Annotated in this window: 43 protein-coding genes and 1 pseudogene (1 of these 44 only partly in view); 38 read left to right on the top strand and 6 right to left on the bottom strand. The window is 62.5% G+C overall.

What is annotated here, in order from left to right; genetic code table 11:
* The 12 genes from NUW13_11460 to NUW13_11515 all read left to right on the top strand — a co-directional run.
* Positions 1–789, top strand: the 3' end of a protein-coding gene (locus NUW13_11460; GenBank protein MCR4439639.1) for a hypothetical protein. The gene continues 843 nt to the left of window position 1, outside the view; 789 of the gene's 1,632 nt are visible here — the last part of the coding sequence; its start codon lies off the left edge, out of view; the stop codon is at positions 787–789.
* Between the two features lie 7 nt (positions 790–796).
* On the top strand, positions 797–1,627 hold the full coding sequence (locus tag NUW13_11465) for a hypothetical protein (protein ID MCR4439640.1): 831 nt from the start codon (positions 797–799) through the stop codon (positions 1,625–1,627).
* Positions 1,628–1,639: 12 nt separating this feature from the next.
* Positions 1,640–3,886: a TonB-dependent receptor gene (locus NUW13_11470; protein ID MCR4439641.1), complete on the top strand. Its 2,247-nt coding sequence runs from the start codon at positions 1,640–1,642 to the stop codon at positions 3,884–3,886.
* Positions 3,887–3,931: 45 nt separating this feature from the next.
* Complete coding sequence (locus NUW13_11475; GenBank protein ID MCR4439642.1) at positions 3,932–5,071, top strand: amidohydrolase family protein; 1,140 nt, start codon at positions 3,932–3,934, stop codon at positions 5,069–5,071.
* A 162-nt stretch (positions 5,072–5,233) separates the two neighbouring features.
* Entirely contained in the window at positions 5,234–6,226 is a 993-nt protein-coding gene (mgrA, locus tag NUW13_11480; GenBank protein ID MCR4439643.1) for an L-glyceraldehyde 3-phosphate reductase, read from the top strand.
* A gap of 181 nt (positions 6,227–6,407) precedes the next feature.
* Positions 6,408–6,710: a methyltransferase domain-containing protein gene (locus tag NUW13_11485; protein MCR4439644.1), complete on the top strand. Its 303-nt coding sequence runs from the start codon at positions 6,408–6,410 to the stop codon at positions 6,708–6,710.
* A 159-nt stretch (positions 6,711–6,869) separates the two neighbouring features.
* Positions 6,870–7,199: a hypothetical protein gene (locus NUW13_11490; GenBank protein ID MCR4439645.1), complete on the top strand. Its 330-nt coding sequence runs from the start codon at positions 6,870–6,872 to the stop codon at positions 7,197–7,199.
* A 635-nt stretch (positions 7,200–7,834) separates the two neighbouring features.
* Positions 7,835–8,809, top strand: a complete 975-nt coding sequence (locus NUW13_11495; protein MCR4439646.1) for an N-acetylmuramoyl-L-alanine amidase — start codon at positions 7,835–7,837, stop codon at positions 8,807–8,809.
* Between the two features lie 79 nt (positions 8,810–8,888).
* Positions 8,889–10,817, top strand: a complete 1,929-nt coding sequence (locus NUW13_11500) for a M14 family metallopeptidase (protein MCR4439647.1) — start codon at positions 8,889–8,891, stop codon at positions 10,815–10,817.
* Positions 10,818–10,845: 28 nt separating this feature from the next.
* On the top strand, positions 10,846–12,996 hold the full coding sequence (locus tag NUW13_11505; protein MCR4439648.1) for a M14 family metallopeptidase: 2,151 nt from the start codon (positions 10,846–10,848) through the stop codon (positions 12,994–12,996).
* Positions 12,997–13,223: 227 nt separating this feature from the next.
* Positions 13,224–16,529, top strand: coding sequence for a PDZ domain-containing protein (locus NUW13_11510; protein ID MCR4439649.1), 3,306 nt, complete (start codon positions 13,224–13,226; stop codon positions 16,527–16,529).
* A 205-nt stretch (positions 16,530–16,734) separates the two neighbouring features.
* Entirely contained in the window at positions 16,735–19,263 is a 2,529-nt protein-coding gene (locus NUW13_11515) for a S9 family peptidase (protein ID MCR4439650.1), read from the top strand.
* An 80-nt stretch (positions 19,264–19,343) separates the two neighbouring features.
* Here the strand turns inward: NUW13_11515 and NUW13_11520 are convergent, their stop codons facing one another.
* The 3 genes from NUW13_11520 to NUW13_11530 all read right to left on the bottom strand — a co-directional run bounded on the left by NUW13_11520 (position 19,344) and on the right by NUW13_11530 (position 21,863).
* Entirely contained in the window at positions 19,344–20,189 is an 846-nt protein-coding gene (locus NUW13_11520) for a sugar phosphate isomerase/epimerase (protein ID MCR4439651.1), read from the bottom strand.
* A gap of 345 nt (positions 20,190–20,534) precedes the next feature.
* A complete protein-coding gene (locus tag NUW13_11525; GenBank protein ID MCR4439652.1) occupies positions 20,535–21,329 on the bottom strand; it encodes a YIP1 family protein in 795 nt (264 codons plus the stop codon).
* A gap of 105 nt (positions 21,330–21,434) precedes the next feature.
* Positions 21,435–21,863: a DUF2752 domain-containing protein gene (locus NUW13_11530; protein ID MCR4439653.1), complete on the bottom strand. Its 429-nt coding sequence runs from the start codon at positions 21,861–21,863 to the stop codon at positions 21,435–21,437.
* Between the two features lie 334 nt (positions 21,864–22,197).
* Between NUW13_11530 and NUW13_11535 the strand changes: the two genes are divergently transcribed.
* The 25 genes from NUW13_11535 (at position 22,198) to NUW13_11655 (ending at position 51,319) form a co-directional block, all read left to right on the top strand.
* A complete protein-coding gene (locus NUW13_11535) occupies positions 22,198–23,181 on the top strand; it encodes a PDZ domain-containing protein (protein ID MCR4439654.1) in 984 nt (327 codons plus the stop codon).
* Between the two features lie 723 nt (positions 23,182–23,904).
* Positions 23,905–25,188 (top strand): hypothetical protein, encoded by a 1,284-nt coding sequence (locus tag NUW13_11540; GenBank protein ID MCR4439655.1) that lies wholly within the window; start codon positions 23,905–23,907, stop codon positions 25,186–25,188.
* 21 nt (positions 25,189–25,209) lie between these two features.
* Positions 25,210–27,663, top strand: coding sequence for a PP2C family protein-serine/threonine phosphatase (locus NUW13_11545; GenBank protein MCR4439656.1), 2,454 nt, complete (start codon positions 25,210–25,212; stop codon positions 27,661–27,663).
* 315 nt (positions 27,664–27,978) lie between these two features.
* Positions 27,979–28,332 carry an STAS domain-containing protein gene (locus tag NUW13_11550; protein ID MCR4439657.1) on the top strand — a complete coding sequence of 118 codons (354 nt, stop codon included), beginning with the start codon at positions 27,979–27,981 and terminating at the stop codon, positions 28,330–28,332.
* A 36-nt stretch (positions 28,333–28,368) separates the two neighbouring features.
* Positions 28,369–28,872 carry an ATP-binding protein gene (locus tag NUW13_11555; GenBank protein MCR4439658.1) on the top strand — a complete coding sequence of 168 codons (504 nt, stop codon included), beginning with the start codon at positions 28,369–28,371 and terminating at the stop codon, positions 28,870–28,872.
* Positions 28,859–30,649, top strand: a complete 1,791-nt coding sequence (locus NUW13_11560) for a SpoIIE family protein phosphatase (GenBank protein ID MCR4439659.1) — start codon at positions 28,859–28,861, stop codon at positions 30,647–30,649. Before NUW13_11555 ends, NUW13_11560 begins: the two co-directional genes overlap by 14 nt.
* A 9-nt stretch (positions 30,650–30,658) precedes the next feature.
* A complete protein-coding gene (locus NUW13_11565) occupies positions 30,659–32,353 on the top strand; it encodes a D-aminoacylase (GenBank protein ID MCR4439660.1) in 1,695 nt (564 codons plus the stop codon).
* Positions 32,354–32,385: 32 nt separating this feature from the next.
* Positions 32,386–33,039, top strand: coding sequence for a SatD family protein (locus NUW13_11570; GenBank protein MCR4439661.1), 654 nt, complete (start codon positions 32,386–32,388; stop codon positions 33,037–33,039).
* 22 nt (positions 33,040–33,061) lie between these two features.
* Positions 33,062–33,445: a hypothetical protein gene (locus tag NUW13_11575; GenBank protein ID MCR4439662.1), complete on the top strand. Its 384-nt coding sequence runs from the start codon at positions 33,062–33,064 to the stop codon at positions 33,443–33,445.
* 47 nt (positions 33,446–33,492) lie between these two features.
* Positions 33,493–33,669 (top strand): hypothetical protein, encoded by a 177-nt coding sequence (locus NUW13_11580; protein ID MCR4439663.1) that lies wholly within the window; start codon positions 33,493–33,495, stop codon positions 33,667–33,669.
* A 23-nt stretch (positions 33,670–33,692) separates the two neighbouring features.
* Entirely contained in the window at positions 33,693–34,682 is a 990-nt protein-coding gene (hgcA, locus tag NUW13_11585; protein MCR4439664.1) for a mercury methylation corrinoid protein HgcA, read from the top strand.
* A 26-nt stretch (positions 34,683–34,708) separates the two neighbouring features.
* Positions 34,709–35,011, top strand: coding sequence for a 4Fe-4S binding protein (locus tag NUW13_11590; GenBank protein MCR4439665.1), 303 nt, complete (start codon positions 34,709–34,711; stop codon positions 35,009–35,011).
* 29 nt (positions 35,012–35,040) lie between these two features.
* On the top strand, positions 35,041–36,366 hold the full coding sequence (locus tag NUW13_11595) for an MFS transporter (protein ID MCR4439666.1): 1,326 nt from the start codon (positions 35,041–35,043) through the stop codon (positions 36,364–36,366).
* A 218-nt stretch (positions 36,367–36,584) separates the two neighbouring features.
* Entirely contained in the window at positions 36,585–37,439 is an 855-nt protein-coding gene (locus tag NUW13_11600; GenBank protein MCR4439667.1) for a radical SAM protein, read from the top strand.
* A 126-nt stretch (positions 37,440–37,565) separates the two neighbouring features.
* Positions 37,566–38,591, top strand: a complete 1,026-nt coding sequence (locus tag NUW13_11605) for a thiamine pyrophosphate-dependent dehydrogenase E1 component subunit alpha (protein MCR4439668.1) — start codon at positions 37,566–37,568, stop codon at positions 38,589–38,591.
* Positions 38,588–39,598, top strand: coding sequence for a pyruvate dehydrogenase (locus NUW13_11610; protein ID MCR4439669.1), 1,011 nt, complete (start codon positions 38,588–38,590; stop codon positions 39,596–39,598). Before NUW13_11605 ends, NUW13_11610 begins: the two co-directional genes overlap by 4 nt.
* Before the next feature lie 120 nt (positions 39,599–39,718).
* Positions 39,719–40,225 carry an MGMT family protein gene (locus tag NUW13_11615; protein ID MCR4439670.1) on the top strand — a complete coding sequence of 169 codons (507 nt, stop codon included), beginning with the start codon at positions 39,719–39,721 and terminating at the stop codon, positions 40,223–40,225.
* A 38-nt stretch (positions 40,226–40,263) separates the two neighbouring features.
* On the top strand, positions 40,264–41,139 hold the full coding sequence (locus NUW13_11620) for an MBL fold metallo-hydrolase (protein MCR4439671.1): 876 nt from the start codon (positions 40,264–40,266) through the stop codon (positions 41,137–41,139).
* Positions 41,126–42,085: a DMT family transporter gene (locus NUW13_11625; protein ID MCR4439672.1), complete on the top strand. Its 960-nt coding sequence runs from the start codon at positions 41,126–41,128 to the stop codon at positions 42,083–42,085. Before NUW13_11620 ends, NUW13_11625 begins: the two co-directional genes overlap by 14 nt.
* A gap of 31 nt (positions 42,086–42,116) precedes the next feature.
* On the top strand, positions 42,117–42,947 hold the full coding sequence (locus tag NUW13_11630) for a GAF domain-containing protein (GenBank protein ID MCR4439673.1): 831 nt from the start codon (positions 42,117–42,119) through the stop codon (positions 42,945–42,947).
* A gap of 35 nt (positions 42,948–42,982) precedes the next feature.
* Positions 42,983–44,677: a Type 1 glutamine amidotransferase-like domain-containing protein gene (locus tag NUW13_11635; protein ID MCR4439674.1), complete on the top strand. Its 1,695-nt coding sequence runs from the start codon at positions 42,983–42,985 to the stop codon at positions 44,675–44,677.
* A gap of 28 nt (positions 44,678–44,705) precedes the next feature.
* Entirely contained in the window at positions 44,706–46,265 is a 1,560-nt protein-coding gene (locus NUW13_11640) for a B12-binding domain-containing radical SAM protein (GenBank protein ID MCR4439675.1), read from the top strand.
* 14 nt (positions 46,266–46,279) lie between these two features.
* Positions 46,280–46,699: a RidA family protein gene (locus NUW13_11645; protein MCR4439676.1), complete on the top strand. Its 420-nt coding sequence runs from the start codon at positions 46,280–46,282 to the stop codon at positions 46,697–46,699.
* A 3-nt stretch (positions 46,700–46,702) separates the two neighbouring features.
* Entirely contained in the window at positions 46,703–48,691 is a 1,989-nt protein-coding gene (locus NUW13_11650; GenBank protein ID MCR4439677.1) for a SpoIIE family protein phosphatase, read from the top strand.
* 111 nt (positions 48,692–48,802) lie between these two features.
* Complete coding sequence (locus tag NUW13_11655; GenBank protein MCR4439678.1) at positions 48,803–51,319, top strand: tetratricopeptide repeat protein; 2,517 nt, start codon at positions 48,803–48,805, stop codon at positions 51,317–51,319.
* Positions 51,320–51,361: 42 nt separating this feature from the next.
* Here NUW13_11655 and NUW13_11660 read toward each other — a convergent pair whose 3' ends face one another.
* The 3 genes and pseudogenes from NUW13_11660 to NUW13_11670 all read right to left on the bottom strand — a co-directional run bounded on the left by NUW13_11660 (position 51,362) and on the right by NUW13_11670 (position 55,072).
* Entirely contained in the window at positions 51,362–53,155 is a 1,794-nt protein-coding gene (locus NUW13_11660) for a HEAT repeat domain-containing protein (protein ID MCR4439679.1), read from the bottom strand.
* Entirely contained in the window at positions 53,133–53,630 is a 498-nt protein-coding gene (locus tag NUW13_11665) for a hypothetical protein (GenBank protein ID MCR4439680.1), read from the bottom strand. Before NUW13_11665 ends, NUW13_11660 begins: the two co-directional genes overlap by 23 nt.
* Positions 53,631–53,902: 272 nt before the next feature.
* Positions 53,903–55,072: pseudogene (locus NUW13_11670) on the bottom strand (acetate kinase).
* 287 nt (positions 55,073–55,359) lie between these two features.
* Between NUW13_11670 and NUW13_11675 the strand changes: the two are divergent.
* Positions 55,360–57,663 carry a PAS domain-containing protein gene (locus NUW13_11675; GenBank protein ID MCR4439681.1) on the top strand — a complete coding sequence of 768 codons (2,304 nt, stop codon included), beginning with the start codon at positions 55,360–55,362 and terminating at the stop codon, positions 57,661–57,663.
* The last annotated feature ends 8 nt before the right edge of the window (positions 57,664–57,671 follow it).

Raw genomic sequence — 57,671 nt, forward strand, 5'->3', positions numbered from 1 at the left:
GTGCTGCGCGCCTCTTGGGACATGAGTCCAAGTGCCGCGGGCATGCGCTTCTACAGCGCGCGCAACACGGCCGGCGTACCCGTGGACGGTATCAAGGACCAGGTCGACCCTGCCTGCAGCCCTGGTCAGTTGAACTGGACGTTGGTTACGGGTGCCGCCGGCACGATGGTCAATCTTTTCCATGTGCCACAGTTGGGAGACCGAATTGGGTTGTACTACTACGATGCCACCGACGGCAAGACCGCGGACGGGAGCGCCCTGTCCAAAGACACGGGGGACATGCTCTCCTATGGGGACAACGGCTTTCTCCTTTCGGGCAACATCCAGAACTACTTTGCCCCAGGCGCGACCTTCAGCGTGGTCTACCGCAACTATTTCTTGCCGCCGGGTTTTTCGCCCGAGCAGGCGGCTCGTTTGTGTGAGCAGGCGGCGCATCCTTTGCGGGTGACGGTCTCCTTGCAGCGACGTTGGGCTTCCCCCAGTGCCGTGGCCGCCAGTTCCAACGAGGGCCCGGCGGAGCTTGCCCTTGCTGCCTATCCCAACCCAGTGCACGCGACTACCGTATTGTCCTTCAGACTCGCGCGGCGCAGCCGGGTGGTGCTTGAGGTTTATGACGTCGCGGGCAGGTGCATGGCGCGCATCGTTGATGAAGAGTTGCCGCCTGGCCTGCACCATCGTCCCTGGTACGGACGCGATGGCGCAGGCAGGCAGGTGCCATCAGGACTGTACTTTGCGCGCTTAGCTGCGGATGGGGCGGGAGGTGTGACGAAGTTGCTTCTGGTGCGGTGAGGCCGCGATGCGGCGAGGAATCGGCAAAGGGATCCTCCTTGGGGCGGTGGCAGCCTTTGTCGGCTGTCAGGTGGACCACGGCCTATACCCGGTGGACTATGAGATCCGTGGCAACGTCATCTTCTTTGCCGGGCAGCCACCGGCAAACACCGATCGCGTCGAAGTGTTCGCCCTCAAGGAGTTTCCCCCCAAGGACCCGCAGAACTTGCTCTACGCGGGTCAGTCAGGGGCGCTGAACTATAGCATAGGCGACAGCGTTCCCTACGCAATTCAGGTGTCGCCCACGTCATACGAGCTCGCAGGCGTGGTCTGGAAGGAGAAGGGATCTGGCTGGAACCTGACCGGGCTGATGGGAATCTACACGGGTAGCTTGCACTCGTTCCTCCCTGCTACGGTGCAAGTCTCCAAGGAGAACCCAGTGGCGGAGGGGATCGACATTTACGCCAACTGGGAAGTGGTGACCAAGGACGCCGCTATTTCCGGGCGGATACGGTACGCCGGTGAGTGGCCCGCGCAGACCTCCATGGTGCTGCTCGCCGTCTACCGCGTGAAGCCCACCTCAGAGTTCCAGCACTTCTTGTTTGAGAACGTCGACTACTCTCAGCCGGTGTTCGTGGACTCTTCCTCCTATCGTCTTCGCGTGAGCGCGGGCGGGTACAACTATGTGGTCCTGTTCTGGGTGCCGAAGAAGATGAGCAGCCTTGCCGACCTGGTGACCTTGGGTTTCTACGCCGATCCGGCTGAACCTGCGCGGCCGGGGACGGTAATCGTCTCCAGCGGAGGGCAGGCGAGGGACGTGGACATCCAGGTGGATTTTTCCGGCGTGACTTTTCCCTGAGAGGTCCCCACCATGACGATCCGCCTGAGGCATGACCTGCGCTGCCTTCGTCACTTGGCCAGAGGAGGCCGGGTTGCCGTTGGCCGGTGGCGGATGGTTGGAGCTCTGGCGCTGCTCGTGGGCCTTTCTGCCCCCGCGAGGGCAGGGGAAGTCGGGCGGATCGCCGGGAGCGTGACCGACGCCCTTGCCAAGAAGCCTCTTCCCGGGGTGAACGTGCAGGTGGAAGGAACCTTCCTCGGTGCCAGTACCGATGCGCAGGGTAGCTTTGTCATCGCCAAGGTGCCCCCAGGTATTTACACCGTGCGCGTCTCCATGATCGGGTACCGCCTTGTTCGCCTGACCGGCGTGGTAGTCCTGCCAGGGGTGACGACCTCCGTGACGGCCGCGTTGGAGCAGACTGTGGTCGACTTGAATCCTGTGGTCGTCACCGCCGACAAAGGAGAGCGTCCCCTGGATCAGACGGCGAACAGCATCGCCGTGGTCGGAGCGCGGGAAATTCGCGCCCGGCAGGCCCTGCGCGTGGACCAGGTGTTGGAAATGGTCCCCGGGGTGAGTTTTGTGCGAGAGCAGGTCAACATCCGGGGCTCCACTGGCTTCACCTTGGGGGCAGCCAATCGCACGCTGCTCCTTGTGGACGGCGTGCCGGTGATGGCGAGCGATACCGGCGAGTTCAATTGGGACCTGCTGCCGGTGCTGGACATCGAGCGGATCGAAGTGGTCAAAGGCGCCGGCTCCGCGCTGTGGGGATCCGCTGCCTTGGGCGGAGTGATCAACATCATCACCAAGGCTCCCAGCGAAGAGGGGCGAGTAGGGGTGCGAGTGGTGGCAGGCGAATACGGCCAGCCCCGCTACGAGGAGTGGCGGTGGACGGACACGCCCTTGGTTTTTGGCCGCGCGGACCTCAGCTACAGCCGCAAGTTCGGGCGGCTGGGTGTGCGCCTTTCCGCCGGCCGCCACGTCTCCACCGGCTACACGGAGGTGGGCGACTTTCGCCGCTGGAATGTCACCGGTAAGCTTACCTACGCCTTGTCCGGCGGCTCGAACTTGACCCTGTACGGTGGCTACAACAACAACCTGACCGGCATCTTCGTAGGGTGGGACGATCCGCGCCATCCGTTCCAGGTGCGGCCTTCTAATCGCAACAGCCGCGCAAAGATCCAGATGGCCAACTTCTACGCCCGTTACAACCTGGTGCTTTCCCCCAAGGCCGCCCTCAAGTTCCGCCTCTCCTACCTGATGACCCTGATGGGCAGCCAATTCGTCACCACCACCGACTTTAACCCGGCGCACGGCTGGGGAGCCGAGGTGCAGGGCGACCTGCTGCCAGCGCGCCAGGTAGCGATCACCTACGGCTGTGAGTGGCGCCGGGACACGGGCAGCACCAAGTACTTTGGCGAGCACCAGGGCTACACGGTGGGGCTGTACGGGCAGAGCGAATTTCGTCTCTTTCAGGGGAGGCTGAGCATTACGCCGGGCCTTCGCTACGATCGCTACCAGCTCATCGGTGGGGTGGCGCAGGCGCTGCTCAGCCCGCGACTGGGCTTCAATTGGCGACCACACGCCAACACGGTGCTGCGCGCCTCTGCTGGGAGTGGCTTTCGGGCCGCCACCATCGCCGAGCGCTACCTTGATTTTGAGAACCGCAGCGTCATCGTGCAGGCAAATCCCGAGCTGCGCGCCGAGACCTCTTGGTCCTACGAGCTGGGCTGGCGGCAGTACCTTATTCCCGACTGCTACTTGGAGGTGGCGGCGTTTCGCACCGATTTTCACGACCTCATCGAGGTTGATTTGCGGCAGAGCCAGATCGAGTTGGGCCAGGAGAGCAAGGTGAGCGTGCGTTTTCGCAACTTGGTGCAGGCGCGCGTGCAAGGCGTGGAGCTGGCCACCTCAGGCCGCTGGTGGCAGCGGCGAGTGGGCCTCAACGCATGGCTGACCCTGATGGGGCCAAAGGACTTGACCAGCGGGGAACTGCTCGCCTACCGACCCAAGCTGATTGCGCACCTCATGCCTTCGCTTCGCATGGGCGCGTGGGAGTTGCAGGCCGAATACCGCTACGCCAGCCGCATGGAAGCCGTCAAGCTCTTCCGCTATGATGAACGAGTGCCCCAGAAGATATGGAACTTTCGTCTCATCTGGCATCTGGGGAATCTGCAAGTGCACGCTGCCGTGAACAATGCCCTGGACTACTACTACACGCAGATCGAGCGCACCATGGGGGAGATTCGCAACTTTGCACTGGGCCTGAGCGGTGAATTCTGACGTCTGCAGGCGCTTGAATCGCGGAGGATGACCATAGGCAGGGGAATGCCACGATCCTTTTCGCCCACAGACGTAATCGATATTCATGTGCACATAGCCGGCCCCGCGGGCGAGAACGAGAAGATGTACTACGTCTCCGAGGAGTTCAAAAGGTCCACCTCCTTCGAGGGGGTCAAGCTGGTGACCAAGCTGCGCGAAGAGCAGATTACCGGTCCGCGCTATGTGAGCGTGCTCTTCAGCCAGGTGCGCGAGTCGCGTCACGTGGACAAAGCGGTGCTGCTGGCGTTGGACGCGGTCTATGGCGAAGACGGCCACCTGCGGCGCGAGGCAACGCATCTCTACGTGGCCAACGACTACTGTGCAGGACTGGCGCGCATCTATCCGGTGTTCCTTTTCGGCTGCTCGGTGCATCCCTACGCCCCAGATGCGCTGGAACGTCTCTGGTACTGCGCCCGAGACGGAGCAGTGCTGTGCAAGTGGCTGCCCTCCGCTCAGTGCATTGACCCCACGCACCCGCTGGCGGAGCGCTTCTATCGCGCCTTGGCCCTGCTTGGCCTGCCGCTTCTCATGCACGTGGGTCCTGAGGAGACCATCCCTACGGTGCTGGACACGACGGATGAGCTCCTTTTCAACGCTGCCGCCGGGCGCTACGGCTCGCGCCCTGGCGACGGCATTTCGCTCGCTTTGCAGAACGGGGCCACGCTCATCGTGGCGCATGCAGCCACGCCGCTCGGCCCGCTCTTTGACCGGCACAACGAGTACTGGGAGCAGGTGTTTGCGCTTCTTCTTGAGCGCGTGGCGCAGGTCGCCGCCCATGTGCCGCTATACGCGGACATGTCGGCTTTCTGCCTCCCGGGCAGATTCGAGTACGTCGCCCAGGTGCTCCCTTTGGCCAGGAGGATGCCGCATCGCTTTCTCTACGGGAGCGACTATCCCATACCCGTGATCTCCTTCCGCAAGAAGGGGCTCGGCGCGCTGCTGGATGCCTTCGGCTGGCTGGCAGGCCGCGCCCTGCCGGTCAACGACTTTGACAAGAGCTTTGAACTCTTGCGCGTGCGGTTCCCCATGGAGACCTTCACCTCGGCCGCAAGAGTGCTCCGTGCACCTGACCGGCCGATGCCCGAGCTTGATGCTTACCTGCGCCGACTGGGGGTCAAGAGGAGGAAGTTCTTCCTCTTCGGTTGATGTGCCCGGCGCATGAGAGTCCTTTTCCGACCATCCACGCGCAGGCACAAACGGCATTTCGCGAGGCTCCGGCCCCACTATTGTGCGGATTCTCGGAGCAAGTCAGGTAGAACGAAGTGAGCGACTATCCGGGCAACGCCTGGGCCCATGCGGAGGGAAGAGATGGTAACAGACGCAAGCCGCTACGACAGGATGACCTACCGCCGGTGTGGCAAGAGCGGGCCGAAGCTCCCGACCGTTTCGTTGGGTCTGTGGCATAATTTCGGCGAAGTGGATGACCTTTCCACCGCCCGTGCCATCATCTTGCGCGCGTTGGACCTTGGCATCACCCACTTTGACTTGGCCAACAACTACGGTCCCCCGCCGGGGAGCGCCGAGGAGAATTTCGGCAAGATCCTCCGTCAAGACCTTGCTGGCCATCGCGACGAGCTGGTCATCTCCACCAAGGCCGGTTACTTCATGTGGCCTGGTCCGTACGGCGAGTGGGGCTCGCGTAAGCACCTGCTGGCCAGCCTGGACCAAAGCCTCAGGCGGCTGCAGTTGGAATATGTGGACATTTTCTACAGCCATCGCTTCGACCCCGAGACGCCGCTGGAAGAGACCATGGGCGCGCTGGCGCACGCCGTGCACCAGGGGAAGGCGTTGTACGTGGGCATCTCCAACTATGGTGTCGATCAGACACGTCAGGCTGCAGCACTCCTCGAGCAGATGGGTGTCCGCTGCCTGATTCACCAGCCGAAGTACAACATGCTCGACCGACGGGCCGAAGAGGGCCTTCTCGCTACCCTTGAGGAGCTCGGCATTGGGTGCATCGCCTTTTCGCCTTTGGGGCAAGGGTTGCTGAGCGATCGCTACCTGCACGGGATTCCGCCTGATGCGCGGGCTGCCAAGCCGCATGGCTCCCTTCGGCCGGAGCAGCTTACGGAGGAAACGCTGGCCAAGGTGCGCCGCCTGGATGAGATTGCCAAGCGCCGCGGGCAGAGTTTAGCGCAGATGGTCCTCGCCTGGGTGTTGCGGCATCCGCACATGAGCTCTGCCCTGGTTGGCGCGAGCAAGGTTGCGCAACTTGAGGCCAATGTTGGCGCGCTGCGCAACCTACAGTTTTCTCTTGAGGAGCTCAAGAGCATAGACCGTGTCTTGGGGTGCGGAGCCTGAGCATTGGGTGCAGATTGGCCACGGCATCCGGCAGTTCCCAATCCGGCGCGGGACACGGGAGCGCGATTCGCCCGAGGACGAGCCCAATCTCCTTTGTCCTCCGACCGGCCAAGCCGAGTCCGGGGGACTGCTGAAAAGGCATAGTGCCTTGTGCCCAAGATGAAATCGGAGGTGGAGCGCAATGGCCTGCGGAGCGGAACGGAGCAGTGGGCAGGAGTGGGAACGGTATGCCAAAGGCAAACCTATTCTGCCCGGACCGCGCTGGTCGAACATCGCAGAGTATACTTCTGCGGCCTATGATCGCCAGGTCCAGCAGATGCTGGACGAGAATCTGCTGCCCGGGTACACCGTGCTGGACATCGGCTGCGGCGACGGCCGGTGGGTGGAATATCTCCTGCGGCGAGGCGTCCATTGCGTTGGAACTGACCTGCTCCTTTCAAATGCGAGGGCGACCTGCGCCAGGACAAAATCGGCCTCCGGGTGAGCGCTGGCGGTGGTGGCCGATGCGACCCACCTTCCTTTCAAGCCTCATAGCTTCCATGCCCTCATCTCTTTCGGCCTGCTCGCACATTTTCGGAACCACGTGCCTGTGCTGGAGAGCTGGACCAGGCTTCTGCACGAAACCGGGAGGGTGGTCCTCTCCGTGCCCAACGGCCGCCGCAAGGATTGGGCCGTCTACGAGGCGCTCCACCAATTGCTTCTCCACCGAAAGCTGATGCGTTTCTATCCCACGCTGCGAGGTCTTGTTTCGCGCTCCTACGGATACGAGGAGCGCTGGACGCCGGCCTATTTTCGCCAGTTGTGCCGGTGGGTCGGCTTCCGGGAGGTGGAAATCGATGGGCTGTTCCTCCTCCCGCCCTTGTTTTTCCATCCTTTTGGAGACCGGATTCCCCCCGCCCTTTTCCGGCGCATGGCCCGCACGCGGCGCTCATCACAGTGGGGGCTCTACCTCTTTGCGATGGCAAGGCGGTAAGCGTTGCCTCCTTGCGACGACAAGTCCTCGGCCGGCGCTCTTTCAGCTTCAGGATGAGAGAGGCGACGACACACTGGCGCTTCAGCGGTCTTTTCAAGCTTCTTGGTCTGGACCGCGTCGAGGAAAGGGGCCTTGCGTGCGAGTGGTGCACAGCCGTGCGGTGCGGCAGGTGCCCAAGTGCGATGCTGGTGGCGTCAAGGTCAAATGGAGCGGGTGTGCCCAGGCCGCTGGTGCGGCAAGGCATCAGAGGCGTCCGCGCCTTCGCGGGCATCTTGCGCAGAAGAGGCAGGTCCTTGACCAATGGCAGAGCTCTTTTCGGCTTGGCCCTTCCAAGACCGCCCCGCTAACCCGCGTGATGAGGGGCTCTTCTTCGCCGCGATATTCTTGTTGACTTTTTCTCGCGAAATTCGTACAATGGCAGCACGATGGCAGCATCCTATCCCCACGAGCCAGGGAGCCAAACTCGGGCCCGTCGCTCCGGTTTCCCAAGAGGCGTCTGCCCCAAAGCCGACCCCGCATGTGTCCCGCAAAGCCACAGGCAGGGCGCCGGGTGCAGTTGGTCTCAGATGAGGCGTGGACGGCGTGATCTTCGTCCTCGCCGTGCTGCGCCTGTGCCCCTCTCCTGCGTGGTGACAATGATCTTCTGGTTCTTGTTGGTTGTCGTTGATTGCAACAGACCTTCTGCGCTCAGAGGTAGGACCATTTGCCTTGACCCTGGACACGGCGGGACAGGTGCCGTCGACTCTTACCGCATCGGCCCCACAGGAGAAAGGGAAGAATGGATTAATCTCCGCGTTGCCCTGGTTCTCCGGCAGTTGCTGGAGGCACGCGGCGCCAAGGTGCTCATGACCCGCACCGCGGACGTGGAAGTGCCGCTGGCTGAGCGGGCGCGTGTGGCAGTGGCAGGAGAGGCAGACCTCTTTCTCTCCATCCACCACAATGCCGCTGCAGACACGGGGGTGAATTTTCCGGTGGCCTACTTCCATGGCAGCGCTTCCGAAAACCAGGCCGGCGTGGCGCTGGGCCGCCATCTCCTCTGTGCCATGGCGCGCGCCCTCCACCGCCCGGAGACGCCGCTCAGTCTGGCGTCAGATCACACCATCTTCCCCACGGCCGGAACGGCAGTTCTCCGTCAGACCTACGGCATTCCGGGGGTCATCGTCGAGGCGTCGTTCTTCACTAATCCGGCAGAAGAGTGGCGTCTGCGGCAGCCAGCCTACAATCGTCGGGAAGCGGCGGCCTATGTGGAGGGGCTGGAGGCGTTCTTCCACGAGCCTATTCCCCCCATTCTGACAAAAGGGGCAAGGGTCCAGCTTGATACCTTCCGCGTCCTTCAGGAGGCCGAGCGCATGAGTCCTGTGGCTCGTCTTTGGCGGAAGGATTTCCTGGAGGCACAGCGTCTAGCGGCACAGAGCGACCCGGATTCATTATGTCGCGCTCACGAGCTCTTCACGCGCTCGGCCCGCTCGTTCCCGGATTCATATTTGGCGAGGGAGTGTCATCTGCAACGTGCGCGCTTACTGCGTCTCTGGAAAAAGAAGGAGGAGGCAGACATGGCGGAGTTACGTGCGCGAGAGTATTACGTCGCAGTAGATTGCGGGGGGCCATAGTGCCGCCGGCTCGAGCGGAGACAGGTAGCGCGCCAGAAGGCGTGCCACAGGGATAACCAGGAGCAAGGAGGAGAGCGCGATGAGATGGCTGTGCACGGCGCTGGTGGTTTGGCAACTCCTCAGCCTGACGACCCAGGCGACCGGACAGGTACGCTCGCCCGGAAAAAGTCATGGTGAGGAGAGCTTTCTTGTGAACTGGAAAACCTACCAGGACTACGAGGGAATGACCAAAATCCTCAAAGGCTTGGCCGGCCGTTTCCCCAACCTGGCCAAGCTCTATTCCACGGGGAAAAGCCGCATGGGGCGTGAGCTCTGGGTGATGGAGATCACCAACTTTGCCAAGGGCGATACCTTAGAAAGGCCAGGCTTTTACATCGATGGCAACATCCATGGGAACGAAGTGAACGGCATGATGGTGCCGCTCTACACCTGCTGGTATCTCCTGACGCGCTATGGCAACGACGATTTTGTCACGGACCTGGTCGACCGGGTGGTCTTTTACGTGCGGCCGTCGGTAAATCCGGACGCAATGAATTCCTTCATCACCGAGCCGAACACCATGCACCATCCGCGTTGGAACTACCGCCCCATAGATAACGACGGCGATGGTCTCTACGATGAGGATCCGGAGGAGGACCTGAACGGTGACGGCGAGATTTCCTTAATGCGCAAGCGGGACCCCCTGGGGCGTTGGAAGATCAGCCCGGAGGATCCGCGGCTCCTGGTGCGCTGCAAGCCGGGAGAACCGCCGGGCGGCTGGACTCTCCTGGGGACCGAGGGCATCGACAATGATGGCGACGGCTCCATCAATGAGGACATCCCCGGGGGCCTGGACATGGCGCGCAACTTTCCCTACGACTACAGCGTGCAGAACGGTTGGCCTTTCCCCATCTCGGAACCGGAGACCAAGGGGGTGATCGAGTTCTTCCGCACCCATCCCAACATCAACGGCGTGTTCCACTACCACAACTCCGGCAAACTGATTATGATGGCGCTGGGCAAAGAGGCGCGCATGGAAAGTGCCCCACCTCCCGAGCGGCGCCGCGCAGCAGAGTTGGACCTTCCTCCCCTCAGCGCTGAGGAGCAGAAACTTATGGAAGGTTTCCTGAACGTCACGGTACAACGCGAGAAGCAGCGCGACTTGACCATGTACCAGATCCTGGCCGCACGCGGGGTGCAGATCCTCAAGTATCGCCCGACGCTCAACGGCGGCGTGGGCCAGTTCCCGCCGTGGACCTACAGCATGTACGGCGCGCCCTCGTTTCTCATCGAGCTGTGGGGCATCCCGGCCGACTACAATGGCGACGGGGATGTGAGCGAGGCGGAGGCGTTGCGCTGGGTGGACGAGGAACTGCATGGCGAAGGGTGGATAGACTGGAAGCCCTTCACTCACCCGCAGCTTGGCGAGATCGAGATTGGCGGCAGCTATGCCAAATTTGTGCGCCGTTCGCCGCCGGCGCGCTTCCTGGAGGAACACTGCCTGGCCAATACGCGCTTTCACCTCTACGTGGCCAGCGAATTGCCGCGCCTGGAGTTTGTCAAGGCCGAGCTCGTTCCGCTCTGCTCCTTCGCTCGGGCAGCGCAAGGTGACCGCGCCGCACTCACGGTCAGCGACGTGCTGGAGATTGGAGCCAAGGACCTGAGAGCCGAGAAGGGGGTGCTGGCTTGGCTGGACGTTGAGATCCGCAACCACGGTGTCATCCCCACCGCCACAGCGCAGGCGATAAACATCAAGGCCACCCGGCCGGATCGCTTGCGCATCAAGGGCGTCAACGGCGTGCAAGTCCTTGGGCGTTCCGACCCGGCAAACATGTTGGGCCGCATCACCGGCTTCACCACCGAAGCTCCCAGCGAGGTGGAAGTGGGATATCTTGGCGGGCGGAGCAGTCAAACTTACCGCTTCCTGGTGAGGGTCGGCCAGACGAGGAATGGTGCCATCAATCTGGAGTACAACAGTCAGCGCGGCGGCGTGGTGCGAAAGACGCTCCCTGTGCGTTTCTCAGGTTGAGGCACGGCTCAGGTGGATGGAGGTGAACATGAGAATACGCGTTTTGCTCCCATGGGTAGCCGGGGTCCTACTGACCGCCGCGCTGCCGCACCTCTCGGCAGGAGCCGAAAAGGTGAAGTGTGACAAATATCACACCTACGAGGAGCTGACTTCGCAGCTCCGTGCCCTGCAGTCCGGGTACCCCGACCTGGCTAAGCTCACTTCCGCTGGCAAGAGCATTCAAGGCAGGGAGTTGTGGGTGATGGAGGTGACCAACCGCAAGACAGGCGCCGCCGAGGAAAAGCCAGGCATCTTTGTGGCGGGCAGTCTGCAGGGTGATGAGCCTGTAGGGACCGAGGTGGCCCTCAAGGTGGTGGACCATCTGCTCGGCAACTATGCCAACGATCCACGCTTGCGCCAGCTTGTGGACACCAGGACTTTCTACGTTTGGCCCTCGCCCAATCCGGATGCCTCAGACAGAAACGTCAGGCAGCCTGGCAAAGCGGCAGTGGCGAACATGCGTCCCACCGACGAGGACCGTGATGGCCGCCTGGACGAGGATGGGGCCGAGGACTTGGACAAGGACGGGTTCATCGCCCAGATGAGAGTGAAAGATGAGCAGGGCGACTATGTGGCCAGCGCGCAGGACCCTCGCATCATGCTGCCGCGCCCCCGGCGGGCGAACCCTGGGGTAGCCTACCGCCTCTACACGGAGGGGTCAGACAACGACGGCGATGGCGCCTACAACGAGGATGGGCCCGGAGGCGTGATGCTCAATGCCAACTTTCCGGCCGGGTGGAAGCTAGATGCGGAGGTGCCGGGCTCCGGCATGTACCCGGGATCGGAACCGGAGACGGAGGCCATCCTGCACTTCCTCACCGACCACCCCAACGTCGCCTTGCTCATTGTCTACCAGTCCGGTGAGGGTGTGCTCTATCGTCCTTTCGACAGCATTGCGGACAAGGAGATCCCTCGCTTGGACAGGGAGGTGTACGAACTCTTTGGCCGACGCTATCGGCAAGTGACGGGCAAGGCCATGACGCACGGCTTTGCCGAGGCAGCCACGCCGGACACCTCCGCCGCGGAGGAAGAACAATCCCTGCGGCGCACCCTGGCTCAGGAGCTCCCGGCGCAGGTAAACATCGATGACGTCCTGCGCATGGGTAACATCAGGGAGATGGCCAATTCTCCGCAGGGGCGCTCCCTCCGCGAGCAGTATGGCATCAGCCAGGAGACTATCGCCAGACTGACAAGGCTCCAAGAGCTGCGCCAGCGGCGCACACGCCAGGTGCCGCCCGAACCGCGCCCCCAGCCAAGGTGCGGGACGCTTTTGGATTGGGCCTACAAGGACTATTGCGTGTACGCGCTCAGTCCCAGCGTGTGGAGCTTGCCCCAACAGTTCTGCAAGGAGGATAGCGGCGGTCGGCAACTGGCCGAGGAACTCGGGTGGATTGATTTCCTGCAGCAGGAGTGGCAGGGCAAGGGGTTCGTGCCTTGGCATACTTTCCACCACCCGCAGCTTGGTGAGGTAGAAGTGGGTGGCTGGGTGGGGTTCTACCGGAAGAATCCGCCACCCGGAAAGTGGCTGGAAAAGGTGTGCGCCCAGCAGGCAGCTTTTGTGGTGGAGGCAGCGGAACTCACTCCTTTGATCACCATCGCGCAGGTGGAAGTAGTGCCACTCCAGATTCTCGGCGGGACCGGGGATGCGCATGCCACCGCGGCCGAAGATGGCGCAATTGTGCTTTCCGCAAGCAAGGGCGGCGAGGGCAACCTCCTCCTGGCTGAGGTCAAGGTGACCGTACAAAACACCGGTGCCGTGGGGACGCGCACGGCGCTGGGGGAGGCCACTCGCTACGCACAGCAGCCGCCACGCGCTGTGCTGGCCTCACTGCAGGCAGATGGCGGGCCACTGGAAATCCTTTCCATGCCCAAAGTGCTCCGCTTAGGCAACCTGCAAGGGAAGGAAACCAAGAATCTTGCCGTGCGAGAAGGTAGGCGAGAGCCGGCACCTTCAGAGCGGCGCAGGCCGGGGGGCGGCGAAAAGACCCAGCAGGAGGCAGCCTTGGTGCGGGATTCAGAACCGGACAAAGCTACCGGCACGTGGCTGGTGAACATGGGAGGCGGGGTCCGGGCGCTGCAACTGCGCGTGGTTGCCGAGAAGGCGGGGGTGGCAACAAGAACGGTCCAGGTGCGCTGGTGAGGGAGTCCTCGCGGTCAAGGCGGATGGGGAGTGCGGCAGGAGCACATAGCTTTGCCAAGGGTCGAGGCCCTGCCCGCGGGACTCCTGGATGCGGTCACGGCTGCATACGAGCACCGACCGGGTGGGGGTGCTGGTGCTCCGCAGAGTTTGACCAGTTCCGAAACGGGGTCCCCTCACTACGCGGGGGTTGGCCACAGGTGACGCGCACAATGCATGGAGGACGCGATATGAAGCGTATCGTCGGATTCATCATTCTGATGGCCGTCGTGGCTCTGTATGGCCAGGAAGAGGCGCGGTTGCTTCGCTTTCCTGCCATCCATGGCGACCAGATCGTCTTCACCTACGCCGGTGACCTCTATACCGTTGCCGCTACCGGCGGCGTGGCGCGTAAGCTCACCAGCCACGAAGGGTACGAGATGTTCGCCCGCTTTTCCCCGGACGGCAAATGGCTCGCCTTCACCGGGCAGTACGACGGCAACACCGAAGTCTACCTCATGCCTGCGCAGGGAGGGGTGCCGAAGCGGCTGACCATCACCGCCACTTTGGGACGCGACGACGTGTCGGACCGCATGGGGCCCAACAACATCGTCATGGGGTGGAAACACAATGGGCGGCACGTCGTCTTCCGCTCGCGCATGAAGTCCTTCAACTCCTTTATCGGCGAGCTCTTCATAGTGAGCGTGGACGGCACACTGCCAGAGCAGCTTCCCCTGCCGCGCGGCGGCTTCTGCTCCTTTTCGCCCGACGACCGCAAGTTGGCTTACAACCGCGTGTTCCGCGAATTCCGCACCTGGAAACGCTACCGCGGCGGCATGGCCGATGACATCTGGATCTACGACTTTGCCACCAAAAGGACCGAGAACCTCACCAACCATCCTGCCCAGGACATCATCCCCATGTGGAGCGGGGAGCGCATCTACTTTCTGTCCGACCGTGACCCGCATGAACGGATGAACCTCTACGTGGTCGACCTCAACACCCGGGAGACGCGCCAGCTGACCTTCTTCACCGATTTCGACATCAAGTTCCCCTCCTTGGGCAGTGACGCCATTGTGTTTGAGCAGGGTGGCTATATCTACCGTTTCGACCTGGCCACGGAGAAGGCCGAGAAGGTGCCCATCATCATCGCCGATGACCTGCCCACGGGGCGGCCGGCAATTGTGGACGTCAGCAAGAATATCACCAACTATGAGATTGCGCCGGACGGCAAACGGGCACTTTTTGGCGCGCGGGGCGAAGTGTTCACCGTGCCTGCGGAACGCGGCCCCACGCGCAACCTGACCAACTCCTCGGGTGTGCAAGAACGGAGCGCCAAGTGGTCGCCCGACGGACGCTGGGTGGCCTACATCTCGGACGCCAGCGGCGAGGACGAAATTTACCTGATTGCCCAGGACGGCAGCGGCTCCCCCAAGCAGGTGACCAGCAAGGAGGGCACGTACAAGTACGAAATCCTTTGGTCGCCCGATAGCCGCAAGATCATGTGGAGCGACCGCCTGCAAAGGCTGCGCTACGTGGACATCGACAGCAAGGTGATCAAAGACGTCGCGCAGGCCACGGCCTTCGAAATCCGGGACTATTCCTGGTCGCCGGACAGCAGGTGGATCGCCTACGCGCGCCCGGAAGAAGAGGGAATGCCCAGGGTCTACATCTACTCGTTGGAGAATGGGCAGACCTTCGCAGTGACCGACGGCTGGTATGCGTCGCGGGAGCCGGTGTTCAGCGAAGACGGCAAGTACCTGTTCTTCGTCTCCGACCGTGACTTTAACCCCATCTACAGCCAGACGGAGTGGAACCACGCCTATCGCGACATGGCGCGCATCTACCTGGTCACCCTGGCCAAGGACGTCAAGTCGCCCTTCGAGCCCAAGAGCGATGAGGTAGCGGTGGCCGCCGAGCAGGAAGCGCCCAAGAAGGAGGAACCGGCCAAGAAGACAGGCAAGGAGGAAAAACTCAAGGAGGAGAAGCCCAAAGAGGAAAAGAAGGTCCTGGTGCGGGTGGACCCAGAAGGGCTGAAAGACCGTATTGTCGGGCTGCCGATTAAGGCCGCGGCCTACCGCAACCTCACCTCCGTGGGTTCCTCGCTTTATTACATCCGCCAAGGCAGCAGCGACGAAAAGCCGGTCCTCTTGTTGTTCGACTTTGACAAGCAGAAGGAGACCGAGCTGGGCCAGGTGGACGGCTATGAGATCTCTGCCGACAAGAAGAAGATGCTCATCAGGCAGCAGCAGACCTACGCCATCATCGACCTGCCCAAGGGCAAGATTGAGGTCAAGGACAAGCTCAACCTCTCGGGCCTGCAGGTGACCCTGAATCGCAAAGAGGAGTGGGCGCAAGTTTACGACGAGTGTTGGCGGCAGATGCGGGAATTCTTCTACGTGCCGAACATGCACGGCGTGGACTGGAAGGGGGTGCAGGACAAGTACCGGCCGTTGGTGGAGCACGTCAACCATGGCGCCGACCTCGCTTACCTGGTGGGCGAGATGATCGGCGAGCTCAGCTGCGGGCACACCTACATCACCGGCGGCGACATGCCCAAGCCCAAGCGCATCCAGACAGGGCTGCTCGGGGCACAGTTGGTCAAACACCCCTCCGGCTACTTCCAGATCAAGAAGATTCTCCGCGGGCAGAACTGGGACAAGTCCCTGCGTTCGCCCCTCACCGAGATCGGCGTGGACGCCAAGGAGGGCGAATTCATCATCGCTGTGGACGGCAAGCCCACCAATCAGATGGCGAACATCTACCAAGCCTTGATCAACAAGGTCGACACGCAGGTCAAGCTGCAGCTGAACAGCGTGCCCAGCGACAAGGGCGCGCGCGAGGTGGTTGTGGTGCCCATCGCCGATGAGGCCAACCTCTACTACTTCAACTGGGTGGAGGAGAACATCCGCAAGGTCAGCGAGGCGACTGGCGGCAAGGTTGGTTACATCCACGTGCCGGACATGGGCGTGCGCGGACTGAACGAGTTCGTGAAGTACTACTACCCGCAGCTCCGCAAGAAGGGGCTGATCATCGACGTGCGGGGCAACGGCGGGGGGAACGTCTCGCCTATGCTCATCGAGCGCCTGCGGCGGGAGATCGCCATGATTACCATCGCCCGCAACACATCGCCATCGGTGGATCCAGGCGGCATGCTGTGGGGGCCAAAGGTCTGTCTGTGCGACGAGTTCTCTGCATCGGACGGCGATCTCTTCTCCTTCCGCTTCAAGCAGCACAAGTTAGGCACCCTCATCGGCAAGCGCACCTGGGGCGGGGTGGTCGGCATTCGTGGCTCCCTGCCCCTCCTGGATGGCAGCACGCTAAACAAGCCCGAGTTTTCCCGCTACGACATTGAGGGAAAAGAGTGGATTATCGAAGGCGTGGGGGTGGAGCCGGACATCGTCGTGGACAACGATCCCGCGCTGGAATACGCGGGTGTTGACCAGCAACTGAACAAGGCCATCGAGGTCATTCTTAAACAGCTGGAGACCGAGGAGAAGACCATCCCGCCGCCTCCTCCCTATCCGGTCAAGGTGCCAGAGCCGGAACGGAGATAGAGCCGAGCGGCACGGATGACAGGCAAGCGCCAGGCCGCGCCTCAGGACCTGGCGCTCGCCTCGGTGCGATGTCCTTGAGCAAACTCTCCGCCATAAAGCCAGGAGGAAGAACATGCCCATGCGCAGTGGACGCCGTCAAGCCTGCTTGGCAGCCGTGCTTTTGTTTGCTCTGCGCAGCCTGCCAACCGCCCATGGAAGCGAGGCTATGCCCCAGGTTCGTTGCGGTCAGTGGCTGTTATTCGGCCCGGTTCCTGCGCCCCTGCCCCTGTACCACAATGCCAAGAATCCCAAGGGCGAGAAGTTCACCCTTGGCCACCTGCTGGAGTTTCCCCAGGTGGATGTCTCCGAGTGGTGGCCCTATGCGGGTCAGGTGGTTGACTGGGATGCCGGAAGGCACTTGACCTGGCGGCTGGTACAGGCGGAGACGAGCGGTGTGGCCCTGCCTTCCGCTGGGGGTGTGCCGGAGGTCTGCTACCTGGCGACCTTCATCGATGCCGTTCGTTTCACCGAGGCGAAATTCCTCATCCGGAGCCCACACCTCTTCCAGGCCATGCTGGACGGCGAAGTGCTCGTCACGCAGAAGAACTCCGGGGCAAAGGCAGATAGCTCTGGGCAGGCAAAGAGCATCGGCGTTGAGACAGGCGTGCATCTCTTGCTTGTCAAGGCCCTCAGAGACCCAGAGTGCACCGCGCCGTGGCGGTTGGACGCCACCCTGGAACTGCCAGAAGGGTGGAGCGCTGCTGAACTGCGCCTGACCACCGCGCCGACGCAAAGGATGTCCATACGCCACCTCATGGACGCGCCGCGGGCTGAGAGCATCGCGCTTTCCCCCGAGGGGGAACTTGCTGCGGTGAGCATCCGCCAGACTCGCCCACCCGGCGAGACAAGCGAGGAGTGGATCGAGCTGCGTCGCCTGCGCGACAGCAGCCTGCTGGCCACCTACCGAGGCGGCGTAAAGCTTGCGCGGCTGGCCTGGGCACCGGTCGGAAGGCGCATCTCCTACACCACCTCGGAGAAGGAGCTCACCACCCTGTGGATTGTTGACCTCGACCAGGGGAGCACCACGCCGCTTCTTCGTGACGTGCAGAACTTTTCCGGATATACGTGGGCTCCTGATGGCACCTTCATCATCCACTCGGTGACTGAGAAACCTGAGCCAGACAAGAGTGGACTGAAGCGGCTGCAAGGCATGCCAGACCGTTGGCCAACCTGGCGGGAGAGAAGCTTTCTTTATCGTGTCAGTGTGCCGCAAGGTGTGCGGAGCAGAGTCACCGCCGGCTCTTTGACCACGGCGCTCAACAGCATCAGCCCCGATGGCCGCAAGCTGCTCTTCAGCCGTTCGTGGGAAGACTTTTCCGAGCGCCCGTACGCCAAGACGGCCTACTACGCCCTCGACTTGGGCAGCATGGCGGTGGACTCCCTGTGGACGAGCGGTTGGACCAGCAGTGCGCAGTGGTCGCCCGATGGGCAGCAGCTCCTGGTGTTGGGCGGTCCCTCGGCCTTCCAAGGAGTGGGCATGAAGGTGCCAGAAGGGGTCACCCCCAACGAGTACGACACGCAGGCCTTCCTCTACGACTTGCGCACCGGGCAGGTTGACCCGATCACCAAGGATTTCGACCCGGCCATCAACCAGGCAGTGTGGAGCCATGTAGAGCCGTGCATCTACTTCGTGGCTACCGACCGTGCCTTTGTGCACCTGTTTCGTTACGATCTGCGGACAAGGAAGTTTGACCAGCTTGACACAGGCGCCGAGGTCATCGGCGGCTTGGACATAGCCTTGCGGGTGCCGGTAGCTGCTTACCTCGGCTCTTCGGCCTGCGTGCCACCCAAAGCTTTTGTGCTGGACTTACGGAAGAGGCGTGCGCGGACATTCGTCGACCCGGCAGAGGCAGCCTACCAGCACGTCCGCTTTGGCCGCTGCATGCCTTGGGACTTTGTCACCTCGCAGGGCAGGCGAATCGCGGGGCGTGTCTACCTGCCCCCCGGTTTTGACCAGGCAAACAAGTACCCCTGTATCGTCTACTACTACGGCGGCACGAGTCCGGTCACCCGGGATTTTGGGGGCCGCTACCCAAAGGAGTTGTGGGCAGCCAACGGCTATGTGGTCTATGTGCTGGAGCCCAGCGGTGCCACAGGCTTTGGCCAGGCATTCTCCGCCCTCCACGTCAACGACTGGGGAAAGACCGTTTCTGAGGAGATCATCGAGGGCGTGAAGCAGTTCCTGCGCAGCCACCCCTTTGTGGATAGCACGCGCGTCGGCTGCATCGGCGCCTCCTACGGCGGCTTTATGACGATGCTGCTCACCACCAAAACCGATATGTTCGCTGCCGCAGTGGCTCATGCGGGCATCAGCTCCATCGCCTCCTACTGGGGCGAAGGCTTTTGGGGCTACCTGTACAGCTCTACGGCCACGGCCAACAGCTTCCCATGGAATCGCCGCGATATCTACGTCGACCAGAGCCCTCTGTTCATGGCGGATAGGGTGAAAACCCCTCTGCTGTTGCTGCATGGGACGTCCGATACCAATGTGCCACCGGGAGAGAGCATTCAATTCTACACTGCCCTCAAGCTCCTGGGCAGGCCGGTTGAACTGGTGCAAGTCGAGGGGCAAGACCACACCATCATGGAAGACGGAAAACGCATCCGCTGGACGAAGACGATCCTCGCCTGGTTCGACCGCTGGTTGAAGGGTCAGCCCGAGTCGTGGGATAGCCTTTACGGCGAAAAGAAGTAGCGGGTAGACCACAGGCGGTGAGGGTGGCTGAGGCCGTCCTTGGACAAGCGGGATAGGGCGGCAGAGGGAAGCGGCTTTAGTTACGGGACGACGTGGCGCAGGAGCGGCCGCACCACCAGCAAGCGCAACTTGGTGGTCACGTATTTGCGGGGGTGCAGCGCGCGGAGCACCATAAGGTAGCTGGCGATGGCCGGCTCCAAGTCGTCTATGGAGCGGGGAAGGATCTCCAAGTTGATAATGCCCCGGTAGCGCAAGCGGCGCAAGGTGGCCAGGATGGCCTCGATGGGCAGGACCCCGCCTAAACCGAAGGCCATGTGCTCGTCGCTCCCCGGCCGGCAGTCCGAAAGATGCACGCAGCCGATGTGCCCGTTGAGAGCATGCAACTGCGCCACCGGGTCCATGCCCCGCAGGTAGCAGTGCGGGGCATCGAAGCACATGCCCAAAAGTTTCGGCCCCAGCGCCTCCTTTGCGTGCGTGTAGAGGGCAAGAAACTCCTCCATGGACTGGCCAGGTATGTTCTCGAGGAAAAGCGGCGGGTCGAGGCGCGCCAAATTGCGCAACAGAGTTTCCACTGAGCTCTCCACCTGCCCGGCAGCCAGCTCGGGCTCGGGTGGGTGGGCAATGCAGTGGGTTATGCGCAGAGCCTGGCGGTGTGTATTGATCAACTCGATGACTTCGTCGATTTCCGCCTGGTGATCCGCGCAGGAAAAGTCCCAACCGTCGTCGTGCACCAAAGGCAGGTGGAACCCGGTCTGCATGTGGCGCACACACGGCACCACCCGATCCAGCTCCGCAAAGACCGTCCGGGTGATCTCGGCGAACTCCAAGCCCAACAGGCGCGTCAGCCCTAATAGCACCGAGGGCTCGATGCCGCGGAACCGCTCGATTGTGAAGCCGACCTGCACAGTCGGCAGCACTGCCTTCATTCTCCTTCGCGCCCTTGTCCGTGAGTCCATGCTGCCAAGTGCAATATACGACATCGCCGTTGGAAAATCAAGCTCTTTGCAGGGGACGCGCGGCACAACAGCGCCGCACTTGCCGCTTTGGAGGCCCGCCAGGACAAGATAGCCGCACAGCTTGGCCATCCTCATGTGCCGCGGGATCAGGGCGGAGGCAAGAAGGGAATGGGTCCCGTCGCCGGTCAGGCTGCGTGGTCAGCGAGGGAAGCGGCAGGGCGATCCCTGCACACTGTAGCCACGCCGACGCAAGGAGCCGTGCCAAGGCATGGCCACTACGCACAGAGACGAGCTTACGCCGGGGCTCGGCGCGCGCTATCGGAAAAGGTTCGGCACAAAGGTAGAAAAGGCGCCGATTCCCAAGGTAAGAAGGAGGCTCACCACGCACCCGCAGCACAGCAGCAGGGGCAGAAGCATCGCGCCCACCGCCTTGCCCGAGGAGATTTGGTGCGCTTGCTTAAGGCCGATGATTTCCACCACGATCATCCAGGGGAGAGCCACGATGCTGCCACAGAAAGGCAAGATGCGGAAGAGCGAGGCCGCCTCGCTGTAGGCCACCACGCGAAAAGTCGCCTCAAACCCCCTTTGTGCACCACCGACCAGCATCAGGCACAGGTGCAAGACTCCTGCCCAGAGAAAAATGCCCACCAGCACCATCATCGGCGCGGTCAAAGTGACCAGCGGCAGGAGCGCGGTGCGGGACATCCACAGGGGAAAGATGTCGGGGAACTCCGCCATGCCGGGGTAGTGGCGCAGGCCCAACGGCCACCACCAGCCGGAGAGGCTGATGATGGTGTCGACGATGCTGCTCACGCTCCCCACCAACAGCCCGAAGAGGAGAGGTTTGCCGATGCCACCGGTGACCGGCATCCGCGCGAAGAAGGCGTTAGGGCTGAACAGAACGCCACTGATCGTGTCCCAGAGGGACTTCCAGAAGCCGATGTGCTCCATCTCTTCCCAGGGACAGCCACTGCCTGAGGAGGCACTGGCAGCTGGTGCCGAGCTCACAGGAACCTGGCGAGGCGGGATGTACGTGCCACAGTGGGTGCAGTAGCCCCCTGCTTCCGGGATCTCGGGCATCTTGCCGCAATTGGGACACTTGCGCCGCATGGTTTCCTCCGCTGGTCTCTGTGGGAGAATTCCTCAAAGTTGGCCTGTCTGCTCCTGCTGTTCCGTATTACGGAACGACCGCCGCAAAGTTACGCGTGCGAGCACCTACATCGAAAAATGCTCCGTCGCATGGCTAAGGATGAGGTAGAGCCAGTTGGCGATGATGCCGCAGACCAGGCCGATGCGCAGCAGCCTCTTTTCCCATTTGCTCAGCGTGACCGTGATGCTCCGTCTGCTGAGCATCAGCCCCATCGCGCCGAGCCCCCAGAAGATGAGGGCGACATAGAGAACGAAGAACAGCGGATTCACCCGGAGGGAGTCCGCTATGCGGCCGTTGGCCAGGAAGACGGCACCACGCGTGGCGCCGCAGCTCGGGCAAGGCACGCCGGTGAGCGAGTGAAAGGCGCACGGAGACGCAAGCTGAAGAAGGGGCCGCAGCAGGCGAAGCGCCATCAGACCCGCGATGACGAGGCCTCCATATATCAAACCCAGGTAGGGCTGCCTTGGCCGTCTTTCCTCGATGTGCACCCGCATATCTCTCGTTCCTTGGCTGGCAAAGGGGCTCACGACACCCTGCGCAAAGATACGCCAAAGGCCCGTAAAAGTCAAGCCATTTTCGCGTTTTTGGCTCTGGCGGCTCTGCGGGGAGGTTGCCGTACACGAGGTAGGGGTTCTGACGCGGTGCGGTTGCCGGTAGGCAGGGGCGCGCGTCCTACCCAGCGCGGTCACCTCCGGCGTGGAAACTTTTTCTGCCATGTGCCAGTCAAAGAGGTGGTTGCGCGCACCAGAGGGGCTGAAGACCGCCCCCACAGCACCTTGCCAGACTTTTAGCAAGGGAGTGAACGATGGCAACAAGGAGGGCATTACCGTGAAGAGGTGGCTCTGGTTACCCATTGCGCTTGTAGCGTTGACGCTGGCGCAAGTGGCGGCCGCCGAGAAGGTGGTGGTCGTGAAGACCAAGGGCGAGCGCCGTGCCTGGCTGGGGGTCTATCTGCAGGAACTCGACAAGGAGCGGCGCAAGGAGCTTGGCGTCAAAGAGGGCAAAGGGGTGCTCGTTATCGAGGTGGTGCCAAACAGTCCCGCCGACAAGGCCGGCCTGAAAGAGGATGACGTCATTGTCCGCATGAACGGGCGGGAGGTGGAGGACCCTGACGACCTCATCGACGCGGTGCGGGCGCAAAAACCTGGCGACAAGGTCAAGGTAGAGTACGTGCGGGAGGGAAAACGTCGTGAGGTGGAAGTTACCCTCGGTCGGCCACCTCGCGTAACCAAAAGGGTGGTGATTCCGCCATTGCCCCCTCTGGAGAGATTTTGGTGGGATGGCGGTGCCTGGCTGGGCGTGGAGCTTCAGGCACTGAACGCCTCGCTGGCCGAATACTTTGCCGTGAAGGAAGATGAGGGCGTGTTGATAACGGAGGTGGAAAAGAACAGTCCCGCAGACAAGGCCGGGTTGTTGCCCGGTGACGTCATCGTTACCATTGATGGGCGGCAGATGCAGGACATAGACGCCGTGGCCGACGCCATCTCCGACAAAGAGGAGGGCGACTCGGTGGTCGTCGCTTACGTTCGCAAGGGGACGCGCGCGGAGACCACGGTGGTTTTGGGCAAGAGACCGCGCATCCGCGTGTTCGGCAGAGGCACGCCGCGCCTATGGTGGTGGGAGCGAACGCCAAGGCGGGATTACTTCCTCTTTCCCCGCGAGCGCCTATGGCACTTTGAGTTTGAGAGGCCGGAGGTGGAAAGGTGGCGGGAGCGGGCGCGCGATTGGGCCGAGAAGGCGTTAGATGATGTCCGTCGCGGCCTGGAGAAGCTGCGTGTGGAGATAAAGGAGCAGCGGCGGCACATGATCTGAGTGCCGACTGCGGGGCGCTTGCGCGGCACCGCCCCCGCTGAAAGGCTGCGAGACCAGGCTCCAAAGTGGAGTGTTGGAAGTCCCGTGTCGGGCCGAGAGGGAGGCCAAAACGAACCTGCCGCCGTCCTACCTCCATTCCCCGTGACAATCAAGTCCTTTTTGCATCGGTCGGCCTCCCGCATTCGACGGAAGGAGGCAGCGTGCCCCTTCTCCTGTGCGGGGAGCGTTCATTCACAGTGAGGAGCCTGAGCCAGACGGGGCGGGGGGAGGACCGAGAGATGCCGCAGAGGGGATTTGGACGCATGCCTTGCTGTTGCGCCTCGTGCGAAACAGTATCCGGCGCGCCGCAGAATACATCCCGCCAGCAGCCTGTGCCTGCAGGGGTCATCAACCCTTTTGGGCGCAGCACGTCTAGTCGCCCCCACACTGGAAGTCCCGCCCGACGGCGGTCGAACGGAGTGCCGACCGTGATCGCGCAACACTTGCGGTCGGGCCTCCGGGGGAAACCGGAAAGCGGCTTTCTCAGGCAGTGCGCGCCTTTTCCTCGCCAAGCCCCATCCATTTGAGCACGGGGTAGCTCTTGCATGACCTCTCCAAAATGTCCTCGGATTTTCCTTGACTTCCTGCTGATATTTCTTTACCTTTAACCCTGGAAATAGCGTTTCCGGCATGACCACGATGAGAGGAAACAACGGCTCTGCACCTGCGTATGAAGCTGATGTCGTGAAGCCTTGTGCCACAGCACGTTGGGCACTGTGGGCATTGTTAGTGGCTGCCGCACTGCCATTGGGATGTGAGGAGCGCAAGCGGCTCAATCCCTTGGATCCCCTGAACCCTGTCACCAAAGGCAGGCCCACGGGCCTCTCGGTGGTTTCGGAAGGGCACGAGGTGATTCTGAAGTGGGATGCCATGGCTGTGGATCGACTGCTGGGCTATCGCGTCTTTCGCCAAGGGCACGCGGAGAGCACTATGGTGCCTGTGGCGCTTGTCTCCACCTCGCAATACCGTGACGGCGCGCGGCCATTTGGTGTGCATCACGCCTACTGCGTCACAGTGGTGACCGCCGAGTATGAGAGCCCTTGCTCGGAGGCGGTGACCATTACCCCAGGCCCCACTTACTGCTGGGTGGCCAGCGCGTACGACGGCGCCGTGGTGCGCCTCACTCACGACCGACGGCACGAGCTGCTGCGCTACGGCTACATGGCATACCCTTGGATTGTGGAGGCGGACCCCGTCACAGGTAATGCCTGGGTGGTCGATGCCATCTACGGCAGGGTCTCGGAGATTACCACGGCCGGAAATGAGCAGGTGAGGTTGGGCTGGTTCCGGCAACCCAGCGACATAGGCTTAGACTACCGCCGACGGCACCTCTGGGTCCTGGAACAGACGGCTACGGACAGCGCCGTGGTGCACAAGTTCACCACGGAGGGGACTCTGATATTCACGCGTGGAGGACTCGTCGCTCCCTCACGCATGGCCTTGGATGTAGAGACAGGGACCTGTTACATCGCTGATCCCGGGGCACACAAGGTGGTGCGCGTGGCTGCGAACGGGCGAGTGAGCGAGGTGATTGGCGGTCTGGTGTGGCCCACGGGCTTGGCCTGGGACGGCCGTTCCGCCCAGCTCTGGATCGCCGATGGGAGCCAGGTGCTCATGGTCTCCTCCCGCAGCGGAGCCGTCACCCATGCGGAAGGGCCGTTTGTGAAGGCCTACGTCGCCGCGGCTAACGACTCGACAGGCGAGTGTTGGGTTGTGGACCTTGGCGCCCAGGCAGGCCAGGGCCAGGTGGTCCGGCTGCGCAAGGACGGGAGCAGGGTGGCGAGCTACGGGCCTTTTGTCCAGGCTTACGGCGTGGCGGTGAATACCTATGATGCCTGTTGCCTTGTGGCTGACACCGGAGGGGACAGGCTGGTGGAGATTAACCCGGACGGGCACATGGAAGAGCTGCCCGTGCGGGTTGCCAGACCGTGGGATGTGGCGGTGGAGAACCATTATCCCCTTCGCTGAAGGGAGGAGCCGCCGAGTGAGATGATGGAGCGCGCAGAAAAGAAAAGACAACTGCTCATTGATGGGTTGATCGGCGTCGCCGCTCTCCTGGGGCTGAGCGCGCTTCTCCTCTGGCACAGGGACATATTCCCCTGGGGTGGAAGAACGGTGGAGCTCTCCAAGGACGAGGCCGTCAGACTGGCGCAGACGGTGGTTGACGGGTTGGGCATTGACGTCAGCCGGTACCGGCGAAGTGTGTCCTTCCGGGGCGATCAGAGCCAGCTCCGCTACTTGGCAAGGCGCTTTGGGCCTGCGCGCGCCAATCGCTTCGCCAAGGGATGGATCCCGGCCTATCGCTGGCAGGTGGAATGGCACCCGATCGGCAGGGTGGAGCAGGTGGTGCTGGGGATGAGCAGGAGTGCGCCTCCCGAGCAGTTCAGAGAAAGCAGGCCCATCGGCGGCGTGCAGGTGCGTTTGGCAGAAGACGGGCGCCTGCTCTCGTGCCGTGCCCTCTATGCCGACACGGCCCGGGGCGCCTCACTTTCCCAAGGCGAGGCAGAAAGCTTGGCGATGGCCGTGGCAAGACGGCAACTGGGAGCCCAGTTCGAGCAGTTCGATCTGCAATCGGTGGAGCCGCGGCACGCTCAGCGCCGCTTGGACTATCTGTTCCGCTGGGTTGACCGCGACCGGCCCGCGGGCGAGCAAGTGGAGTACTCTGTGGAGATTGCCGGCGACAAGGTGGCCGGCTATGGCTTCGAATACAAAGTGCCCCCCGTGTACGCCGATTCGCCCGGCCTGGTGCGCGCCATCTGGGTGCCCACAGTGCTTTTTTACGTGGGCATGACCGTCCTCGTCCTGTTTGTGCTGATCAAGAAGCTGCGGGCAGATGAGATCACGTTTCGCCCGGGATTAGTGTTCGCCCTTCTGGGTGCAGTTGCCCTATCTACGCGCCTGATGCTCGCTCAGCACGAACAGTGGCTGCTGGAGGTGGTGGTAGTGCTTCTGCTGTCGCTCCCCCTCGTGGCTCCGGTTCTCTTGGTCTTAGTCTCTGTGGCCGACTCGATGGCAAGAGAGGTTTGGCCTGCCAAGCTCCTTTCCTTGGATGCCCTGCGTGCCGGCCGTTTTGCCCATCGCCACTTTGGCTTGGCCATGGCGCGGGGCGTGGCCGTGGGGGCGTTTGCCGCCGGGCTGGGCGTCACCTTGCTTAAAGGGGCCAGTTTGCTGACTTCGTTCCACTTCATCAATATTCCTCTGGTCCACCAGGAGGTGACGGCAGCGGTGCCAGGGCTCTATGCCCTGAGCCACGTTGTGCTGGATGCGCTCTTTGTCACCTTTGCGCTGGTGCTGTTTTTGCCTTCTTTTTTGGTGCGCTCCATCGCCAATCGCGGCCGCGTGGTGCTGGTTGCAGGGGCCGTGTGGATGGGAGGGCTCATCGGCAGCGGCGAGTTTGCGGTCTGGCCTTGCTGGCCTGGGGCGCTGGTCAAGTTAGCCGTTGCGGCGGTCATTCTGGGCACTTTCGTCCGCTTCGATTTCCTGACGGCCGCCATCGGCCATCTTTCCCTTGGGATGCTCATTGAGGGCGCCTCACTGGTGAGCGCGGCGTCTCGCCCGATGTACAACAGTGGCGTAGCCATGCTGGTCGTGGTGGTGGTGGCGGGGGGCATGGGGTTGGCCTTGAGTCGGCGGCAGGGGAGAGAGGCGGAGCTGGCGCAACTGGCGCCCTCGTACGCGCGACGGATGAACGAGCGCTTGCGCTTGCAGCGCGAACTGGAGGTGGCACGACGTGTGCAGCTCAGCTTCTTGCCGCGCGTGGTGCCCCAGATTCCCGGGCTGGAAATAGCAACCACCTGTATTGCCGCAACAGAAGTGGGCGGCGACTACTACGACTTTGTCACCCTCGGGCCGCAGCAACTGGGCGCGGCAATCGGGGATGTCTCTGGCAAGGGGATTTCTGCGGCCTTTTACATGACCCTCACCAAGGGCTTCTTCCGCTCCCAGGCGCGTGCTTTGCAGAGCCCGCGGGAGGTGCTCATTCGTGTCAACGAACTATTTTGCGAGAACGCCGAGCGCGGGCACTTTGTGAGCATGGTGTACGGGATTTTTGACATGAAGCGCCGCGTGTTCCGTTTTGCCCGCGCCGGGCACAATCCCATCGTGCTTGGCCGCGCCCAGGGAGGCCACTACCAGGCCCTGTGCCCGAAGGGGATTGCCCTGGGGCTGACGAACGGCCCACTCTTTGCGCAGGTCATCGACGAGGAGGAAGCGCCGCTGCGCCCCGGCGATTGTTTCGTGTTCTACACCGATGGCTTCACCGAGGCCATGGACCGCCGCAACGAGGAATTTGGCGAACAGCGGCTGTATGCGTTGGTTGCGGAACATGCCGGCAGTTCGCCTCGCCAGCTCGTGCAAGTCATAGAGCGACGCGTGCGCGCTTTTGTGGGCGGTATGCCGCAGCACGACGACATGACCATGGTGGTGGTGCGTGTGGGCTCGTGAGGGGGTAAGGAAGAGCCGGTCAGTGACTGCTCCTTGGGCGGATGTCCTTCTGGTGCCCGCAGAGGATGAAGGGCACGGGGTCGACGAAGGTCACCGCGCCGTACTCCAGGCCTCTGCCAATCAAGGGGCACCTGCCCTGGACAATACGCGGCTCGCGGGCGAGTCGCTGGCGAAGGAGCAGGTCGCCCACGCTGCGCAGATGAGGTTGCTGCCGGCCACCATGCCAAAGGCGCGACGGTCCGACCCTTGTGGTCCCTAGGACGTGCTCAGCTGGCTGCGGCCAGCAAGGTCGTTTCACGCAGGGAGGTATTGCGAATGGAAGGTTTTCAGGTGCGACGCAAGGATGATGGCGCCATCTCGACCCTGTACTTGCAGGGCTATCTGGATGCTCACACAGCGCCGCGATTAGAAGATGCTCTCCAGGAGCTGGTGGACCAGGGGCGCTACAAAATTATCGTCAACTTCAGCGATCTGGCCTATATCAGCAGCGCAGGGCTGGGCGTGTTCATGGGCTTCATCGAGATGATCAGGGCCCATCAGGGAGACATCAAGCTAACGAACATGAGCGACAAGATCTTCCGCGTGTTCGACCTCCTCGGCTTCCCAACGCTGTACGATATCTTCAAGGACGAGAGCGAAGCCCATAGGAAATTCAGCGAGCAGTCTTAGCCGGTCCCCCCGGCCGCTGGCCAGCAGAACAAACCAATGGTGACGACCGTGCAATCTGCAGTGAAAAGATATCGGCTGCGCATCCCCAGCCAGACGGAGAATCTGGAGATTATCCGCAGCTTCGTCGGCCACATTGCGCGACGCGTGGGTTTCGACGACGAGGAGGCCACCAAGATCGAGATGGCCGTAGACGAGGCCTGCTCCAACGTGATCAAACATGCCTACGAACGCGATGCGCGCAAGCCGATCGATATGGTGATCAAGATCGATTATGACAAGCTCACCGTGATAGTGACTGACCACGGCAAGGGCTTCGACCCCGCCTCCATCAAAATGCCGGACATGAAGGAGTACTTAGCCGAGCTCCGCGTCGGCGGCTTGGGCATCTACCTGATGCGCACGCTAATGGACGAAGTTGCCTACGACATCAAACCCGGGGTGCGCAACCAGGTGAAGATGGTCAAGTACTTCGTCAAGCGCGATGCCCCTCGTCCGCGCCAAGTAGGCGCGCAGAAGAAGGTGAAAGGTGGACGCCAGTAAGAACAGAGACATTTCTCCCGCAGTCGACGGCATCGCCCGCCAGTTGGATGAGCGCTTGGTAGAGCTCCAGGCGCTCTTCGAGATGAGCCAGGTTCTCAACTCCTCGCTCAATCTCAAGACCATCCTCGACAACTTACTCTTGACCCCCATGGGGAGGATGATGATCAGCAAGGGGATGGCGCTCCTGTATGACGGCCATGGACGCTGTACCGTGGCGACAGTCAAAGGCATGCCCCGTGAGCTTGTCGGCAAGATCATCGAGACCGAAGTGCCGCCCACAGGGCCCATCTTGGTCGAGGAGAGCGATGCAGGGGAGTTCAGTGCCGCCAGCTTCTTCCGACAGGCGGGCATCCAGCTTTTGGCGCCCATGGTGAGCAGCACGCGCACCACAGGCATGATCTGCTTCGGCCCGAAAATCACCAACGTTTCTTACACGCCTGCAGAGTTGGAGTTCCTTGGCTCGCTTTCCAACATTGCGGCCACGGCAGTGGAGAATGGCCTGATCGTGGAAGAACTGCGCCGCGTGAACCGCGAGTTGGACAAGAAGATCCAGGAGCTCAACACCCTCTTCGACATCGGCAAGGAGCTGAGCACCACCCTGGACAGCGAGAAGATCGTCGCCTTGCTCAGTTATGCGGTCATGGGCGAGCTGGTGGTGAACCGCTGCACGGTTTTCCTGCGTGAAGGGGACAGCATGCACCTGGTGGCCGATCGAGGGGGGCAGCCGGCGGAGCTCACCGTGCACTGCCAGGAAGGAAGCCACTTTCTGCGCGGTCTGTGTGACGCCGAGAAGCCCTTCTTGGTGGAAGAGTGTGACGACGAAGAGATCCGGGGGGTGTTCGGCGAGCTGGGCGTGGCGCTGGTGGCTCCGATGCGCTACAAGGAGCAGACCAGAGGGTTGATCGCAGTGGGGCAAAAGCTCACCGGCCTACCGTTCAGCGACCACGACATCGAATTCCTCACCACCTTAGGCAACTATGCGATGATCTGCCTGGAGAACGCCCGCCTTTTCCAGGAGACGTTGGAGAAGCAGCGGATGGAGGAGGAACTCGCCATCGCTAAGCAGATCCAGCAGCGCCTGCTGCCCACGCATACGCCGGCGCTGCCGGGTTTCGACTTGGCAGGGATGAACATCTCCTCGCGGGAAGTCGGGGGCGACTATTACGACTGGATCGTCTTCGACCAGCGGCATTGTGCTCTGGCCATTGCCGACGTCTCGGGCAAAGGGGCGCCGGCAGCGCTGCTCATGGCCAATCTGCAGGCTTCGCTGCGCGCCCTGGCCGCAGCACACGGCAACGTGGCAGAGATGGTGCGGCGCATCAACAACCTCATCCACGCCAGCACCGATCTGAGCAAGTTCATCACCTTTTTCTACGCCGAATTGGACGTGGAGGAAAAGCGGCTCACCTACTGCAACGCCGGCCACAATCCACCGCTCCTGCTCCGCGCCGATGGAAACGCGGAAACTCTCGAGCAAGGCGGCCTCATCTTGGGAATGATGCGCGATGTTTCCTTCGAGGTAGGGGAAATTATCCTCCAGCCTGGGGATGTGTTGCTGCTGTACACCGACGGGGTGAGCGAGGCCTTGAACGAGGCCGAGGAAGAGTTTGGCGAGGAGCGGCTGGCCGCGGCGCTGCGGGAGTTTCGCGCGTTGCCTGCTGCCGAGATTGTAAGCCGCATGCACGAACGCGTTGGCTCGTTTTGCGGGGAGGTGCCGCAGAGCGATGACCTGACCATGGTCGTGCTGCGCGTCCTTCAGGCAGAAAAGGTGGAGTAGGAGGCCGAAGTGGAACAAGACTATTCGCGCCGTGAATTCTTGCGAACCGCCGCACAGGGCGCAGTGGCTGCAGGCGTCCTGGCTGCGGCAGGTCCCCTGGTGCAGAGCTGCCAGCGAGGGGACTTTGACCTGCTCATCAAAGGTGGCACGCTCTACGACGGACGGGGAGGCCGACCCGTGGTGGCCGACCTTGGTATCCGGGGCGAGCGGATTGTGGCGATCGGCAATCTCGCAGGTTCTTCGGCGCGCACAGTGGTGGAAGCCGCGAACTTGGCGGTGACGCCGGGCTTTATTGACGTGCACAGCCACACCGACGTCGGGCTCCTGGTCAATCCAAAGGCCGAAAGCAAGATCCGCCAGGGGGTGACCACCGAGATCTCCGGCAACTGTGGGGCAAGCCCGTTTCCGCTGCGGGGGCCAGTGGCGGATACCACCCGGGAGGAGATCCGCCAGGAGTTCGAGATCGATCCTGACTGGGAAGATGCCGACGGGTTCTTGGCCAGGCTGGAGCGGCAAAAGATAGCCGTCAACTACCTGACCCTGGTGGGGCACAGCTCGGTGCGCGCCGCAGTGATGGGGCTCGACAATCGACCGCCGACCTCCCAGGAGATGGAGGCAATGCGAAACGAGGTGAGGAAGGCGTTGGAGCAAGGGGCCATCGGTGTAAGCACCGGGCTGGAGTACACGCCGGGTTGCTTTGCCAGCACAGAAGAGATCGCGAACCTCTGCGTGGTGGTGAAGGAATACGGCGGCATTTACGCCACCCACATGCGCAATGAAGATGTACAGGTGGAAGAAGCCCTTGAGGAGGCCATTCAGATTGCTTCGCGGGCGGATGTGCCTCTTGAGCTCTCGCATCTCAAGGCCTGCCAACAACGCAACTGGCACAAGACGCCCCGACTCTTAGAACGGCTGGCGGAGGTGCATGAACACGGTCTGCGCGTGCACTGCGACCGCTATCCGTACACGGCCTACGGCACCACCCTGAAACTGATGTTCCCCATGTGGGCCCGGGCAGGGAGCGATGAGGAGTTTGTCGCGCGCCTCAAAGACGAGGTGCAGTGGCGAAAGATGCGCTCGCACTTGGAGGAGAGGGTGGCCGCCCTGGGCTCGTGGGACAGAGTGCTGATTACCAGGGTGGCGGGAACCCAGCATCAAGCCGCACAGGGCAAAACCGTGGCGCAGCTGGCCGAGGAGCCGCACACGGACCCGTGCGCGGTAGTACGCCAGCTTCTCATCGACGCCGAAGGAAAGGTGGCAATGTGCGGCTTTGCCATGAGCGAGGAGAACACCGAGCGGGTGCTCTCTTTCCCCTTGACTATGGTCGGCTCCGACGGCGAGGCGGTCGCTCCCTACGGAGTTCGGGGTAGGGGCAATCCCCACCCACGCTTCTACGGGACTTTTCCCAGATATTTTGGCTACTACGTGCGCGAGCGCAAGATTCTGCCGCTGGCAGAGGCTATCCGGCGGGTGACGTCCCTGCCGGCGCAGGTTTTCGGCCTGCCGGAGCGCGGGGTGCTGGCAAAGGGAGCTTTTGCCGACATCGTGGTCTTTGACCCGCAGACAATTCTTGATCGGGCGACCTTCACGGACCCCCACCAATACCCGGTGGGCATCCACCACGTCGTCGTCAATGGACGCCTGGTCATCCGCGAAGGAGAACATACCGGCTGCTTACCTGGACGGGTACTGCGCCGTGCTTGAGTGGGGTCATGGCAAAGAGTCCGGAGGAAGCAATGGAGCACTGTGTGATCATCGGCGACGTGCAAAAGTCGCGACAGCTGGAGAATTGGCCAGAGGTTTTTGGCAAGCTCACCACAGTTCTGGCGGACGTGAACAGGCATTTCGCCGCCCACGTGCTGCTGCCGTTTCGCACCACGGTGGGCGACGAGTTCCAGGGGGCACTGCGCGACGCCTCGCAAGCCTACGCGGTCTGCCTGTACCTGCGCGTGCATGCGCCCATCCCGCTCTATTGTGGCGTGGGCATCGGTGAGGTGGAAAGGCTGGCCGACGACGAGGCCGGAATGCGCGGCACCGCCTTCTACCGCGCCAGAGATGCCCTCAACACCTGCAAGCGCCAGCAACGGAACATCCTGCTCAAGGCAGACGACCGCGCCTCCGACGGCGTGCTGGCCATCAATGCCCTGCTGTGGCTCATCCAGGCACTCGAGGAACGATGGACCATCCGCCAGAGGGAGATGGCTCGCTTCTATCGCACGCAGCCAGAGCTGACCTACGAAGAGGTGGGCAGGCATTTTGGGGTCTCAAAGCAGGCGGTCTCCCAAGTGCTGCGCGGGGCAAAATGGGACGCCCTGCTGGAAGGGGAACGCATCGCGGGGACGTTGCTCTCCCGCCTGGCGGCTCGTCAAGCTGCAGGCCTTGATTTTTGAAAGTAAAGTGCTGAGACTTGACATGTCCCTGCCGCGTGTTCTCACCCAAGGGGCGGTCTGCGCCCTGGGCTACCTGGTGGCCATCTATGTCGGGCACTACGTGGTGGTCGCCGTCTTGGGAAGGTTGCAGATTGCGGCGCGCGGGGGAGTGCCGGGCGCCGGGGCGCTCATTGGCGCACTGGAAAGGGCCTTGACGGTCACCTTCGTCCTCCTCGGCCAGTACACAGCGCTGGGACTGGTGCTGACCGCCAAGTCGATTACCAGGTTCGAGAAGCTGAAGAACCGCAAGTTCGCGGAATACTATCTGGTCGGCACCCTGGCCAGCATGCTCTGGGCGATCCTGGTCGGTTTGGCCACCCACTGGGCGTGTTTCGCGGGCGTGGATCTGATTCCCGGCCTGCGGTGAGGGAAGGGACTCGGCTGATCTTCCCTGGAGGGTGCCGGCATGCCCATATGCGACAGCCGACGGGCGCAGGCTCACACGGCTGCCACCATGGCCAGGAGCGAAGGCATGCGCCTGGGTACAACGGCCTGCTCGACGGACTGGGGCAGAGCGTGGCCGCAGCTTTTCACAACCAGTACGACCGAGGGGACCAGCGGGGCGAGGGTGCGAGCAACTTGGACTATTGAAACTGAGAGAAGAGGTTGCAACCGTGTCTGAGAAGAGCCTCATCCGCCGGACCACAAGCACCATCACCTGGGCCAACCGCCCTGATCACTTTCTTGCGCGCTGGGGAGTGCGGCGGCACCGGCATCGCGTGGAGCCGGGGTTGTATGCGCTGAGTACGCCAACTCCCCGCTCGCCCGTGCTGGTGACGGCCAACTATACGCTCAGTTTTGATGCGCTGCGTGCCGCCCTGCGAGGCAGGGACGCGTATATTCTCGTAGTGGACACCGACGGGATCAACGTGTGGTGCGCGGCGGGCAAGGGGACCTTCGGCACTGAGGAATTGGTGCGACGTATGGCGGCGGTGAGTCTGGCCGAGGTGGTGTGCCACCGGCGGCTCATCTTGCCGCAACTGGCCGCCAGTGGCGTGGCGGCGCACGAGGTAACGGCGCGCACCGGTTTCGTGGTAGACTTTGGGCCGGTGGGGGCGGCAGATCTTCCCGCCTACTTGGACGCAGGGGTGGCTACACCCGAGATGCGGCGGGTGAGGTTCACTATCGCCGATCGCGCGGTGCTCATACCGGTGGAGCTCGTGCACTGTCTGCTGCCCATGTTAGCGGCAGCCACGGTGCTGTGGCTGACAGGAGGCTGGCTGGTGGCTCTGGCGGCACCGGCCTCTGTGGTGGCCGGTACGGTGCTCTTTCCGCTGTTGCTGCCGTGGCTGCCCACGCCTAACTTTAGCACCAAGGGCTTCCTTTTGGGGATACTCGCCTGGCTGCCACTCGCTGCTGGGCTGATGCGGGATTTGCGCATGTCGGGGCAAGTGGCGGTGCATCTTGCATGGCTGGTCATCACCGGATTGGGCATGGCGGCAGTGACCGCCTTCTTGGCCCTCAACTTCACGGGGGCCACGCCTATTACCTCCAGGACAGGCGTGGAGCGAGAGATATTTCGCTACGTGCCGATAATGGCGGCCATGGCGCTTCTGGCGGTCGTAGGAGCATTGGCAATGGGGGTGATCCGCCTCTTGTCATAACGGAAGGCGCATGACCTGGAGAGAACATGTTCGACAGCGTCTACACTTCTACCACCTTGCATTACGAGCCCGCGCTGTGCACTGGCTGCGGGTTGTGCAGCATCGTGTGCCCGCACGGGGTGTTCGCCCAGGGAGAGCAGATTGCAGAGCTGCGCCACCCCGAACGCTGCATTGAGTGTGGGGCGTGCTATCGGAATTGCGCCCTTGGGGCGATCAGCGTGCGTGCGGGCGTGGGGTGTGCAGCAGCGCTGATGTTGGACGCCTTGCGGGGCAGGAAGAGCAATTCCTGTAGCTGCGACGGGCAGCCTCTGTGCTGCTGTCCGTCCTGATCGGACCGCTACGCATGGAACCAGACCACGTGACAAAAGGCCCTGCAGGGGCAGGAAGCAATCTTCGCTTCATGTTGCGCGCGCTGCGGCATCGCAACTTCCGGCTGTACTTCGCCGGGCAGGGTGTTTCGCTCATCGGTACCTGGATCCAGCAGACGGCCATGGGCTGGTTGGTCTACCGACTCACCAACTCGCCTTTCCTGTTGGGGGTCGTCGGGTTCACCGGCATGGCGCCGGCACTCCTTTTCACTCCCTGGGCAGGGGTACTGGCCGACCGTTTTGACCGGCGGAAATTGCTGATCCTGACGCAACTTTTGGCGATGGTGCAGGCGTTAGCCCTGGGCGTCTTGGCCCTCACGGGAGTGGTGGCTTTTTGGCAGATTGTGCCGCTGAGCCTTTTTGTCGGCATCGTGAATGCCTTGGACGCGCCCACGCGCCAGGCCTTTGTCTTGGACCTTGTGGAGCGCCGGGAGGACTTGGCAAACGCCATTGCGCTGAATTCCTCCATGTTCAATGGCGCGCGCCTCATCGGGCCGTCCATAGCGGGACTGCTCATCGCGGCCACCGGCGAGGGCCTCTGTTTTGTCATCAATGGGCTGAGTTTCTTGGCGGTGGTGGTGGCGCTGCTGGCCATGCGCGTGCGGCCGGGGCGGAGGGCGCCGCGAGGTGAGTCCATCCTGCGCGGGTTGGTGGATGGCGTGCGCTATGCTGCGCGCACAGAGCCCATTCGCGCGATTGTGCTCTACCTGAGCATCGTGAGCCTTGTGGGGATGCCGTATCCGGTGTTGCTCCCGATTTTTGCCCGCGACGTTCTCCACGGGGGTCCGCACACGCTGGGGTTTCTCATGGGCTCTGCCGGCATCGGGGCGTTGCTCGGCGCCCTGACGCTTGCCGGGCGCAAGACCGTCGTGGGGTTGGGTCGATGGATCGTGCGCGCCACCTGCGCGTTCGGAGCAGGCCTGGTGGGGGTGGCTCTGTCGCGCATGGCCTGGCTGTCCTATGGACTGATGGTGGTCGCCGGCTTTGGCATGATGGTAACCATGGCCTCCTGCAACACCATGATACAGACCATCGCCGACGATGACAAGCGCGGCAGGGTGATGAGCCTCTACACCATGGCCTTCATGGGGATGGTGCCGCTGGGCAGTCTGCTGGCCGGCGCAGTCGCCAGCCGTTTGGGAGCACCGACCACTCTTGCCGCCGGTGGCGGCTGCTGCATTCTGTTGGCCATAGCCTCGCACTCGCACCTCCCCCGCCTGCGCAAGGTCATACAGCCCATCTACATCAGGTTGGGGCTGGACGCGCAGGTATCCGCGCTTGTGCCCACAGGAGGCCGTCCTGTCGAAGGGAGGTGAGCATTGTGCTTTCGCGAAGGGGATTCCTCGCCACATGTGCCGCGTTCTGTATGGCGAGGCTGGGAAAGCTTGGCGGGCCGGCTCTCGCCATGTTCATGCCAGGTGGGTGCCGGAACCGTGGCAGCAGTGAGCGCGGCTCAGAGGAATGGCGGCCTGCTTACCTGCAGCTTCATCGCAGTGGGGAACTGGCTGCCCGCGCGGAGAGGCTGTGGCAAATCATGCGCAGCTGCCGCCTCTGCCCGCGCCAGTGCGGGCTCAACCGGCTGGAAGGCGAACGCGGCTTTTGCCGGGCATCTGCCGAGTTGCAGATAGCCTCCTTCCATCCCCATTTCGGAGAGGAGCGGCCGCTCGTCGGCAAGGGCGGTTCCGGTACCATCTTCTTCAGCAACTGTGGCCTGCGCTGCGTGTTCTGCATCAACTGGCAGATTAGCCAGGAAGGGGAGGGCGAGGTCAGGCAGATCAATGAACTGGCGAAGATGATGCTGCGGCTGCAAGAAATGGGGTGCCACAACATCAACGTGGTCACCCCCACCCACTATGCAGCGCACATCCTCAAGGCGCTGGACATCGCCGCGGCGCAAGGTCTGCGCTTGCCCCTGCTATACAACACGTGCGGCTGGGAGCGGGTAGAGATTTTGCGGCAACTGGACGGCATCGTGGATATCTACCTGCCGGACTTTAAGTACGCCAGCGGCAAGATGGCAGCCAAGTACTCCAGTGGCGCAGAAAGCTACCCTGAGGTGACCAAGGCAGCGCTCTTGGAGATGCACCGCCAGGTGGGCGTGGCCCGACCGGGCCCGGATGGACTGATCCGCCGTGGCTTGATGATCCGCCACCTGGTGATGCCCAATCGCGTCGCCGGCACCAAGGAAGTGGTGGAGTGGATCGCTGCTCATCTGCCCAAGGATACCTATGTGAACATCATGTCGCAGTATCGGCCCATGTACAAGGCCTTTTCCTACCCGGAGATTGCCCGGCGCCTCACCGTCGAGGAGTACCGAGAGGCGGTCGCGTGGACCCGGGAGGCGGGACTGACCAATCTCGACATCCAGGGTCTGGCAGGGCTACAGTGATGAGACCGCCACAGCGAGATCTTGTTGCCCGCCAGGAACCAGGCTCTTCTACCCCGGGACGCAAGCGCGTAGCCGCGCGCCTCTCATGGGCAAGTCAGGCACCCGGGGAACCTTGGCAAGGAGGCCATGATGGCCGCTGACCTCTGGTTTCTTTACCGGCAGATGCTGCGCAGCAGGCGCTTCGAGGAGGAGGTCAAGCGCCTGTGGGAGCAGGGCAGAATCTCCGGCGAGATGCATCTCGGCATCGGCGAAGAGGGCGTGGCCGCGGGCGTGGTCACTCACTTGCGCGAGGGGGACGCCATGGCCCTGGACCACCGTGGCACGCCGCCCCTGGTGGTGCGGGGTGTTGACCTGGTTGACCTTCTCCGGGAGATGCTCGGTGACTGCCGAGGACTATGTGCGGGCAGAGGAGGGCACATGCACCTCTTCTCGCCGGAACACCTTGCCGCCAGCACAGGCATTGTGGGGGCCGGTGCTCCTCTGGCCGTGGGCTTTGCCTTGGCTGCGCAGCTCCTTCGGCCGGAGCGGGTGGCCGTGGCCTTCTTCGGCGATGGGGCGATGAACCAGGGGATGTTGCTGGAGTCGCTTAACCTTGCGGTGGTGTGGCAACTCCCCGTGCTCTTTGTCTGCAAGCATAACGCCTGGGCCATCACCACCAAGAGCGATACGGTGACCGGTGGCGACTTGGTGCAGCGGGTACAAGGATTTGGCATGCCGGTCGCCACCGTCGATGGCACGGAGGTGGAGGCGGTCTGGGAGGCTGCAGGACAGGCCATCGCGCAGGCACGGCGCGGGGACGGTCCATGGTTCCTCCTGGCCACCTGCTCCCGACTGGAAGGTCACCTGCTGGGAGCGGGGCTGCACGACCCGGCACGATTGCTCCACATGGCCTCACCAACGCTGCGCGCCATCACAGGGCGCAAAGGCACTGGCGCAGGCGAACGGGCGACGGCGCTCGCCACCCTGTTGGGAATCGTGGCCAAGGCGGCCGCCCCGCGGGCTCAGCATCGGCGTGACCCTGTGGCAAAGACCAGGGCGAAGCTTGCGGGTGACCCGCAACGCTTGCGCGCGCTGGAGGAAGAAGTGCAGAAGGAGATCAAGTACGCGGTTGCTCTCGCCGTCGGGGATGGTGGGGGGAGCGGGCAGCGATGAGCACCATCGCTTTTTCCGAAGCCATAGATGCCGCGCTGGCGCAGGCGATGGCCGAGGACGAGAGGATCGTGCTCATAGGCGAGGATGTGCATAGCATCCACCTCGAGCTCTACGTGCGCTTCGGTGAGCGGCGTGTGCGGCCCACGCCCATCAGTGAGGCGGCTTTTGTGGGAGCAGCCGTCGGCGCGGCTATGGCCGGCCTGCGTCCGGTGGTGGAGGTGATGCTCGTGGACTTTGTCACCGTGGCGGCAGATGCATTGGTCAACCACGCGGCAAAGATCGAGGCCATGTCGGGCGGCAGGTGGCCCGTGCCGCTGGTGGTACGTGCTACCTGCGGCGGAGGCTACGGCGACGGCGGCCAACACGAGCAGAGCCTGTGGGGGTGGCTTGCCCACATTCCGGAGTTGGCGGTGGTCGTGCCTTCCAATCCCTTGGACGCCGGCAGTCTCATGCTTGGCGCTCTGGCCTATGGCAGACCCGTGGTGTTTCTCGAGCACAAGATGCTCTCGAAGAGGTGGCTGGACTTTTTGGGAGGTGGAGGCCGGGTGACGGTGCACTTCGAGGTGCCCAAGGCTGGGGCGGAGGCGCGAGGCCCGAGGCGATGGAAACCCCTGGAACCGGGCAAAGCTGCAGTGCTGCGCGAAGGAAAGGACCTCACCATTGTCAGCGTTGGCCTTGGTGTGCATCAAGCCTTGCAGGCTGCCGCGGCCCTCGCGGAGCAAGGAGTTGCGGCAGGCGTGGTGGACCTGAGGTGCGTTCGTCCCCTCGATCGCGAAACGGTTTGTCGCCAGCTGCAGCACATCGGCAGGCTGCTGGTGGTGGACGAAGACTACAAGGAGTTCGGTCTTTCTGGCGAACTGGCAGCCACCGCTCTGGAGGCAGGGCTTGCAGTACGATTTGCCCGCGTGTGTACCGAGGAGACCATCCCCTATGCGCGGGCGCTCGAGGCCCAGACGTTGCCCTCTGCGGAGCGGATCATGGCGGCAGCGGAAAAGCTTTTGTCCTGAGCGATGCAGCTGCGGCGACCAGTCTGTTCAGGCTTCGGCGATGTGGCAGAGGTAGAAAGAAAAGGATCGATGCAGGAATTTGCGCACACGCTGGTGACGACGAAAATGGGCACCGTGGCCATGGTCTGGCAGGAGACTGCAGCGGGACCGCAGGTGCTCAGAATCTTTTTGCCTCAGGAGGAACGTGCGGCCCGGCAGGCCGTGTCGGCCACCTATCCCGGCGCCGAGCACAGACATTGTGCGCAGGTCGATGAGCTGGGCAGTGCTCTGCAACGTTTCCTTCGCGGCGAAGAGATTCGGCTCCCGCTGGGGCTGCTGGCCTTGGACCACTGTTCCCCGTTTCAGAAAAGCGTACTCCTTGCCGACTGGCAGATTCCCCGCGGCTGGGTGAGCACCTACGGCGCCATCGCCCGTCGGGTGGGGCGCCCTGGGGCAGCGCGCGCGGTGGGAAGAGCCTTGGCGTGCAACCGGTTCCCGCTGGTCATCCCCTGCCACCGGGTGGTTGCTTCGGACCGGACCTTGGGTGGATTCCAAGGCGGGCTGGCTATCAAACGAGCGTTGCTGGAGCTGGAAGGGGTGCCCTTTGACGGCAATGGCCGGGTGCTTGCTCAGCGTGTCTATCGATAGTCTGGGCTGCTTTGGCATCGCGATGAGGAGTAGAGAGGATGAAGATCCGCTGTTGGGGCGCACGAGGGTCGATCCCCGTATCAGGGAGTGAATACTTGCGCTTCGGGGGGAGCACCACCTGTTTGGAAATTCAGACGGCAGACGGCCAGACGGTCATCGTGGATGCTGGTTCAGGCATCCGCCGCCTTGGCCACCAGCTCTTGGCGCGCGGCGAGAAGAGCTACCGCCTGCTCCTTACCCATGTCCATCTTGACCACGTGCTGGGTCTGCCCTTTTTCCGTCCCGTGTACGACGAGGAGGCAACCCTGCAGGTCTACGGCTGCCCCTTTGAGCGGAGTTCGATGCAAGAGTTGCTTGCGGACACCTTACGCGCCCCGACCTTTCCCGTGGACCTCAGCATGTTCAAGGCGCACCTGTCCTTCCACAGCGTGGACACCCAGCCTTTCCTGATCGGCTCAATGCGGGTGAGCCCCATCTACTTGAGCCACCCGAACATGGGCGTGGGCTACAAGTTCGAGGAAGAAGGGCGAGTGCTGGTCTTTTTGACCGACAATGAGCTTGCGCATCGCCACCCGGGCGGCCTTGATTTCGACGCGTACGTCCAAGCCTGCGTGGGTGCGGACCTGCTCATCCACGATGCCGAGTTCACGCCGGAGGAGTACGCGCACCGGAGCAAGTGGGGACACTCGGCCTTCACCGACGCGCTGCGCCTGGCCATGGAAGCCAAGGCCAAAGCCTTTGGGCTCTTTCACCACAACCAGGACCGGACCGATCACACCCTGGAGCAGATAGTGGAGGAGTGTCGCCGCATTGTTCGGGATGTGGAACCACAGCTATCGTGCTTTGCGGTGTCCGAGGGGATGGAGATGGCGCTGCCTCCATCTAACGGAGTCTCTGTGAATGGTAGCTCATGAGCCTGTGCCCAAGTCCTGGCCGCGCGTGGCACTGCTTGCCTTGGGCGCATGCATGCTCTGGTCCACGGCCTTTGTTGGGGTGAAGTACGGTCTGGGTTTCGTGCGTCCCCTGTCGTTCGCGGGCATGCGCTTTTTGCTCTCCGGGCCGCTTCTGCTGCCGTTGGTCAAAGGACATGCGCGGGCCTTGGCCGAGCTGCGCCGGGGCCTGCGCACGGTGCTCTTGGTGACGCTCTTCCAGTCGGTGTTGCTCTATGCCTCGTTCTTCGTGGGCATGACGCTGGTATCAGGGGCGCTGGGGGCCATCGTGGTGGGCTCTTCGCCATTGGTGGCGGCGGTGGTTGCCCACTTTGCCATGGACAACGACGAGATGACGCTCCCCAAAGCAGCGGCTATCACCGGCGGGATGACCGGCATTTGCATCATCAGCCTGAGTCGCCAACCGTGGACTGCGGCCGGGTTGTGGGAGCTGCTTGGTGTCGTATTGCTGCTGCTCGGGGCTGTTTTCTCCGCGGTGGGCAACGTGCTAGTGGCCCGTGACAGGCGCAGCGTACACCCGGTGGCGCTGAGCGCGGCGCACTTTCTGCTCGGTGGTGCGGTGCTGTTGGCCGTGTCGCTTCCCATCGAGGGCCCGCCTCGGCTGGCTCTGCCGTGGCCATTCTGGGGCACCTTGCTCTGGTTGGCCCTGCTCTCTGCGGTGGCTTTCTCGGTCTGGTTTTCGCTGCTCACCATGCCCGGGGCGAAGGTGTCGGAGCTGAACCTGTGGAAGTTCGTCATTCCGGTGTTTGGTGCGCTGTTCAGCTGGTTGTTGCTGCCCGAGGAGAAGCCAGAGCTGCTCACGGTGCTGGGCATGCTTTGCGTGGCCTCCTCAGTTCTGGGTTATGGGCTAAAGGTGGCGCGGCGAGGGTCCGTCCAGCTGATTACAAGCCCGCCACCACCGGCCGGATGACGGGCGAATGGAAATATCGAGGAGTACTCTTATGCCGGAGGATCCAATTGCCCGTTTCCAACAGGAGAGGCAACTGCTCAACGATATCGTCATGAAATACGCTGGCCTGGCTACGAGGCGTTTCTTCAGCCTGGATGGGCAGGTCTATCGCCCAGGCAGGCTGCCCGGGCGGATGAAGGAACTCATGGGACTGGTTGCTTCCCTGGTGCTGCGCTGTGACGATTGTGTGACCTACCATCTCATCCGTTGCTACGAGGAGCAGGTGAGCAGCGAGGAAGTGGAGGAGGCATTGGCCATCGGCCTGGTGGTGGGCGGTTCGATTACCATTCCCCACCTGCGGCGGGCCATGCGCTACTGGGACGAGCTGCAGCAACGAACGTCAAGCACCGGGGCGACCCCGCTGCCGCAGAACCTGGCAGCCCTGCTCCGCACCGTTGCCACCATCGTCGAGTGGCCGGGGGAGAGGAGGCGAAAACTGCAGGCCATATCCAACCTCCTCAAAAACCAGGTGGAACACTACGACTGGGTGGGATTCTACCTGGTGGAAGAGGAACCTGGCCTCTTGGTGCTCGGACCGTTCGCCGGTGCGCCCACCGAGCATGTGCGCATCCCCTTTGGCAAAGGGGTATGTGGACGGGCGGCGGCCGAACAGAAGACCGTGGTGGTGCAAGATGTGGCCAAGGAGCAGAACTATTTGGCCTGCAGCGTCCATGTCAAGTCGGAAATCGTGGTGCCACTATTGAAGAACGGGCAGGTCCTTGGCGAGTTGGACATCGATTCGCACAAGTTGGCTGCATTCGACGAGCACGATCGGCGCTTTCTGGAGGCAGTGGCCGAGCTCGTCGTCCAGGCGTGGGACTGAGAATTGGAGGCTATGTGCGGAGGATCTTTTGGCCAATGACACGCGCGAGCAAGCGTCGTTGCTGCCGCTTGCCTTGCGTCCTCTGTTTGGGGCAACTCGTGGGGGTGGCCATGGCGCTTTTCAGCTGGCAGGCCCCGGCCTGCGCTCAAGGGGCGCTCTTGCTGATGGGTGGTGGCGACGATCGGGGTGCGTGGGCCTACCCAGTCTTTCGTTGGTTTGTCCAGCAGGCCGACTCCGGCAAGATCATCAACATCGACGTGGACGAAACTGCTGCCAGCTACGCGGCCACTTTCAAAGCGTGGGGCGCGGCCGCCAGTAGCCACCCCTTGCAAATCGCCACGCGCGCCAGCGCCAACGACTCCACCACTTACCGCGAGCTGGTCTCTGCCTCAGGCATCTTCATCGAAGGGGGCGACCAGTGGGACTATGTCTCTACCTGGAGGGGAACCCTGGTGGAGAAGGCTATCGAGGAGGTCTTTGCGCGCGGTGGCGTTATAGGTGGGACCAGCGCCGGGCTGGCAGTCTTGGGCGAGGTGGTGTTCGACGCCGCCTATGGCACCGCCTATCCCGAGTATGCGGCCTACAACCCCTACTATTCGCGCATTCACTTCACCGATGACTTTCTGGACATTTTGCCGGGCGTGCTCACCGATTCGCACTTTCAGACTCGCGCCCGCCTCGGGCGGCTGGTCCCTATGCTGGCACGGCGCATCCAGGATTACGCCCAACCTTGCTTGACGGCCATAGGGGTGGACGAGAGCACGGCGCTGTGCATCAATCCAGACCTCACCGCGGTGGCCTACGGGGTGGGCTCGGTGACGATTCTTTACCGCAGCGGGAATTCGCGCATTGTGTGCGAGCCGAACCGGCCGGTGACGTTCACCGACATCCATTTCGACCAGCTCATTTGGGGAGCCGTCTACGACCTGCGCACCCGCACCCTCATTGACCCAGGCCCGTATCTGCGTCCGTTGCCCGCTCCGGCGCAACCCGGTGTCTTTACGCCCCTGCTCCTGTACGGCGGGGCCGACAGCACTGCCGAAATGGGGGAGGTGGTGATCACCAATCTCACCAGCGGCCAGAACAACGCTTTCTACGGACGCCTTGGGCAACGACCTGGTCGAGGACTGGTGCCGCAGGCGGTGCTTGTCCCCAAGGTGTGGAACAACCGCACTTTTGCCCCGAACCGTATCGTTGGCGGCCAGTGGGGTGTGGCAACCAACCCGGGGTATACCGCCCTTTACCTGGGCGACAATAGCACGTGCACCATGGACGCAAGCGGCACTGTGACAGTGGATGTGTTGGCCTATGTGTTGGACACCTCGACCGCCACGCATACTGGCGTGCCAGCCGGGACCAATGTGCCAGGCATCGTGGGGGCGCGGCTCCACTTTTTGGCCAGTGGCGACCGCTACGATTTGGCCCGACATGAGGTGGTGACAGCGGTGGGAGCCAAGTTGGCACCTCTCCCGCAGACGCACCTGCTGGTGCACAACTTCCCGAATCCCTTTTTCGGGAAGACGTGTTTCTCGTACTACCTGCCGGCCCCGGGGGAAGTGACACTGGAGATGTTCAACGTCCGTGGGCAACAGGTCGGCCAGATCCATGGTCAGTGGCAGGAGCCAGGTTGGCACACGACGGAGTGGCAGACCTCTCTGCCGCGTGGTCTCTATTTGTATCGCCTTATCACCCAGGCGGGATGCGCCATGGGCAGGTGTGTCGTGAGATAAGGTACTTCGCCAGTTATACTGCGGAACAATGGTGCGACGACGGTTGCACATACTGCTGGTCAATCCGTGGATCCACGATTTTGCCGCCTATGACTTTTGGGCAAGGCCGTTGGGTCTGCTTTATGTGGGAAGCGTGCTGCGGGACGCCGGTTGCACACTCTCGCTGGTCGACTGCATGGACCGCCGGCATCCGGCGGTGGCGGTAGCAGTGGGTCCTCTGCGCGAGCGGGGCGATGGCACTGGCAAGTTCTTCCGCCAACCGATCGCCAAGCCTGCGGTGGTGCGACATGTGCCGCGGGTTTTCTGTCGTTGCGGCATGCCCGTGCAGGTCTTTGCCCGCCAGCTCAGGGGGCTGGCCAGGCCCAATGCCATTCTGGTGACCTCCGGGATGACCTACTGGTACACTGGCCTTGCCGAAACGGTGAGCATCCTCCGCGAGGCCTTCCCGGGTGTGCCGGTGGTGGTTGGCGGGATCTACGCCTCGCTCTGTCCGGAACACGCACAGCAGACTCTGGCACCGGAGGCGCTGGTGCAAGGCCCCGGCGAGAACGCGGTGGTGCAGGTGGTCAATCGTCTTTGCGCTGCCGAGCTTCCGGAGGCCCGCTACGGAGGCCTTGATGAGCTGCCATATCCTGCTTACGACCTTTACCCAGAGCTGGAGGCGGTAGCGGTTCTTACTTCGCGGGGCTGTCCCTATCGCTGCAGCTTCTGTGCGTCGGCTCTGTTGACGGAAGGCTTTGCCCAGCGAATGCCGGAGGCGGTCGTCGATGAGATTGCGCATTGGGTGGGCCGGGGCGCCCGACACATTGCCTTTTACGACGATGCCCTGTTCCTGCGCGCCGATGAGCACATCAAGCCGCTATTGGAGCTGGTGCTTCGCCGCGGAGTGAAGGCGCAGTTTCACACGCCCAACGGCGTACAGCCCAGGGCTGTGGACCGGGAACTGGCCAGGCTGCTCCGACAGGCCGGCTTTGCCACGCTGCGCTTGAGCTTCGAGACGGTGAATGAGGCCAGGCAGAAGGACATGAGCGGCAAGGTCAGCGGCGAGGACCTGGCCCGCGCGCTGGATGCTTTGGCCCAGGCAGGGTTCCGGCGCCGGGACATCGGCGTCTACCTGCTCATGGGTTTGCCGGGACAAAAGGCCGAAGAGGTGGTGGAGAGCATTCTGTTTGTGGCGCGGCTTGGCGCCAGGGTGTGCCTGGCTTGTTTTTCGCCCATACCTGGCACGCCTGAGTGGCAGCGCGCGGTGACAAGTGGAGCCCTCGCACCTGAGGTAGACCCCCTGCTGTGTAACGAGTCAGTCTATCCCCTGAGTGGCGACCAGCGAGACTACTGGTCTTTTGTCCGTTTGCGCAACCTTGCCACCGCGGTGAACAGGGTTGTTGCGGCAGGAGGATCGATCATCGCCCTTCCGGCCAAGGAAGCAATTCTGCATGAGATCGTGCGTCCACGCTTGAGGAGCATGGAGGCGTTTTTCCGCAGCCGCTTCTCTGCCGGCGCCACGCCTTGCCTGCAGGGAGAGGTAGCGCAACGTCCGTGTGGAACAACAGGAGAGGAGAGGAAAAAGTGCGCACCTATTGGGCAGTAATCGTTGCACTCGCGCTGGTCGCCGGCTGTCGGCCCCAGGGACCTGCTCCGGCTGGCCGGCAGGTGATTGCCACCGCTCAAGCCCCCGCGGCCATCGGGCCTTACAGCCAAGGCATCAAGGTGGGGAACATGCTGTTCACTTCGGGGCAAATTGCCATCGACCCGGCCACTGGGCAACTCCTCACCGGCAGCATCGAGGAGCAGACGCGGCGGGTATTGGACAACTTGGGTGCCGTGCTCAAGGCGGCGGGGATGGATTTCGGCGACGTGGTGAGCGCCACCGTGTACATGGATGACATCGCCAACTATCCGGGCATCAACGCGGTGTACGCGGAGTACTTTCCCAAGGACCCACCGGCGCGCTGTGCCATGCAGGTAGCGCGCCTGCCCAAGGGGGCGGCAGTGGAAATTGCCCTGGTGGCCATCAAGGATTAGCGGATGAGGCGCCTGCAAAGCCTCTGGGTAAAGATCACCTTAGCGGTGGTGGTGCTGGTTGTGGCCATCATGGCTTCGGTGAGCTACTTCTTCAGCTACCGCGAACTCCGCGCGGAAAGGCGCGAGGTCGAAGAGCGCATCGAGCGCCTGGCCAAGCAGATTGCTTCGGTGCGTTTTGCCGAAGCCGAGGGGTGGTACGTCTATCAAAGCTACATCGACAATCTCATCCGCGCCGATTTTAGTCGCGACCTTGTCTACATCGCCATCTTCGATGAGCACGATTCGTTGGCTGCCCACGCTTTGAACCGTGACTGGGTGGACCTGGGCGGCCGCGCGCTCCTCACCAGGGAGGAAGAACGCGAGGTGGTGTCTCTGCTCTCGCAAGGGGCGGTGGCCAAGGAGAGTCGCGAAGACCTGGGGAGCGTGCCGGTGCAGATTCGTGACGCTACGCGTTCCTACGGCACCGTCGAGGTTGGCTTCTCCCTGGTGGAGCTGAACAATGCATTTCGCCGCAAACGTTTGACAAACTTTCTCCTCTTGGCGGTCTTCACTGCCTTGGGGGTGGTCACTTCGGCGGCCATGAGCTACCGCATCGTCACGCCGCTGCGCAGGTTGGCCGAGGCGATGCGGCGGATTGCGGCAGGCGATTTGAGCCGTGAGGTGCGGGTGCGCGCCGGCGACGAAATCGGCGAGTTGGCCCGCACCTTTAACACCATGCTCCTGGGGCTGCGCGAAAAAGATGCCATCGAGCGCCTGACGCGCGAGCTGGGCTTTACCTTCGAACTGCGGCGGGTCACACAATTGGCCACCGAAGGCATGCAGGCGAGCAGCGGCGCGCGCCGCGCGATACTCTTGGTGAGCGAAGGAGAGCTGCCCGGTCGCTTCTGCCCTGTGTGGGACTCCGTACGCGGCGAGCTCGCCGTGGGGGAGCCATGCATCGACCTCAGCCAGGCCCCGGAGCTGATGAGGCAGACGGAGCCAACGCCCTGGGCTGCTGTGGCAGGCGATGGTCGGGCCGCAGGCGCACTGCGGGCGTTGACGCGGCGCCTGCGCCCAGAACGGTGCGCGCTGCTGGTGCCGCTCTGGGCACGGGATGCACTGGTGGGCCTCATGGCCCTGGCCCCGCCCAAGGACAGGGACGACTACAGCGAGCGGGACCGGCGCTTTCTGAGAGTTCTGGCAACCCAGGCAGGCTTGGCCATCGACAACGCCTTGCTCCACCTCCGCCTCACGGAACAGCACAGGCTACAGCGCGAGCTGGAGATTGCCCGCGATGTGCAGAGAAAGTTGCTTCCCCAGACCAAGCCGCGGCTGCCCGGCTGGGAGGTGGACGGCATCTGCCTTCCGGCAACCGAGGTGGGAGGGGACTACTTCGACTACTTGGAGCTTGGCCCGACAAGACTTGGCGTCGTCATCGCCGACGTCACCGGCAAAGGAACGTCGGCCGCCTTTTACATGGCGGAACTCAAGGGCATTGTGGTCGCACTGAGTACTGCGTACGCCTCGCCCGCCCGGCTGCTCTGCGAGCTCAACCGCAAGTTGCGCAGGCGCCTTGACCCGCGGGTCTTTGCCACCGTGGTCTATGGCATCATCGAGCTTGACAGCGGAAGGCTTCGCCTGGCGCGCGCCGGCCACGACAAGGTCCTGCTCCGCCGCGCCAATGGGCAGGTGGAAGCTCTGTTGCCGCCAGGCATTGCCGTTGGCCTGGCTGATGCTTCTGTTTTCGATGCAAACATCAGGGAATGCATGGCCAAGCTTGCTCCAGGAGATGCTTTGGTCTTTTACACCGACGGCGTCACCGAGGCCATGAACGAGCAGCTGGAGCAGTTCGGGCAACAAACGCTCTCTGAACTGGTGGCACATGCCCCTCAGGGCAGCGCCGAGGGCCTGCGCAAGCTCATTCTGCGCCGGGTGCGCAGGTTTGCGGGCCGTGCCGCTCAACACGACGACATTACGCTCGTAGTTGTGGAACGTCTTCCGGCTGGAGCGTGACAGGGGCGTTGGCTGAGAGGAGGCCTGTGTAGCGTTGCGGGGCGGTGGAGCGTGGGTAGAAGGCTCCGTGTTGCCCCCCGGCGCCCGGCGGTCGAACCAAGGAGGTGCTCAGTGCGTGAACGTCGCTTTCCGCTGATGGTGGTGCTGTCCGGCATGCTTCTGCTTGCAGTCGTCTGCTCCAAGGAGCCGCAGCCGCGCAAGATAAAGCTTGCCGAGCCGACCGAATCGAGGCAACCAGGCATGCGCCGCCGCACTGAGGCCACCCTGCAATTGGCAAGCGGTGAACGCAAGACGATTCTGGTCACCTATTTTGACAACCTCACCGGTGACCGCGACCTGGACTGGCTACGTGCGGGCATAACTGACATGCTCATTGCCGACCTTTCGCAATCGCACCAGCTGACCGTGGTCAGTCATGAAGGGTTGGTCAACATCCTTCGTCGCCTTGGCAAGGAAGACTATGCCTCGGCAGACGTGCGCGTGGCCGCCCTTGTGGCGCGCGAGGCACAGGCAGAGGCGTGGCTCACCGGAAGTCTGCAGAAGCGGGGCGACTCGCTGCGCATCGAAGCCAAGCTCTATGACGCCCAGCGCGGCGAGCTGCTGAAGAGCGACTCCGTCTCCGGCGCCGGCCTGGAACGCGTCTTCACCATGGTGGATGAGCTGACGCGCAAAGTGAAGGAGGGCCTGCAGCTCTCTCTGCGCGAGGCGCGCGAGCGCGCGCTGACTGTGTCGGACGTCACCACCAGCTCGGTGCTTGCTTATCGCCACTACATCGCGGGCTTTGAACAGCAGAACAAGTTTTACTTCCAGGAGGCAATGGCTGAGTTCCAGAGAGCCATCGAGCTGGATTCGGCCTTTGCTTCGGCCTACTTGCAATTGGCCTATTGCTACGGGGAATTGGGCCAGCAGCAGGCAGCACTGCAGGCCTTGGCCACAGGGGTGCGGCACGCAGATCGCGCCTCGGAGAAAGAGCGGGTGCGCCTGCTGGCGCTCTATCACATGCTGAACGGCAACGTCGGCGAGGCCTTCCAGCTCCTGAAACGGGAGATCCCCGAGGTTCCCTATGACAAGATGCTGCACTTCCGACTTGGCTCCTGGAGCTATGGAATAGGCTGGTACGAGCGGGCCATCGAGGAGCTGGAAAAAACGGTTGAGATCGACCCAAAGTTTAAGTTGGCCTACAACACTCTGGCCTACGCCTATGCTCGTCTGGGAAGGTATGAACAAGCCGCCGCTGCCATGAAGCGCTACGCAGAGCTGGCACCCGAGGAGCCCAATCCTTTCGACAGCATGGGGGAGATCTACCTGATGATGGGCGAGAACAAGAAGGCTCTGCACTTGTTCCGCAAAGCGCTCAAGATCAATCCCAGGTTCTATCACAGTGCCCGGCACGCCGCGATTGCCCACTTTGAACTGGGGCACTATGAGCAGGCCCTACAGTTCCTCGAAGAATTCAAGTCGGTGGCACCAACTGCCGAGTTGCAAGCGGATGCGCACCTTCTTAGTGCGGCGATCTGCGGGCTGCAGGGAAGACGGGAGCAGGCCTTGGCGCACCTCGACTCGCTGCGACGACTGGACCCGCTGTCGTTTGCCCGCCCTTACGTGGCACGCACGCAGCAGATGGACGCTGCCACCGTCAGGCGATACGAAGATGAGTGGTTCGCAGGCGTGAGGGAGCACATTGACCAGGTCATGACAAATCCCAATCTGCTTCTGTCGAGCGTGGTCATGGCGCTTCGCTTCGACGTGCACGGGCGAGAACTCGGGGAGCTCGTGGCGCAGCGCATGACCGGCGGCGGAGGGGCTGGCCTGTCAATTGCCCTGGCCGCTGTCCAGCCGATGATGATTTACCTTGGATACGTGCGAGAAATGGCAAAAACAAGTGGCGAGTTTGACCCAAAGATGCTCACCTATGTGCCCGACCTTGGGGCCCTGTACTGGCTGGCGTACGAAAAGGCACTGCGCAACTCTCCCGCTTCAGACGACGACCTGCTTGCCTGGACGCACGGCTACGCCGATTTTGCCTTGCGCAGTGGCAATCGCTCCTACGAGATAGGGGCGAAGCTTTGCGCTGCAGTGGTCCATCGGCGAAGAGGCGAGCACGAACAGGCGGATGCGATTCTGCGGGAGTGTGGTTTCCCGGGGGAGGCTCACTGGCTGGTGCTCGGCCCCTTCGAAGGGACGGATGGGTTCAATCGCCGTTTCATCGACGAGAAGTCGACCAGTTTTGCTCCGACCGTCCGCTACGGAAAAGGGACGCTGTCATGGCGAGTGGCGGAGGATGACCTTCCCGACGGCTTTGTGGATCTGTGGGCCATGCTGAAGAAGCCTGCGCAGGGGGTGGCCTACGCGCGCGTGGAGTTCAGCGTTCCCACTGCCAGACAGACCACCCTTCGCTTCGGCTATCGCGCAGGCCTCAAGGTCTGGCTCAACGGAAGGCTGGTTTGGTACCAAAACGGCTCCGACCGGACAAGTATCGACGGGTGGACTCTCCCCGTCCGTTTGCAGACGGGGCGTAATGTCGTTCTGCTCAAGAGCACCCAGCGCATCGGCGAATGGGGCTTCTACTTCCGCATCACCGATGAGGCTGGGAGAGGCTTCAGCGACCTCCAGTACCTCACCCCGTAACGGGCTCCACGCCGCGAGAGAAGGGAAACCGGCCGGCGGCCTTTAAGACTGAACCTGCGCAGCGTTGAGCTTTTGTAGCGCCTCCTGCGCAATGGCTTTGGCGCGGGGGTGCTCGTCTTGGCGGGCGACGGCGTGCTGCAACGCCGGGATAGCCTGCGGGTCGCCGATTTCGCCGAGGGCGCGTGCTGCGCGCAGCCTCACCACCCAATCGTCGCTGTCGAGCGCTTCAATGAGCGCGGGCACTGCCTTGGTGCCAAAGTTGCGCAGGGCGTCCTCTGCGCTCTGCCGCACCGTCCAGTTCTGGTGGCGCAGGGCAGCCAGCAACGGTTGAATGGCGCGCTCTTCGCGGATATTCCCCAGAAGCCTGGCAGCCTGGGTGCAGACTTGCCAGTCGGGGTCGGATAGGGCACTCAAGGCCACATCCACCGCGGCAGTCGAGGAGATGCCAGTCCAGCGGATGGTGCGCAAGGCCTCGGTGCGGATGTACGGGTCTGGATCGCTGAGCGCCGTCTGGCCAAGGGTGGCGATGACCTCCTCGCTGGCAAACTTGCCCAGGGCACGCACCGCCTCCAGGCGCACGTTGGTCGAGTCGTCCCGCAGAGACCTTTCCACGACCGGCAGCAGCGAACGATCTCCCACTTCCCCCAAGAGGGCCAGCGCTCCGCAACGGCCCCATGCAGCACAGCCGATCTTGACCAGGGCTTCTTGTGCCGCCTCTGCCACCTCTTGGTTTTCGCCTGCCACCAACCTCTTCAGGAGCGGTACCGCGCGGTGCTCTTCCAAACTGCCCAAGGCGTTTATGGCGCGGACCTGCACTGTAGGGTTGTCGGCGTCGGCGACACTGGCCAGTAGGTCACTGATGTCGCTCTCGTTGACAGCCAGCATTTTCAGAAGATGCGGCACAATGGCGGTGCCGTACGGCTTGAGGGCAGCGATGGCTGCGCCACGCACGGTGAAGTAGCTGCTGCTCAGGTGTTTGACCAGATGGGGCACGGCCGCCTGATCGCGGATCTCGCCCAGCGTCAGGATGAGGGTGCGCAGCGGCGTCTTGTTCCGCTCGTGTTCGAGGGCGCGCAGCAGCGCATGGGTGGCAAGGCGCCCAAAGCGCACCAACGCCTGGCTGGCAGCTTGATGGACCTTCTCGCTGGTGTCGCTCAGGGCGGCCACCAGAGGCTCGATTGCCTCGGGATTGCGCATTTCGCCCAACACGCGCGCGGCGTTGCGGCGCACCAGCTCGCTGGGGCTGCGCATGCTCTCGATCACCATGTCGATGCTGCGCTCGCCCATCTGCACGAGGCCAGAAATTGCCAGGCTCACCACAGGCTCTTCCTTGAGGGCTAACATGCGCAGGAGAATGCGCGCGAGGTTTTCGTCGGTGGAGGCAACAATGTCGGTCACCTTCTGCTGCAAGCCGATGAGCGCCTCGTTGCGCACCAGCCACTCCTCGTCGTCTGCCGCGGCAATGAGAGTCTCAATGACCCGATGGTCGCCCAATGTTCTGAGCACAGAGATCGCCGACCAGCGCACGCGCATATCCAAGGAATTGACGATGCGGGGCTTGCTGAGCTCTTCGATGGCCTCGCTGGCGCCAAGCCGCCCCAAGGAGATGACCGCCGCCTGCTGGATCTCGGGCAAGGGGTCGCGCAGCAAGCCGATCAAAGTCTTGACCAGCGTTGGCTGTTGCACCGAGGGTTCACGGCAATAGCCAAGGGCGATGATTGCCAAGCGGCGGTCGCGCCAGTCCGCGCCGGCGACCGCTTGCTGCAGCAATTCCTCCAGCGAGGAGCCGCTCATCGCCTCCCTCACCTCCTGGCTACTTTCGCTCGATGACACCATGGCAGGTATCCTCAACGTCAAAGGCAGTCACGCTGTAGCTGCAGTCGATATTGGCCAAATACTTCACGGCGGCGCGGAAGGCACCGATGCGAGCACAGGTGAGGTCGCGCAGCGTTGCCCCGCTGCTCAACAGCTCCTTACAGCTCTGCACGTAAGGGCAGAGGTGGACGGTCACCTCGACCCGGTTAGGATTCGCCTCGCGCAGTTCGAATTGGCTGGCGTCGCGGAAGAGCTTGGCGCGCACGCCGATCTGAATGTAGTTGTCCAGCGCCGCCTTGATAGAGTCGCTCTTGCGCACCGCGAAACCATAGTCATTTTCTAAGGTGGAGAGGTAGTTGTCCACGGCGTGCTCGTAGGCACGCTCGCAGAAGGTGCGCGGCCTGGTGCCGTGGAAATCGCGCGCCGTCTCCTCCAAAGCGGTGAGCCAGCTCAGTGCCACCACCCATCCGGCCTTCTCATTGTCCAATTCCCGCATCACTTGCTCCTCGAAGCTAACGCTTCCAGTTTTTGCTCCGACACGCGGTCCAGTCCCAGGCGCTGCAGTTCATGTTTGACCACGTGCATGCTAATGTTCTTGCCGATCCTCTTATTCAACTTTGCCGTGAGCTCATAAAGCGGCATGCGTGGGTTCTCAGACCAGAGGAGCACTAACTCCGCCCGGTCATCGGGGGTGAAGGTGGCTAATTCGCGCGCCAACACTTCTTCCGCCAGCGGCTTTTCGATCTCTGCGGCCAGCGATTCCAGGATGCGCTTGGTGTCACGGGCGATGGCTAACTCTTCGTTGGTCTTGATGACCAGCACCTTGACCTTCCCTTTGCTAATATCGACCGCGTTCTGGGCGTTCTTCTCCTCATCGATCTCAATGCCTAATGCCTTCAGGTTGGCAAGGGAGGTGCGGCGCACAAAAGAGGAGTTTTCGCCGATGCCGCCGGTGAACACGATGGCGTCAACACCCCCCAATACCGCGATGTAGGCGCCCACGTACTTGCGGATCCGGTAGCAGAAGATCTCCAACGCTAACTTGTGACGCTCGCTGCCGCGCTGTGCCTCGGCCTCTATCTCGCGCATGTCGTTGGTGGTCTCCGTGAGGCCGAGCATGCCGCTGCTCTTGTTCATCAGGTTGTCGATTTGCCGAGTATCCAGCTTCTCGCGCTCCATGATGTAGGAGACAAGGGCTGGATCGATGTCGCCACAGCGGGTGCCCATCACCAGGCCTTCCAGCGGGGTGAACCCCATGCTCGTGTCCACCGACTTGCCATGGAGGATGGCGGTGATGCTGCTGCCGTTGCCGAGGTGGCAGGTGATGATTTTCAGCTTCTCCAGAGGCTTGCCCAGCACCTGTGCAGCCTGTTGTGCCACATACATGTGGGAGGTGCCGTGGAACCCGTAGCGCCGAATGCCGAGCTTCTTGTAAAGAGCATAGGGGAGGCCGTACATGTAGGCCACCTGGGGGATGGTGTGGTGGAAGGCTGTGTCGAAGACGCCCACTTGTGGTATCCCCTTGAGGAGCTGTTCACACGCTTCCACACCCTTGAGGTTGTGGGGATTGTGCAGAGGTGCAAACTGGATGCAGCGGCGTACCCCGGCCTTTACCTCCTCGGTGATCAATACCGAGCCGGTGAACTCCTCCCCACCGTGCACCAGGCGGTGGCCAATGCCGGCGATCTCCGACTTGTCTTTGATCACGCCGTGCTGGGGATGCATGAGCGTCGCCAGCACCATGCCGATAGCCGCGTCGTGGGTGAGGATTTCGCGCGTTTCCACAATCTTGTGGCGGCCCTTTGGCTGATAGGTGATGCTCGCTTCGCTGGAGCCGATGCGCTCCACGATCCCTTTGGCCAACACGTCCTCGTCAACCATATTGAACAGCCGAAATTTCACGGACGAGCTTCCGCTATTCAAAACCAGCACCTTCATCGACGTTCTCCTCGCCTCAGCAGACTATTTGCTTACCACCCGTTGGTCATAGGATTCACATTCACTACTATGAAAGTTATACAGATACGCGAAACAAACAAGGGAAAAAAATGAAGTGCATTCAGTACCGGCCGGGGTGTCCGCAAAAGGGGGGATGTGCGGTAGCTAAAGCGTGTCCGTTGTGCGCCCAGAGCGGCAGATTTATTCGCTTGACTTTTAAATATTTTTTTATTAATTAAGACCAGAAAGCTACTCGTGGTCAGTGCGGACGACGCGGTTGAGGAGCCATGGCACGTATCCAGATTCTTCTCGCCGACAGGGATCAGTCCTATCTTGAGGATGCCCAGCGCGTTCTGCGGCTGTACGACGAGAACTATGTGCTGCAAGGCGTGACCTCTGCGGCGGAACTCATCGACAAGATCACTGCGGACGGCGTAGACCTGCTGCTGCTGGACTCCCATTTGGGGGATGGCGACTACCTTTCGGTGCTCGACCAGGTGGTGGGCGCCCGCCCTGACTTGCCCGTGGTGGTCCTTGTGGACGAGGGGCGCGATGACTTGGCTATAGCCGCTCTTCGGCGCGGTGCGTACGACTATGTGATGAAGACCAAGGGGTATCTGACCACCCTGCCTTTCACCGTGCGCAAGGCGGTGGGGCACAGAGCCTTGCGGAGGAAGGTGAAGCCAGTAGTGGAAAAGCCACCGGCAGCGCCCGAGCGTCCGGTGCACGCGCCCAAGGAGCCGCTCTTTGCGCCGCGCCGGCCGGCTCCGGAGCCTGCTGTGGCCAGTGCCACGGCTGCGGCAGGTACTCCGCTTCGTGAGGAGCCTCTGTTCGCAGGCGCGCCGGAGGAACCTCGGCCGCATACGCCACCCTGGGAGGCTCCGCGGTCACCGGCCTTCTCGTTTGCGGCGCCGGCAGAGGAGCTTTTCGCCAAGGAGCCAGAGCCGGCCGCGAAGGCAGAACCGCACAGGCCGACACCAGCACCCGAGCCGTCGCCGGCGGCTGCCCAGCCGGAGAGTCGGCCTGCCCACGAGGCAGGCGAACAGCCGACTGCTTCGTGCGTAGTCGATCAGAAATTGCGCATTCTTTCCGCCAACAAGACAATGGAAAGCCTGACCGACTACAGCGACGAAGAGCTCCTGGAACTCACGCTCGCCGACCTCTTCGCCGAGGGCGACCAAGACCACGTCTACCGTTGGTTTGAGGCTCTGGCCAGTGGCCAGCAAGCACCGCTCTCCTGCACCCTGATAGGCAAGAAAGGCAAGCGCGTCCAGGTGGAGCTTGCTGCCACGCCGTTCCGCGAGGGCGACGGCGAGATTGCCGGGTACAGAGTGCGTATTCGCGAAGTGGTGCGCCCCGCACCCAAGGTAGAGGTGGCTCATGCAGTCGACCAGCTGAAGATGGTCGACGAGCTGGCTGCGCTCATCTCTGCCTGCTACGGCCGACCCTTAGCAGTGCTCCTGGACCTCTTGGCCAAGGTGGTCTGCCAGGTGTTCCACTTCAAGCGGTGCACCGTGGCCTTGCTGGATCGGCGGCGCAAGGTGTTCGTCAAGCAGGCGATGGTTGGCTACCGCAGCACCGGCGACCAGCCGAGGACGCTGGAAGTGCCCGCCGAGGTCATAGACCGCGTCTTTGCCCGCAAGTACCGCGTGAAGGTGCTCTACTACAACCGGGAATTGCGCGATGCCCGCACCGCAGTGGGTGCTCTCACCGGAGACCGCCGCACTCAAGACCGGCGGCCGGTGGGCGAGTGGCACCGCCGCGATCTGGTCCTCATCAACCTCTTGGACGCAGAGGGGCGTACCTTCGGCTACATCTCCTTGGACGACCCGTTGGAGGGATTTGTCCCCAACAGGGACACCTTCCACAACCTGGAAATCTTTGGCAGGTTAGCGGCCCTGATCATCGAGAACTACTGGCACTTCTCCACCCTGGAGCGGCGCACGCGACGCCTCAAGCAGATTCTGGCAACCAGCAACATCTTCAAGCTCTACCTCAGCCTCTCTGAGCTGCTCAAAGAGGTGGTCTGGTCCATCAAGTTCTCGCTGGACTTCAACCTGGTGGTGCTGGCGCTGGTCAGCAAGCGAACGCAGTTGCTGGAAGTCAAGGCCATCGCCTGCGAGGACAAGATCAAACAGCTGCAGATCGGGGAGCTGGCCTTCGAGCTGGAAGAGATTGCTGGGCTGCTGCAAGACCGCTATCGACGCAATCGCTCCTACTTTGTGGACCGCGAAGAGCCGGCCCTGGCGCCCCTCAAGGCCATCTATCGGCCTGCGGTGAGCAATGGCGATGCAGGCATGTGGCCGACCTGGGGCCTGGTCTTAGTACCACTGGTGTCGCGCTCTGACAAGATTATCGGCTTCTTGGTGGTCGACGACCCGGTCGATGGGCGCGTGCCCAGCATGGAGACCATTCGCACCTTAGAGATGCTCGCCAACCAGGTAGCCATCGCCATCGACAACCGAGTCATGTATGTCGAACTGAAGCGACAGCTCCTGGAAACCACCGGCGAGGTCAAAGAAGAAAGAGCTGCGGCAGCCGAAACAGAGGCGGGGGGATTGCGCAAGCTGATGGACCGTCTCTTTCACTGACCGGCACC

The sequence above is a fragment of the candidate division KSB1 bacterium genome (assembly GCA_024655945.1).
In the GTDB taxonomy this organism is placed as follows: Bacteria; Zhuqueibacterota; Zhuqueibacteria; order JANLFK01; family Oleimicrobiaceae; genus Oleimicrobium.

Coding starts and splice junctions, on each gene's coding strand:
- NUW13_11610 (MCR4439669.1), top strand. CDS start 38,588: ATGAGCACCATCGCTTTTTCCGAAGCCATAGATGCCGCGCTGGCGCAG.
- NUW13_11555 (MCR4439658.1), top strand. CDS start 28,369: ATGGTGACGACCGTGCAATCTGCAGTGAAAAGATATCGGCTGCGCATC.
- NUW13_11530 (MCR4439653.1), bottom strand. CDS start 21,863: ATGCGGGTGCACATCGAGGAAAGACGGCCAAGGCAGCCCTACCTGGGT.
- NUW13_11620 (MCR4439671.1), top strand. CDS start 40,264: ATGAAGATCCGCTGTTGGGGCGCACGAGGGTCGATCCCCGTATCAGGG.
- NUW13_11520 (MCR4439651.1), bottom strand. CDS start 20,189: ATGAAGGCAGTGCTGCCGACTGTGCAGGTCGGCTTCACAATCGAGCGG.
- NUW13_11485 (MCR4439644.1), top strand. CDS start 6,408: ATGGCCTGCGGAGCGGAACGGAGCAGTGGGCAGGAGTGGGAACGGTAT.
- NUW13_11475 (MCR4439642.1), top strand. CDS start 3,932: ATGCCACGATCCTTTTCGCCCACAGACGTAATCGATATTCATGTGCAC.
- NUW13_11525 (MCR4439652.1), bottom strand. CDS start 21,329: ATGCGGCGCAAGTGTCCCAATTGCGGCAAGATGCCCGAGATCCCGGAA.
- NUW13_11495 (MCR4439646.1), top strand. CDS start 7,835: ATGATCTTCTGGTTCTTGTTGGTTGTCGTTGATTGCAACAGACCTTCT.
- NUW13_11615 (MCR4439670.1), top strand. CDS start 39,719: ATGGTCTGGCAGGAGACTGCAGCGGGACCGCAGGTGCTCAGAATCTTT.
- NUW13_11505 (MCR4439648.1), top strand. CDS start 10,846: ATGAGAATACGCGTTTTGCTCCCATGGGTAGCCGGGGTCCTACTGACC.
- NUW13_11590 (MCR4439665.1), top strand. CDS start 34,709: ATGTTCGACAGCGTCTACACTTCTACCACCTTGCATTACGAGCCCGCG.
- NUW13_11660 (MCR4439679.1), bottom strand. CDS start 53,155: ATGGTGTCATCGAGCGAAAGTAGCCAGGAGGTGAGGGAGGCGATGAGC.
- NUW13_11600 (MCR4439667.1), top strand. CDS start 36,585: ATGCGCAGCTGCCGCCTCTGCCCGCGCCAGTGCGGGCTCAACCGGCTG.
- NUW13_11580 (MCR4439663.1), top strand. CDS start 33,493: ATGCGACAGCCGACGGGCGCAGGCTCACACGGCTGCCACCATGGCCAG.
- NUW13_11650 (MCR4439677.1), top strand. CDS start 46,703: ATGAGGCGCCTGCAAAGCCTCTGGGTAAAGATCACCTTAGCGGTGGTG.
- NUW13_11665 (MCR4439680.1), bottom strand. CDS start 53,630: ATGCGGGAATTGGACAATGAGAAGGCCGGATGGGTGGTGGCACTGAGC.
- NUW13_11605 (MCR4439668.1), top strand. CDS start 37,566: ATGATGGCCGCTGACCTCTGGTTTCTTTACCGGCAGATGCTGCGCAGC.
- NUW13_11640 (MCR4439675.1), top strand. CDS start 44,706: ATGGTGCGACGACGGTTGCACATACTGCTGGTCAATCCGTGGATCCAC.
- NUW13_11510 (MCR4439649.1), top strand. CDS start 13,224: ATGAAGCGTATCGTCGGATTCATCATTCTGATGGCCGTCGTGGCTCTG.
- NUW13_11675 (MCR4439681.1), top strand. CDS start 55,360: ATGGCACGTATCCAGATTCTTCTCGCCGACAGGGATCAGTCCTATCTT.
- NUW13_11465 (MCR4439640.1), top strand. CDS start 797: ATGCGGCGAGGAATCGGCAAAGGGATCCTCCTTGGGGCGGTGGCAGCC.
- NUW13_11575 (MCR4439662.1), top strand. CDS start 33,062: ATGTCCCTGCCGCGTGTTCTCACCCAAGGGGCGGTCTGCGCCCTGGGC.
- mgrA (MCR4439643.1), top strand. CDS start 5,234: ATGGTAACAGACGCAAGCCGCTACGACAGGATGACCTACCGCCGGTGT.
- NUW13_11625 (MCR4439672.1), top strand. CDS start 41,126: ATGGTAGCTCATGAGCCTGTGCCCAAGTCCTGGCCGCGCGTGGCACTG.
- NUW13_11500 (MCR4439647.1), top strand. CDS start 8,889: ATGAGATGGCTGTGCACGGCGCTGGTGGTTTGGCAACTCCTCAGCCTG.
- NUW13_11470 (MCR4439641.1), top strand. CDS start 1,640: ATGACGATCCGCCTGAGGCATGACCTGCGCTGCCTTCGTCACTTGGCC.
- NUW13_11550 (MCR4439657.1), top strand. CDS start 27,979: ATGGAAGGTTTTCAGGTGCGACGCAAGGATGATGGCGCCATCTCGACC.
- NUW13_11570 (MCR4439661.1), top strand. CDS start 32,386: ATGGAGCACTGTGTGATCATCGGCGACGTGCAAAAGTCGCGACAGCTG.
- NUW13_11630 (MCR4439673.1), top strand. CDS start 42,117: ATGCCGGAGGATCCAATTGCCCGTTTCCAACAGGAGAGGCAACTGCTC.
- NUW13_11545 (MCR4439656.1), top strand. CDS start 25,210: ATGATGGAGCGCGCAGAAAAGAAAAGACAACTGCTCATTGATGGGTTG.
- NUW13_11515 (MCR4439650.1), top strand. CDS start 16,735: ATGCCCCAGGTTCGTTGCGGTCAGTGGCTGTTATTCGGCCCGGTTCCT.
- NUW13_11635 (MCR4439674.1), top strand. CDS start 42,983: ATGACACGCGCGAGCAAGCGTCGTTGCTGCCGCTTGCCTTGCGTCCTC.